The sequence below is a fragment of the Chitinophaga sp. CB10 genome, assembly GCA_001870995.2.
Lineage (GTDB): Bacteria > Bacteroidota > Bacteroidia > Chitinophagales > Chitinophagaceae > Chitinophaga.
The window spans coordinates 230686-288356 of record MLAV02000005.1 but is presented as its reverse complement, the minus strand read 5'-3'; the positions used below and the strand labels follow the sequence as shown (position 1 = coordinate 288356).

At 52.6% G+C, this 57671-nt stretch carries 41 protein-coding genes; 26 read left to right on the top strand and 15 right to left on the bottom strand.

Going from position 1 to position 57671, the window contains the following annotated elements; genetic code table 11:
• Positions 1 to 653 precede the first annotated feature (653 nt).
• From BOC67_RS09985 to BOC67_RS09970, 4 genes are all read left to right on the top strand, one after another.
• A complete protein-coding gene (locus tag BOC67_RS09985) occupies positions 654 to 1553 on the top strand; it encodes an aldo/keto reductase (protein WP_291909924.1) in 900 nt (299 codons plus the stop codon).
• A gap of 50 nt (positions 1554 to 1603) precedes the next feature.
• On the top strand, positions 1604 to 2299 hold the full coding sequence (locus BOC67_RS09980; protein ID WP_291909922.1) for a DJ-1/PfpI family protein: 696 nt from the start codon (positions 1604 to 1606) through the stop codon (positions 2297 to 2299).
• A 304-nt stretch (positions 2300 to 2603) separates the two neighbouring features.
• Positions 2604 to 3428: an N-acetylmuramoyl-L-alanine amidase gene (locus tag BOC67_RS09975; RefSeq protein WP_291909920.1), complete on the top strand. Its 825-nt coding sequence runs from the start codon at positions 2604 to 2606 to the stop codon at positions 3426 to 3428.
• A 223-nt stretch (positions 3429 to 3651) separates the two neighbouring features.
• The gene (locus BOC67_RS09970) at positions 3652 to 4035 is read left to right on the top strand and encodes a hypothetical protein (RefSeq protein WP_291909918.1); all 384 of its coding nucleotides are present in this window, start codon (positions 3652 to 3654) and stop codon (positions 4033 to 4035) included.
• Positions 4036 to 4090: 55 nt separating this feature from the next.
• Here BOC67_RS09970 and BOC67_RS09965 read toward each other — a convergent pair whose 3' ends face one another.
• Positions 4091 to 5329 (bottom strand): glycoside hydrolase family 88 protein, encoded by a 1239-nt coding sequence (locus BOC67_RS09965; RefSeq protein ID WP_291909916.1) that lies wholly within the window; start codon positions 5327 to 5329, stop codon positions 4091 to 4093.
• A gap of 206 nt (positions 5330 to 5535) precedes the next feature.
• Here BOC67_RS09965 and BOC67_RS09960 point away from each other — a divergent pair, with 206 nt between their 5' ends.
• Positions 5536 to 6150: a hypothetical protein gene (locus BOC67_RS09960; protein ID WP_291909914.1), complete on the top strand. Its 615-nt coding sequence runs from the start codon at positions 5536 to 5538 to the stop codon at positions 6148 to 6150.
• Between the two features lie 41 nt (positions 6151 to 6191).
• On the opposite strand, the gene BOC67_RS09955 is transcribed toward BOC67_RS09960, so the two are convergent.
• From BOC67_RS09955 to BOC67_RS09945, 3 genes are all read right to left on the bottom strand, one after another.
• Positions 6192 to 6779 (bottom strand): LUD domain-containing protein, encoded by a 588-nt coding sequence (locus tag BOC67_RS09955; protein WP_291909913.1) that lies wholly within the window; start codon positions 6777 to 6779, stop codon positions 6192 to 6194.
• A gap of 388 nt (positions 6780 to 7167) precedes the next feature.
• Positions 7168 to 7953 carry an SDR family oxidoreductase gene (locus tag BOC67_RS09950; RefSeq protein ID WP_291909911.1) on the bottom strand — a complete coding sequence of 262 codons (786 nt, stop codon included), beginning with the start codon at positions 7951 to 7953 and terminating at the stop codon, positions 7168 to 7170.
• 37 nt (positions 7954 to 7990) lie between these two features.
• Positions 7991 to 9112 carry a DUF5009 domain-containing protein gene (locus BOC67_RS09945; RefSeq protein WP_291909910.1) on the bottom strand — a complete coding sequence of 374 codons (1122 nt, stop codon included), beginning with the start codon at positions 9110 to 9112 and terminating at the stop codon, positions 7991 to 7993.
• 155 nt (positions 9113 to 9267) lie between these two features.
• Here BOC67_RS09945 and BOC67_RS09940 point away from each other — a divergent pair, with 155 nt between their 5' ends.
• Entirely contained in the window at positions 9268 to 10332 is a 1065-nt protein-coding gene (locus tag BOC67_RS09940; RefSeq protein WP_291909909.1) for a cellulase family glycosylhydrolase, read from the top strand.
• 151 nt (positions 10333 to 10483) lie between these two features.
• Here BOC67_RS09940 and BOC67_RS09935 read toward each other — a convergent pair whose 3' ends face one another.
• Positions 10484 to 11323: a YitT family protein gene (locus BOC67_RS09935; RefSeq protein WP_291909908.1), complete on the bottom strand. Its 840-nt coding sequence runs from the start codon at positions 11321 to 11323 to the stop codon at positions 10484 to 10486.
• A gap of 417 nt (positions 11324 to 11740) precedes the next feature.
• Entirely contained in the window at positions 11741 to 11932 is a 192-nt protein-coding gene (locus BOC67_RS09930; RefSeq protein WP_291909907.1) for a hypothetical protein, read from the bottom strand.
• A gap of 396 nt (positions 11933 to 12328) precedes the next feature.
• Between BOC67_RS09930 and BOC67_RS09925 the strand changes: the two genes are divergently transcribed.
• The 6 genes from BOC67_RS09925 to BOC67_RS09900 all read left to right on the top strand — a co-directional run bounded on the left by BOC67_RS09925 (position 12329) and on the right by BOC67_RS09900 (position 21124).
• Positions 12329 to 13165: an energy transducer TonB gene (locus BOC67_RS09925; protein ID WP_291909906.1), complete on the top strand. Its 837-nt coding sequence runs from the start codon at positions 12329 to 12331 to the stop codon at positions 13163 to 13165.
• A gap of 299 nt (positions 13166 to 13464) precedes the next feature.
• Entirely contained in the window at positions 13465 to 16044 is a 2580-nt protein-coding gene (locus tag BOC67_RS09920) for a phosphoenolpyruvate carboxylase (RefSeq protein WP_291909905.1), read from the top strand.
• 401 nt (positions 16045 to 16445) lie between these two features.
• Positions 16446 to 17867, top strand: a complete 1422-nt coding sequence (gene gndA / locus BOC67_RS09915) for an NADP-dependent phosphogluconate dehydrogenase (protein WP_291909904.1) — start codon at positions 16446 to 16448, stop codon at positions 17865 to 17867.
• A 19-nt stretch (positions 17868 to 17886) separates the two neighbouring features.
• Complete coding sequence (zwf, locus tag BOC67_RS09910) at positions 17887 to 19392, top strand: glucose-6-phosphate dehydrogenase (RefSeq protein WP_291909901.1); 1506 nt, start codon at positions 17887 to 17889, stop codon at positions 19390 to 19392.
• 95 nt (positions 19393 to 19487) lie between these two features.
• Positions 19488 to 20210: a 6-phosphogluconolactonase gene (pgl, locus tag BOC67_RS09905; protein ID WP_291909899.1), complete on the top strand. Its 723-nt coding sequence runs from the start codon at positions 19488 to 19490 to the stop codon at positions 20208 to 20210.
• Between the two features lie 140 nt (positions 20211 to 20350).
• Positions 20351 to 21124, top strand: a complete 774-nt coding sequence (locus BOC67_RS09900) for an amidohydrolase family protein (RefSeq protein WP_291909897.1) — start codon at positions 20351 to 20353, stop codon at positions 21122 to 21124.
• A gap of 140 nt (positions 21125 to 21264) precedes the next feature.
• On the opposite strand, the gene BOC67_RS09895 is transcribed toward BOC67_RS09900, so the two are convergent.
• Positions 21265 to 22848, bottom strand: a complete 1584-nt coding sequence (locus BOC67_RS09895) for an FMN-binding glutamate synthase family protein (RefSeq protein ID WP_291909896.1) — start codon at positions 22846 to 22848, stop codon at positions 21265 to 21267.
• A gap of 369 nt (positions 22849 to 23217) precedes the next feature.
• Between BOC67_RS09895 and BOC67_RS09890 the strand changes: the two genes are divergently transcribed.
• The 5 genes from BOC67_RS09890 to BOC67_RS09870 all read left to right on the top strand — a co-directional run bounded on the left by BOC67_RS09890 (position 23218) and on the right by BOC67_RS09870 (position 31406).
• A complete protein-coding gene (locus BOC67_RS09890) occupies positions 23218 to 25818 on the top strand; it encodes a family 20 glycosylhydrolase (RefSeq protein ID WP_291909893.1) in 2601 nt (866 codons plus the stop codon).
• Positions 25819 to 25908: 90 nt separating this feature from the next.
• The gene (locus tag BOC67_RS09885) at positions 25909 to 28086 is read left to right on the top strand and encodes a DUF5916 domain-containing protein (RefSeq protein WP_291909891.1); all 2178 of its coding nucleotides are present in this window, start codon (positions 25909 to 25911) and stop codon (positions 28084 to 28086) included.
• 368 nt (positions 28087 to 28454) lie between these two features.
• On the top strand, positions 28455 to 29756 hold the full coding sequence (locus BOC67_RS09880; protein ID WP_291909890.1) for a TlpA disulfide reductase family protein: 1302 nt from the start codon (positions 28455 to 28457) through the stop codon (positions 29754 to 29756).
• A 241-nt stretch (positions 29757 to 29997) separates the two neighbouring features.
• Positions 29998 to 30276 carry an HTH domain-containing protein gene (locus BOC67_RS09875; protein ID WP_291909889.1) on the top strand — a complete coding sequence of 93 codons (279 nt, stop codon included), beginning with the start codon at positions 29998 to 30000 and terminating at the stop codon, positions 30274 to 30276.
• Between the two features lie 434 nt (positions 30277 to 30710).
• Positions 30711 to 31406, top strand: coding sequence for a LytTR family DNA-binding domain-containing protein (locus BOC67_RS09870; protein WP_291909888.1), 696 nt, complete (start codon positions 30711 to 30713; stop codon positions 31404 to 31406).
• Positions 31407 to 31516: 110 nt separating this feature from the next.
• Here BOC67_RS09870 and BOC67_RS09865 read toward each other — a convergent pair whose 3' ends face one another.
• From BOC67_RS09865 to BOC67_RS09830, 8 genes are all read right to left on the bottom strand, one after another.
• On the bottom strand, positions 31517 to 32215 hold the full coding sequence (locus BOC67_RS09865) for an AcvB/VirJ family lysyl-phosphatidylglycerol hydrolase (protein ID WP_291909886.1): 699 nt from the start codon (positions 32213 to 32215) through the stop codon (positions 31517 to 31519).
• A gap of 57 nt (positions 32216 to 32272) precedes the next feature.
• Positions 32273 to 34858, bottom strand: coding sequence for a phosphatidylglycerol lysyltransferase domain-containing protein (locus BOC67_RS09860; RefSeq protein WP_291909885.1), 2586 nt, complete (start codon positions 34856 to 34858; stop codon positions 32273 to 32275).
• 95 nt (positions 34859 to 34953) lie between these two features.
• Positions 34954 to 36498, bottom strand: coding sequence for a hypothetical protein (locus BOC67_RS09855; RefSeq protein ID WP_291909884.1), 1545 nt, complete (start codon positions 36496 to 36498; stop codon positions 34954 to 34956).
• A gap of 107 nt (positions 36499 to 36605) precedes the next feature.
• Positions 36606 to 37256, bottom strand: a complete 651-nt coding sequence (locus tag BOC67_RS09850; protein WP_291909882.1) for a hypothetical protein — start codon at positions 37254 to 37256, stop codon at positions 36606 to 36608.
• Between the two features lie 33 nt (positions 37257 to 37289).
• Entirely contained in the window at positions 37290 to 38741 is a 1452-nt protein-coding gene (locus tag BOC67_RS09845) for a hypothetical protein (RefSeq protein ID WP_291909880.1), read from the bottom strand.
• Complete coding sequence (locus tag BOC67_RS09840; RefSeq protein WP_291909879.1) at positions 38738 to 38947, bottom strand: hypothetical protein; 210 nt, start codon at positions 38945 to 38947, stop codon at positions 38738 to 38740. Before BOC67_RS09840 ends, BOC67_RS09845 begins: the two co-directional genes overlap by 4 nt.
• A 195-nt stretch (positions 38948 to 39142) precedes the next feature.
• Positions 39143 to 39568: a universal stress protein gene (locus BOC67_RS09835; RefSeq protein WP_291909878.1), complete on the bottom strand. Its 426-nt coding sequence runs from the start codon at positions 39566 to 39568 to the stop codon at positions 39143 to 39145.
• A 56-nt stretch (positions 39569 to 39624) separates the two neighbouring features.
• Complete coding sequence (locus BOC67_RS09830) at positions 39625 to 40197, bottom strand: TetR/AcrR family transcriptional regulator (RefSeq protein WP_291909875.1); 573 nt, start codon at positions 40195 to 40197, stop codon at positions 39625 to 39627.
• A gap of 735 nt (positions 40198 to 40932) precedes the next feature.
• Between BOC67_RS09830 and BOC67_RS09825 the strand changes: the two genes are divergently transcribed.
• The 9 genes from BOC67_RS09825 to BOC67_RS09785 all read left to right on the top strand — a co-directional run bounded on the left by BOC67_RS09825 (position 40933) and on the right by BOC67_RS09785 (position 57620).
• Complete coding sequence (locus BOC67_RS09825; RefSeq protein WP_291909874.1) at positions 40933 to 42717, top strand: alpha-L-fucosidase; 1785 nt, start codon at positions 40933 to 40935, stop codon at positions 42715 to 42717.
• Positions 42718 to 42732: 15 nt separating this feature from the next.
• Positions 42733 to 44880 (top strand): alpha-galactosidase, encoded by a 2148-nt coding sequence (locus BOC67_RS09820; protein ID WP_291909871.1) that lies wholly within the window; start codon positions 42733 to 42735, stop codon positions 44878 to 44880.
• Positions 44881 to 44912: 32 nt separating this feature from the next.
• Positions 44913 to 46256: an alpha-L-fucosidase gene (locus tag BOC67_RS09815; RefSeq protein ID WP_291909870.1), complete on the top strand. Its 1344-nt coding sequence runs from the start codon at positions 44913 to 44915 to the stop codon at positions 46254 to 46256.
• Between the two features lie 584 nt (positions 46257 to 46840).
• Entirely contained in the window at positions 46841 to 47449 is a 609-nt protein-coding gene (locus BOC67_RS09810) for a response regulator transcription factor (protein WP_291909869.1), read from the top strand.
• A gap of 284 nt (positions 47450 to 47733) precedes the next feature.
• Positions 47734 to 50190 carry a glycoside hydrolase family 2 TIM barrel-domain containing protein gene (locus BOC67_RS09805; RefSeq protein ID WP_291909868.1) on the top strand — a complete coding sequence of 819 codons (2457 nt, stop codon included), beginning with the start codon at positions 47734 to 47736 and terminating at the stop codon, positions 50188 to 50190.
• 18 nt (positions 50191 to 50208) lie between these two features.
• Positions 50209 to 52746, top strand: a complete 2538-nt coding sequence (locus BOC67_RS09800; protein WP_291909867.1) for a glycoside hydrolase family 95 protein — start codon at positions 50209 to 50211, stop codon at positions 52744 to 52746.
• 30 nt (positions 52747 to 52776) lie between these two features.
• Positions 52777 to 54633 carry an alpha-L-fucosidase gene (locus BOC67_RS09795; RefSeq protein ID WP_291909866.1) on the top strand — a complete coding sequence of 619 codons (1857 nt, stop codon included), beginning with the start codon at positions 52777 to 52779 and terminating at the stop codon, positions 54631 to 54633.
• A 21-nt stretch (positions 54634 to 54654) separates the two neighbouring features.
• Positions 54655 to 56445: a glycoside hydrolase family 36 protein gene (locus BOC67_RS09790; RefSeq protein ID WP_291909865.1), complete on the top strand. Its 1791-nt coding sequence runs from the start codon at positions 54655 to 54657 to the stop codon at positions 56443 to 56445.
• Positions 56446 to 56486: 41 nt separating this feature from the next.
• Positions 56487 to 57620: an alginate lyase family protein gene (locus tag BOC67_RS09785; protein WP_291909864.1), complete on the top strand. Its 1134-nt coding sequence runs from the start codon at positions 56487 to 56489 to the stop codon at positions 57618 to 57620.
• The last annotated feature ends 51 nt before the right edge of the window (positions 57621 to 57671 follow it).

Sequence of the window (57671 nt, the reverse complement as noted above, 5' to 3'; positions counted from 1 at the left end):
CTGATCACTCAGCACAAAGCAGGCCATGATTTCTAATAATAGCGACTATTGTTGTGAGGTTGATTTTGTTTTCTCATGCAATCCTATAGTGGGGAGGACGAGGTTGTCCTAATGCGGATCGCATCCAGACGCATTAGGAATGCCATAATAACGTAGAAGGAAATGGGTAAAGAACCGGATTGTTTTTTTAAACAGTCCGTTCGCTGAAGATCCCGGCTGGAGCGCAACTCCACCGTCTGCATATACTTTTCTGGCACTGAAGTTTGAAAACGATTGATTCAGTTTCATGTGTTAACGGGGATATCTTTCCAGGTGGTCCCCCTTTTCCTGAAACGCTAGTCATCACCGGTGCAGAGAGCAATCTTTTGAGTTTTAATTTTCGAGGTTCAACTGTATATCTAACAATTACAGGACATAACTAAAGGAGCGGCTTGTCCAGGCCGTTCTACAATGTGGAAATCCCAGCTGTGGCGCAATGCATCACACGGCATTACATTGCATCGCACTGTCAAGATATTTATTAGGGTGGTACAATTGATAACAAAATAATGGGCCGTTTGTCTAAGCGGCCCGCTATTTGGCTGACAATTGTGCCGGCTAATCCCAATGCTTTTACTAATTTGCTGTTGTTGTAAATCTGAAAAAAGAACAAGATGAAATACAATCAACTGGGCAAATCAAACCTGCAGATCAGTGAAGTGGGGTTCGGCTGTATGTCGCTCGGCACGGATGATAAAGCCAATGCCGCGCTGATACAGGAGGCCATCCGCAGCGGCATCAACTTCTTTGACACCGCCGACCTGTACGACCATGGAAACAACGAATCCACGCTGGGCAAAGCCATCGCCGGTGCCAAAAGGGAAGAGGTGATCATCGCAACCAAAGTAGGCAACCAGTGGAAGGCTGATGGCTCAGGGTGGGACTGGAATCCATCGAAGGCATATATACTGGCTTCCGTGGAAGAAAGCTTGCGCCGGCTCAAGACAGATTATATCGACCTGTATCAGCTGCACGGAGGCACCATGCAGGATCCCATTGATGAAACCATTGAGGCGTTTGAAACACTGGTACAGCAGGGGAAGATCCGGTATTACGGCATTTCGTCCATACGGCCGGAAGTGATCCGGGAATATGTGCGCAGGTCCAACATCGTCAGTGTCATGATGCAATATAGTTTGCTGGACAGGCGGCCGGAAGAAACCTGTTTCCCGCTGCTGCTGGGAAATAATATCGGCGTGCTGGCGCGCGGTACCGTTGCCAAAGGGTTGCTGGCGGGTAAGCCACCCGCTCCCTTCCTGAATTATACGGCCGGAGAAGTGGAAAAAGCGGCAGCCGGGATAGCGGCGCTTTCTTCCGAAAACCGCCCTGCCTCCCAAACTGCCCTGCGCTACGTATTGCAGCAGCCTGCGGTCACCGCAGCCATATTGGGCATCAGAACGGCGGCGCACCTGAGCGATGCTGTTGCGGCCTCCGCAGCAACGCCGCTCACCGCGCAGGAAATCGCCCGGCTCAACAGCATACTGCCCGTTAACCGGTACGAACAATTCAGGTAACCAACATGCAGGCATATACGTTATATTGGGATCAGTAAACCCGCTTCGTTATGCAGAAATTAAAAGTTGGAATGCTGTTATTCCCCGGGGTGACCATCCTCGATTTTACAGGCCCGTATGAAGTTTTCACCAAGGCATGGTGCTTTGAAGTAATTACCATCGCTGAAACGGCGGAGCCGGTAACCGCAGAAGGAGGATTGCAGCTCATGGCTAACGCCACCATCGCAACCGCGCCGCAGCTGGATGTGTTATTCGTTCCCGGTGGGAAAGGCATCAATGAATTGTTGACGAACGCCGACATCCTGGGTTTTCTGCGGCAACAGGCCCCAGGCGTGCGCTACTTTACCTCCGTGTGTACCGGCGCGCTGGTACTGGCCGCCGCAGGCTTGCTCGATGGCTATAAAGCCACCACGCACTGGCGCTCGCTGGACCTCCTCCGCATGTTCAATGTGGAAGTCATACAGGAGCGGATTGTAAAGGACCGCAACCGTATTACCGGCGGCGGCGTTACAGTAGGCATTGATTTTGGTCTGTCATTCACAGCCATGATCGGCGGAGAGGAGCTGGCCAAGGTCATCCAGTTGCAGCTGGAATACAATCCGCAGCCGCCATTCCACGCCGGCTCGCCGAAAACCGCTGAACTGCCGGTACTGCAGAAAGCCCGGGAGCTGACGCAGCATATGTTCGAAGTGCGAAAGGGGATTATTAAAACAGTGTTGGAGGCAAAGATGGATGCGAAGGGGTAGGTGCGGAAGATGACTGTATTCCATCCGTTTGCCGGAAAGCCAATGGCGAAGAAAGCCAATGCCGTCAAAGCAATGCGTCAAAGCAATGCCGGAGAAAGCAAATGCCGGAGAAAGCCAATGCCGTCAAAGCCAATGCCTGCAAAGCCAAAACCGAAAAAAGCTATCCCGGAGGATATCACCAAATGACAGCCATTCCTCCTTAAAATAAACACTGCAACCACAGTGCCACAGCCCTTTTCCATAAACTGATGACCGCCATCATCAAACAATTCAATGATTAATCCTAACTTAAAATAGTATTTACATGAAGCGCTATGCCGGAATTCTTATTGCATGTGTAATGGCATTGGTGTTGGCAAATTGTGCCAGGAACCCATATAACGCTGCGAATAAAACCTATAAGCGGCAGGCTAAAATATATGGCAATGCGATACGTCAGCAGCCCCCTCTGTACCGCGGTGCAGATGGATTAACAGCCCCGTATTGGGTAGGTACCACCAATTTCAACCTGCGCAAGCCTAACCTGGTGATCATCCACCATACCGCGCAAAATTCCTGCGAGCAGACGCTTAAAACCTTTACGATGGAAAGCACCCAGGTAAGCGCACACTATGTAATCTGCCGCGATGGTATGATCCACCATATGCTGAACGATTACCTCCGCGCCTGGCACGGCGGCGTAGCTAAATGGGGAAATATCACTGATATCAACTCCTCGTCTATCGGAATAGAACTCGACAATAACGGACAGGAACCTTTTTCAGAAAAGCAAATCAATAGCCTGTTGGTACTCCTGGATACCCTGAAGAACCGCTATAACATCCCGGTCAATAACTTCGTCGGCCACGGTGATATAGCCCCCGGAAGAAAAGTTGATCCCAGCGCCTACTTCCCATGGCAACAGCTGGCCGAAAAAGGTTTCGGCGGCTGGTACGGCGATACCACCAACGCGGTGGCGCCGGATAATTTCAACACCATCCAGGCGCTCCGCATCGTCGGCTACGATGTGAAAGACACCGCAGCAGCGATTGCCGCCTTTAAAAGACACTTCATCCCGCAGGATTCCACACCCGGCATGACGGACGCCAGCCGGAAAATCCTCTGGATGCTGCAAAGCCGGTATCAGTAATACCGCATTGCAAACCTTAACTATTTTTGGGGTTTACAATTGAATATTAGTTAAACGCAGAATCCCGGCTTCCGCCGGGATTATTTTTTGAAATCTCCTTTAAATATGCTATTTTAATAATAGGTTATAAGAAACGAAATATACCAAAATCTGCATCCTGGCACGGCTTGTAAAACTGTACAATATTTAACGCTATATCTCCTTATCATTAATTCCACTTGCCATGAAAATGAGTATCAAATCCCTTATGCTGCCGGCAATACCGGTGTTGCTATGTTTATGCCTTTCGCCCCGGTCCAAAGCAGCCGCCCCCGCCGGAAAACCCCTGTATGATACCTGCCTCACAAAAACAGACGTAGCATACGATTTTCCGGATAGTCTGCGCAAAAAGATCAACGCCCTCCTGGAAGACAAGATCGGAGGCGGTATCGACGAAAAAGGCATCGTCACCTGGGAAAACTCCCCCGATGCGCCGGAATACTACCAGGTCATACTCCGCAAAACGAAACTGACCATCAAATACAAAGGCACCGTCTGCGAGGATAAGCTCATCTGGGAAAACATTAAATCCTGCGAAGAAGAACTTAAAAAAATGCTGAACAAATAAGAAAGGGCGCCCGCAACAGGCGCCCCTCTTCGATTGTTTCATACTATAATCACGATCACTTCTTCTTGGGTGGATTGGCCGCATGATACCTCGCTACTTCAATGCCCGCTTCAATTACAGGCCCGATGCCATGGAAATCATTCAGCTCCGTCGGCCGGTTGTAATAAAACGTAATATCTGCCGAGGTGTTGGTGCCAATACATACATCTTTCAATAATCCTTCTTCCGTAATCTTCTCCTTCACAATCCCTTCCCAGGCCCTTTCGGCAATGGTAATATAGCGCTTGTCCAGCCAGCCCTCGTTCACCGCGCGCGCAATGCAATAGGCAAACATGGCGGTAGCCGAGGTTTCAGTGTAGGAATCCGTTCTGTCCAGCACCTGGTGGAATATACCGGAGGCGGACTGATAAGGCGCCACACCCAGTATCTGCCTGGTCAGGTCCGCCAGCACAGCCTCTCTTCCCGGATGGTCTTTCGGCAGGAAGTTCAGCAGCTGTACTTTCGCCATCATGATCCAGCCGTTGGCACGGCCCCAGTGCGCCACCCCCTGGCGTTTCAAATCCTCGTAATAGTAATGGGCGTACAAGCCTGCCTTTTCATCCCAGAGGTATTTGGAAAACTGCAGCACCTGCTTTACCGCATCGTCATAATATTTCCTTTCGCCGGTAAGCTTGCCCATACGCGCCAGAAACGGCACGCTCATGTACAGATCGTCGCCCCAGATGGTCCACTGGTAAGGATTTGGCCGGCAGAAGGTGCCGTCCGGCAAACGTTCCTGCTTATTGAATATATGATTGGCCGCATTGTCAATATACGTCTTGTACTCCGGGCGCTTTACCTGCTGGTACACATCCAGCACGCTGGCCCCCATCGCGCCGCAGTCATCCAGCACCCTGAAATTGATCAGCTGGTTGAAAGGGAAGGACGGATATTTCTTATTCTGTTGCTGTAGTAACTCAAAAGGCTTGCAGTTGTCAAAGGCAAAGTCCAGGTGCCGCCTGGCATAATCGCTATACTTACTGTCCCTGGTGTAAGCTGCCAGGTCCATCATCGCAATGTTGGTCACCCCGTTGGGATAATGCCAGTTGCTGGTCGGATCCGACACCTTCACCTTCACCCCCGCAGGAATATCCTTGCTGGAAGTATAAGTCTGGTTGTTGTCGCCAATAAATTTAAAGCCGGCATGGGAAATCAGGTGGTCGGCCACCTTGCGCACAATCGCAATGTCGCTGTCCTGCGCCATGGCAAGGCTACCCATACTCATGCCCAGGCAGATGAATGCTAGTTTTTTCATAACGATTCCGTGGATTATTTACCGAAAATAACCCCAGTTTTTCATTTATGCAAACGATTGCATAAAATTCTCATTTTTCAATAGTTTTATGCTTAATTTGGGGAATGTGAAAACCGGTGGAAGCATGGAAGCCTATGAAAACCAGCGGAAGTTTATAATTTCGCGACGCTTGACACCAACCCTTATATCCGTAAAACCGGGAAACTATGAATAGAGTATTTTGCCTGCTGGCATTAACGGCCGCCATGGCCTGCCAGGATAACCAGCTTCATGACGATATCGCGCCGGTAGCAGTGGCCGCACCGGCAGGCGAGTTAAACCTGGATGCAATGCCCGTCGCCACCGAATTGGCGCCTCACCGGGATGTTGCCTGGAATGAAGTGGAAGTATTTGATTTCGCCAATGCGAAGGTGAATAATAAGCTCCCCCTTTACGCGACCCGCACGCAGTTTCAGAAGGCCTGGGGCCAGGCGGACAGCCTGTTTACACCGGATTATGACGCCGTTTGCGGCCAGCTGGATGAAGACTTTCAGTACGCTTATGCCGCCGGATCGTTGTTTGAAATAGGCAGGGATTCCGTAGTGTGCGACCAGTTTCAATTTCAGCCGCAAACCCGCTTGACGAGCGGTAACATCACCCTTCATAGCCGCATGACCTGGGAAGATGCCAGAAAGCTCTTTCCCATGGCCGTACAGCAGGCGGAAAATGAAGGGAAATCCGATGTAATCCTGCTCAGGGATTCGCCCGCAGGCGAAGTCGGAATCCTGCTTCATTTTCGCGATGGGTTGCTGAGCAGTATCTCTTATAACCTGCCTTGCTGAGGTACCTTATTGCACGCGGAAGCGTAAGGCCGTAATTTCCATTACACCAGGTACACGCTCATACTCCTGGCGCCCTGTGCGCCATGTACCAGTACTGCCCCTATATCAGCGGTGGCGGAAGGCCCCATCATGAAGCAGCCGTACGCCGTATCTTCCAGGTGTACCCGCATATAGGCATCATACATATCGGCTACCAGTTCCGTAGGCTTCAATAAAATCACCAGGTGTTGGGCCAAAAAGCCCAGCGCATTCACGACCAGGTCCTCCTGGGAGAGCCATACCATGCCATTTTCAGCCACGCCAAAGCCGGCGCGTATCACGCCTACATCTACATCCGCCAGCTCATGCGGATTCGCCACCTGTTGAATATCCCGGTTACCTTTCAGGTCCGGACTGGCGCTGCAGATAACCTTTGCATCAGGGTGCTGCGCTGCCAGCAGCGCCTGGGCCGCCGCCAGGTCGGCAGGTTTGTACACGCTGGCGCCGGCATCTTTCAGTCGCGCCTCAAACGCCGGCAGCATAACGGTAATAGTCTTTTGAAAAACAGGAACAGCCGGGTACTCCACTTTTTCGGCCGGTAAATGATGGTGGGCAGCATCGAGGATTTGTTCACGTGGATGGAAAGTCATCGTAGTAGGTTTTATGAGTGTACAGTTATTGTTGCGGTGTTGACGCCATGGCTGCTTCCGCCTTTCATGCGGGCTCATTGTATGGTCTGTCTTGATTAACACCTCAATGGGTAATTTGTTGAAACCGCCATAATTAAGGGTTAAAAACAGGAAAGGCCAGTGCCTGCGGCGCTGACCCCCGGTAATTTTTTAGGTTTAGGTAGAAAACAATGGCCGCGCAGGCAATACTTTCGATAACAATTCCCGCGCGCTGACGACTATGCCATGGCCCGCAGGCAGCAATATTCACACATTGCAAGTTAAACCCGCTATCCACAGGCCATCCTCTTCTTCAAAGCCCCGCCTGGCTTTACATTTTCGGCTTCATTTCGCCATGCTCCGCGCTTCATTACATCACCGGCGTCTTCCCACCGTCAACCGCAATGCTCGTCCCCGTAATATACGACGCAGCCGGCGAAGCCAGGAAAGCCGCCAGCGCAGCCACTTCTTTCGGTTCTCCGAATCGTTTCATAGGGATTTCGTTCAGCCATTCCTTCGACACCGTTTCAGCAGATACCTTCCGCTGTTTGGCGGAAGTTTCAAATAAAGCCGTTAATCGCCCTGTAGCGGTAGACCCCGGCAGTACATTGTTGACCGTAATGCCATGCGGCGCTACCTCCGTAGCCAGCGTTTTGGCCCAGGAAGCTACCGCCCAGCGGATAGTATTGGAAACGCCGAGGTTTTTCAGCGGCGCCTTCACAGAAGTACTGATGATGTTGATAATGCGGCCATACCCCGCATCGATCATGCCCGGTATCAGCGCCTGCGCCAGTACCTGGTTGCAAAGCAGGTGTTGCTCAAAGGCATTGGCAAAAGCTTTTGTTTCCGCGTCCAGGATAGGGCCGGCAGCAGGGCCGCCCGTATTGTTGACCAGGATGTGGACAGGAGTGGTGGCCGCCAGGTCGCTGGCCACGCTGATCACTTCATTGATATCGGAAAAGTCGGCAATCTCATACCGGTGCTTCTGGCCGGTACCGCTATGCAGCTGCGACACGGCAGCCTCAAGGCGCTCCTCATTACGGGCAAGCAGTATGCAGCTGGCGCCCAGTAACGACAATTCAATAGCAGTCGCCAGGCCTATACCCTGGGAACTGCCGCATATTAAAGCTGTTTTTCCCTTTAATGAAAGTTCCATAGAATCCTGCATTTGTCACTAATGTAACAATATCCGCTTACACTCGTACATATATACGTTTTTTGTCCAGCCAGTAACCGGCCAGCCAGCATACCAGCATAAACGCCAGGGAGAACAACAGGGAACCAAACTTCCCGGGAGAGAGCTGCTGGAAAATCTGCTCGTTAATCCACGTGTACACGTTGACGTTGCCCACCCTGAAAAAGTAAAACAGGATGGCCAGCACTTCCGACAGCAGGTACAGGAACAATGGATTCTTCCCGAAAACAGTGAAGAAGCCCGTCCCCGCGGTAATGCCCATAATATCGATGAGCATGATCAACACAGAGAGGATCACCAGGTCGATGCCCACCGTTAATAACACATAACTGCTGGTCCAGAGCTTTTTGTTGATAGGAAACAGCGGATTCCACAAACAGGCCACGCCGATGAGGAGCGCGCCCGCTATGATCAGCTTCAACACCCCGGCGGTGGACTTCCCTTCCCGCTGTATAAATAACCCGGCATAATAACCAGCCACCACATTTACAATCGCAGGGAAAGTGCTGAGCAGCCCCTCCGGATCAAAGGCAAAGCCTTCCCCGTGATAAAGGTGATCATCCCCCAGGAGCCAGTGGTCCAGCGCCGATCCGGCATTGCCATGAATACCGTATTGATCGCCGGGCGTACCGCAAAACCAGAGTACCGCCCAATAACCCAGCAGCAGCAAAGCGCTGATGCTCCATACCACCTTCTTATTACAATAGTAAATCAGCAGGGAGGCAAAGCAGTAACAGAGCGCAATACGTTGCAACACCCCAAATACGCGCGTATGCGAAAACGGTTTAAAAGCCAGTCCATGATCCGTATGTTGCACAAACGGGAACCAGTACATGAGGAAGCCCAGCAGAAATATAATGGCAGTACGTTTGAATATTTTACCAAGCACGGCCGGCTGCGGGAGGGTGTTGAACTTCTTCATGCTGAAGCTCATGGCGTTGCCCACGGCAAACAGGAAGGAAGGGAAAACCAGGTCGGTAGGCGTAAATCCATGCCAGGCCGCATGTTCAAGGGGAGCATATACGCCGCCGGTTCCGCCTGTGTTCACAATGATCATAAAACAAACTGTCAATCCACGGAATACATCCAATGGAAGAAATCGTTGGGCTGTTTGAGTCATCTGACGAAATTTGGTTGATAAGATGGTAAGGATAAGAAAGGTTCATAAGAGCCACTTACAAGATAACCTGCAATCTCACAAAAAGCAAATTCTATATACAACGGATTTTCAATTTGATTATTTTTAATAACTACCCGCAGTCAAAAGTTCACCTTATGTATAAATTACTCACATTCCACGTAGTATTAGTTTGTTTTGTATTGTTAAATGCCTGTGGCCAGGGGGAAAGAGCCGTGTGGCCTAAGGAAAAAGCCAACGAATGGTATGCCGCGAAGCCCTGGATGCGCGGTTCGGATTTTATTCCCAGTACGGCCATCAACCAGCTCGAAATGTGGCAGGCAGCCACCTTCGATTCCGCTACCATCGACCGTGAATTAGGCTATGCCGAAGGCATCGGGTTCAATACCATGCGCGTGTACCTGCACCATCTACCCTGGGTGGAAGATGCCGCCGGGTTTAAAAGCCGCATGGCAAAATACCTGGAAATTGCCCAAAAACACGGGATTTCTACCATTTTCGTGTTCTTTGACGACTGCTGGAACGATCATCCGGCCAGTGGTCCGCAACCCGCTCCAAAGCCCGGCATTCATAATTCCGGCTGGGTGCGTGATCCCGGTTCCGCGATCCATACCAACCCCGGCCTGGCAGATACCCTCGAACGTTATGTAAAGGATGTAATGCAGACATTTGCCAACGATAACCGCATTGTGATGTGGGACCTGTACAATGAGCCGGGCAACAGCAGCTATGGCAACAAAAGTATGGCCCTGCTCCAAAAGGTATTCCACTGGGGCAGGCAGGCCAATCCTTCCCAGCCGCTGACGGCGGGCGTATGGTTGCCTGAGCTGGCGGACCTCAATAAGTTCCAGCTGGAAAACTCCGATGTCATCAGCTATCACAACTACAACGATGAACGTGCCCATCAGGCCGCGATCGACACGCTGCGCCACTTTGGCCGGCCGCTGATCTGTACGGAATATATGGCCCGCACACGGAATAGCCGGTTTGATAATATCTTACCGCTGTTGAAAAAAGAAAAAATTGCGGCCATCAACTGGGGCCTGGTGGCTGGTAAAACCAATACCAAATATGCATGGAATGACCCGAAGCCCAATGGGGAAGAGCCGGCCGTATGGTTCCATGATATCTTCCATCCGGATGGCAGCCCTTATGATTCCAGTGAAGTGAAGGTGATTAAGGAGCTAACAGGGGCGAAGTGATTTTTTTCTCGCAAAGCGGGAAAGGTTTCTCGCAAAGCGGCAAAGGATGGTAAGCTCCCAAAGAAATAATTTCATTTACTGGCACAAGCGGCAAAGGACATAAACAACTTATTACCCCCATAAAACACCATCCTTTGCCTCTTTTGCCCCCTTACGCCTCTTTGCGGGAAAACCCGCGCCCCAGCACCTCATGCACCTCATGAATAACCAGGAACGCCTCCGGGTCCGTTTCCTGCACCAGCCCCTTCAACCGCATCAGTTCCTGCTTGCCGATCACCACGTACAGCACTTCCTTCTCTTCTTTCGTATAGGCGCCGTGGCCATGCAATACCGTACAACCCCGTTTCATATCGTTTGTAATCTTCTCCGCCAGAATTGCCGGTTTTCGGGAGATGATAGTGATCGCCCTTTTGGTATTCAGCCCATCCACGATAAAGTCCACCGTGCGCGCGCCGATGTACACAGCAATAAAGGTGTACATCGTATGTTCCAGGCCAATGATAAAATAGGAAAGGCAGATGACGATCACATCAAATATCAGCATGGCATTCCCCAGGGAGAGGCCAAATGCCTTGTTCACCAGCCGCGCTATAATTGCTGATCCGCCGGTGGTGCCGCCGGAAAGGAACACCAGGCCAATGCCTATGCCTACCAGCAATCCCGCAAAGATGGCCGCCAGCAGTGTGTTATTGGTTACCGGGGGCAGGTTATTTTCCGTCACATAAATCCAGAGAGAGCAAAAGATAATGCCCAGCACCGTGTACAGCATCGTGCGGCGGTCCAGCACCTTGTAGCCTACAAACAGCAACAGGGCATTGGCAGCAAAGTTGGTAATACCTGCCGACCACCCGAAGTAATAATGCGTTGCGATCGATAACCCGATCACACCACCCTCTGACAGCCGGTTCGGGATAATCAGGTAATTCACCCCTGCTGCAAAAATGAACGCGCCTACTATGATGAGTAATACGTTCTTTACATGTTCTTTCATGCCGCAAAATTATAGGATTTTAACACAATTAATGCAGTGCTGTTCTTGTAGTGTTAATGCTACGTCCAATAGAAATAATTCCCTCCCTGTCCTTAATTATTTACAACAGGCCTGCAGTTTTTTTCGCAGAGGCGCATACCGCTTACCGCCACTGCCGCCCGCCCCAAAAAATATTTTTAACTTTTTTCGCATATCTGTTTGGAATTATTAATTCCCTATGTATATTTGTCTACCGATTTGGTAGACTAATAGCAAGTCAGCCGTCGCAGTGGGAGTATGGCAATTGCTCCCGGCATCCTTTGATCCACCAGCAAGGTGCAGTGCCAGTATTTTAAAATGTGTAAACAAGCACAATTATGAAACAGCACAACCTGATGAGTGGAGAGCGTAAACCATCGCTAAATTCAATATTACTTTCTACCTGTTCCCGTTATTATAACCCGGCCCGCTATGGTGATAGTTGTTGCTGCCGGTAATGATCTTGCGTTCTGTAAGCTGTAAATAGAATGCCTGGTGAGGTTTGCGGGGACGGTATGCTGCAAATTTATTGGTGGTAAATTTTTCAGTAACATACCCGACCCGCGCCACCCCGGCATTACAATCAGCCATCTAAGATATTATCCTGTTCTTTTAAAGTTATATATATCAGACACGGTTCTGCGGGGTACGCCGTCCGGCAATACTGGTGGGTTTGCCGCCTGCTGCCCCGTGAACTGATCGTCTGCGATTTTTTTTGTTTGTCAGACTATGAAGGTTACATCATAAATTAATGAACTAACGTATGCGCATATACGTTTTTCGGAAAGCCTAACATATCAATAGGAACCACCTGCTTTCAGGTAAGGTACCCCAGTGCCAGCAAGTCCCGACCCCATGTCGGGACTTCATTATTTCCCCCCGGCTTACGCCGCCTCTCCACTTCCACATCTCCCTCCCCCAAAAAAAATTATTAAAACCCGTATGGAAAAATATTTTTCCCGTCATCTAGTAATAAAGCAATTTACCATGGACCCAACTAAAATCTCCAACGTAGCATTCCTCGACATCCTCTTTGAAGGCAGGAATAAAGACTATGGCGCTTATGAATTGCGTAGCCACTACGATCGTCGTGTACGCAATGCCGTTATAGGAACGGCTTCAATGGTAATGGTATTGGTAGGCGGCTACCTCGCCAATATCACGCTCGCCGCTGATAAAGATGCAGCCAAACCCTTTGTGTACAAGCCTTTACCGCAAATGGAAGAACTGCCGCTCACGGAGCGCACACCACCGCCGCCACCGCCGCCGCCCGTAACCCAGGCGCCACCGCCCGCCGCGCCTACCAGCCATTTCGCTACACCTACCGTAGCGCCGGATGACCAGGCGGACGAAATGCCGCCACAGGAAGAATTACGCAACAACGTCATCGGCTTCGAAAACAAAGAAGGCGTGGAAGGCGGCGCTGATGTTATGGCCGACCTGGGAAGTGGCAGCAGCACCGGCGTCGTAACGCCTCCCGTAGCCCACCGGGAGGAAGGCCCCGTGAGCTTTGTAGAAATCATGCCCGAATTCCCCGGTGGGGAAGCAGCCCTTAACAACTACCTGCGTAAAAGCATCAATTACCCGCGCCAGGCACAGGAAAATGACATCATGGGTACCGTATTCGTAAAGTTCGTAGTAGGAAAAGACGGCAGCATCACCGACCTGGAAATTACAAGCCCCCGCAAAGGAGGCGGACTGGAAGAAGAAGCATTGCGCGTTATAAGCAAAATGCCCAGGTGGAAACCCGGCCGCCAGAACGGACAAAATGTAGCCGTGTACTTTACCCTGCCCATCCGCTTTGAATTGAGCCGCGACTATTAATTATTCCAACATTAGTATTTCCTTCCGCCAGAAGCCTGATACTTATTAATAGTTAACACGGATCAATCAGCATTGCTAACCCCGGATGCCTCTGCACAGCAGTGTAGGGGCATTCGCATTTTTAATACTAATATATTTATTAAATCTCCTATTCTTATTAGATAAAATTCAAACAATTAGTTTATCCGTGGGAAAATAATTAAAAAATAATGAGTTTGGTATATAAACAACTAAACGGAATTATTATTAATTTAACGGCCGCTTAGTTAGGCAATACAACCAAACCAAGGATAAAAGTTATGGAAGCTCCGGTAAATAATTCGCTGCAACAGTTTAAGAATCTGGTTGGGACAAAGTTTCAGCTTTATAACAGCCTCTTCACTTCGCTGCCTTTTCACAGGGTGGAAAAGACAGGCATTTTCCTGTCCCTCTTCCTCCTCCATTGCGAAGAGAGCTATGCGAAAGGCATGAGTCCACAGGAAATCATGGACTCCTTTTTCGATCAATACACCACCTATACAGACGAGCAGAAGAAGATCGACCTGCTGTTCAGGTTCGTGCAGTACGCGGAAAGGCAGGTAGTATTGTTCGACGCCCTCGAAGATGCCGCTTTCCGACATATTCGCGACATGCAGGGCACTGGCACCCTCCGGCATCTCCAGTCGGAAGTCATCCAGGAACAGGCCCAGGAAAAATTGAAGGAGAAACTGAAGGACTTTTCCGTGCGGCTCGTGCTCACGGCGCACCCCACCCAGTTCTATCCGAGCGAAGTGCTGGGCATCATCAACGATCTGGCAAAAGCCCTCATCGAAGACAATACCGCCCAGGTAAATATGTACCTCCAGCAACTGGGTAAAACGCCTTTCTTTAAAAAGGAAAAGCCCACCCCGTACGACGAGGCCATCTCCCTCGTTTGGTTCCTGGAAAATATCTTCTACCAGGCCGGCGGGCGCATCATGTCCTTCATGAAAGCCCAGTTCCCCGACGCCATCAGCGACGATGCCGGCGTGCTGCGCATGGGCTTCTGGCCCGGCGGCGACCGGGACGGGAACCCCTTCGTAAACGCGCCCACCACCATAGAAGTAGCGGCCGCACTGCGCAACAGCATCCTTAAATGCTACTTCCGCGAAGTCCGCAACCTCAAACGCCGCCTGACATTCAAACGCGTGGAAAACGTAGTGGCCGCGCTGGAAGCGAAACTCTCCCGTAACCTCTTCCAACCCGGGCACGTGTTCGACATCTCCCAGAAAGAGATCCTCGAAACCCTCGCGGATATACGAAAAACAATTATTGAAGAACATAACGGCCTGTTTGTACACCTGGTAGATAACCTCGCCAGCAAAGTGCAGATATTCGGCCTCTTCTTCGCCTCCCTCGATATCCGGCAGGACAGCTCCGTACACGAAGCCCTGCTCGATACCATCGCTGCCGTATCCCCCGCGCTGCCGGATAATTACGCCAGCCTCGGCGATGAAGGCAAAATCGCCGCCCTGCTCAATGTGAGCCAGCCGGTAGATACCGCCCTGCTGGAAAAACCGCTGCATAAAGACACCATCGACACCATCGCCGCCATTAAACAAATACAGCAGTCCAACGGGGAAGAAGGGTGCAACCGCTATATCATCAGCCACAGCACCAGTGTACTCAACGTCATAGAAGTATATGGCCTGTTCCTGCTCAGCGGCTGGAAAAAAGAAGAAATTACCGTAGATATCGTACCGCTCTTCGAAACCATCGACGACCTTCGCCACGCCGGCCAGGTCATGAAAAGCCTGTACGAAAATGCCGACTACCGCCAGCACCTGCAGCGGAGAGGTTGCAAACAAACCATCATGCTCGGCTTCTCCGACGGCACCAAAGACGGCGGCTACCTCATGGCCAACTGGAGCATCTACAAAGCAAAAGAAGAACTCTCCGCCATCTCCAAGGAATATGGCATCAACGTCGTGTTCTTCGACGGCCGCGGAGGCCCTCCCGCACGCGGCGGCGGAAAAACCCACCAGTTCTACGCCAGCATGGGCCGCAATATTGCCAACAAAGAAATCCAGCAAACCATACAGGGCCAAACCATCAGCTCCAACTTCGGAACCATTGACGCCGCCCAGTTCAATATGGAACAACTGGTACATGCCGGCATTGCCAACGAACTATTCTCCTCCAGGGAGGTAACCCTCTCCAAAGACGAGGAACAACTGCTGCAATCCCTCGCGGATGCAGGCTACGACGCCTACAATAAATTAAAAAACCATCCTTTCTTCCTCGAGTACCTGGACCACGCCAGTCCGCTCCGGTACTACGCGGAAGCCAATATCGGCAGTCGCCCGAGCAAACGCAACGCCTCCGCCAAGCTCAATCTGAACGACCTGCGCGCCGTGCCTTACGTAGGCGCCTGGAGCCAGCTCAAACAAAACGTGCCCGGCTACTACGGCGTGGGCAGCGCTTTGCAGCAGCTCGACCAGCAAGGCAAATGGGAAGCGGTGGAACACTTATACAAACATTCCCTGTTTTTCCGCACCCTGCTCGACAACTGCGAGATGGCCATGAAGAAGAGCTATTTCCCGCTCACCGCCTACCTGGCCAAACATCCGCAGTACGGGGAAGTATGGAATATGATCTATAACGAATACGAACTGACGAAAAAGTACCTGCTCCGCCTCAACGGCGAGTCGGAACTGATGGCCGGCAGCCCGATCGATCACCTGTCTATCCAGATGCGCGAAAGAATCGTACTGCCCCTGCTCACCGCCCAGCAATACGCGCTGCTGCGCATCCGCGAGCTGGACGCACAGCCGGGCAACGGCCATGGCAAGGAAGTATGGGAAAAACTGGTGATGCGTTGCAGCTTCGGTATTATCAATGCCGGCCGCAACAGCGCCTGATGCGGAAAACATACACCGTCCCAATTATGTGGAAGAACTATCACCATAAACATGCAAGTTTAGTGTAGTTGTTTGTTTAGAAGAGGAGTTTGTTGATAATAGCCTTTTTATATCGGTACCACGGCAGCCAGGGTGAACACTGTTTTAAAATTGTAAAAATTTCAATAACAGGCTGATTACCAGGTTCCAGGTTTTAAACGGTGCCCCGGTATTTTTATAATGGCGCTATTATCGGCAAACTCCTTTCTATTGTACACTTCAGCCACCGGCGGCAGGCGGCCGGCACGAATGCCGCCCTCGCAGCCCCGGCGCCAGGCCCCGGGCCGGGGATTAAAAAAATTGCGCCCTGCGCGAAAAACTAACTACTTTTACACCTCCATTTATAGTAACTATTCTTCATTATGGCAAACAGCTTATATGATTTTGGAATGATCGGTCTGGGAGTAATGGGTCGCAACCTGTTGCTCAACATGGCAGATCATGGCTTTTCCGTTATCGGCTTTGATAAAGACGCCACCAAGACAGGCGCACTGGAATCCGCCGCTACCCCGGGTACCACCGTTAAAGGTGTAGCTGACCTGGCAGCTATGGTTCAACTGCTGGAGCGCCCACGCAAGTTAATGATGCTGGTGCCCGCAGGCCAACCTGTTGATGATGTCATCGCTTCCCTGCTGCCTTTACTGGAGCCGGGCGATGTGGTAATAGATGGCGGGAACTCCCACTATACCGATACCCTCCGCAGGGTAAAATACCTCCGCGAAAAAAATATCCACTTCATGGGTATTGGCGTTTCCGGTGGTGAAAAAGGCGCCCGTACCGGCCCTAGTATTATGCCGGGCGGCGACCAGGAAGCCTACGCCAAGGTAAGACCTATGCTGGAAGCTATTGCAGCCAAAGTACAGGATACGCCATGCGTAGCCTACCTCGGTAAAGAAGGCGCCGGCCACTATGTGAAAATGGTACATAACGGTATCGAATATGCCATTATGCAACTGATCAGCGAGGCCTACTTCCTCCTGAAAAAAGGCGCCGGCCTCGATAACGACCAGCTGCACAAAGTGTTCGACAGCTGGAACAAAGGCGCGCTGCAGTCCTTCCTCGTAGAAATCACCGCAGATATCTTCCTGCAAAACGATGATAAAACCAGCGCACGCCTGCTGGATGTAATTTCCGATAAAGCCGGTTCCAAAGGCACCGGTAAATGGACCTCCCAGGATGCAATGGAACTGCCAGTGGCAGTACCGGTGATCGATACCGCGGTAGCCATGCGCACCCTCTCCGGTTACAAGGATCAGCGCCTCGCCGCCGAGCAGCTTTATGCCGCGCCCGATGCCACCATCCACCTGAATACCGAACAGTGGATCCAACAGGTGCACGACGCCCTGTATTTCGCTACCATCCTCAGCTACGCGCAGGGCCTGGCCATGCTCAACGAAGCCTCCCGCGACCTGCAGATGGAAATCCCGCTGCCGGAAGTAGTGAAGGTATGGCGCGGCGGATGCATCATCCGTTCCTCCCTCCTGGAAGTATTCACACAGGCCTACCAGCAAAATACCGAACTGCCAAACATTCTGCTCGATAAAGGTGTTGCCTCTCTGGTATCATCTGTTATCGCCAATACCCGCAGCGTAGTGGCGCATGCCGCCCACGCAGGTATCCCGGCCGCCGGCTTTATGTCCGCACTGTCCTACTTCGATGCTTTCCGCACCGGAAGAATGGCTACCAACCTGATTCAGGCGCAGCGCGACTACTTCGGGGCGCATACCTATCAGCGTACAGATATCGCCGGCACTTTCCACACCGAGTGGGAGCATCATCATTAATATCACTAGATTTAAACATATGCAGATCCATAAACGCCCACCTGCCAGCATCCTCTTTATCTTCGGTGGCAGCGGCGATTTAAACTACCGGAAACTTACCCCTGCGTTATATAACCTGTTCCTGGACGATTATATGCCGGAACAATTCTCCATCGCAGGGCTTGGCCGCAGTCCTTACAGCGACGAAGACTATCGTAAACACCTGCTGGAAGGTATCAGCAAATTTAGCCGCCGTAAAGGCGAGCAAAATGGCCACTGGAAAGAGTTCAGTGAGCATGTGAATTACCTGCAGATGGATGCCGAAGATCCCGTGGCTTATGACAGCATCACCGAATACGTGAAGGCGAAAGAAGCTGAATGGGGCGTGCATCCAAACGTGATCTTCTACCTGGCAGTAGCGCCGCAGCTGGTGCCAAACATCGCTACCCACCTGGGTAACCTGAACCTCTGCTCCGATAAGCATTGCACCCGCATCGTGGTGGAAAAGCCTTTCGGGCACGACCTCCAAAGCGCGCACGAGCTCAATGAACTGCTGGCTTCCAAATTCACGGAAGAGCAGATCTACCGTATAGACCACTACCTCGGTAAAGAAACCGTGCAGAACATCCTCGCATTCCGCTTCGCGAATGCCCTGTTCGAACCGGTGTGGAACCGCAACTTCATCGACTTTATCCAGATCACCGCCGCCGAAAGCGTGGGCCTGGAAGGCCGCGGCGGTTACTACGAACGCTCCGGCGCCCTCCGCGATATGGTGCAGAACCACATCCTGCAGATCCTCTGCATGGTAGGGATGGAAGCCCCGGTTTCCTTCGACGCCAACGAAATCCGTAACAAGAAAGTGGACGTACTCAACGCGATCCGCCGCATCTCCCCGGATAAAGTACACGAATATGCCGTACGCGGCCAATACTCCTCCGGCTGGATGAAAGGCCAGCAGGTAGTAGGCTACCGCGAAGAAAAAGGCGTGGACCCTAAATCCAATACCGATACCTACGCAGCGGTGAAATTCTATATCGACAACTGGCGCTGGCAGGGCGTACCTTTCTACGTACGTACCGGCAAATACATGCACCAGAAAGCGACCAATATCGTGATCCAGTTCAAGGAAGCGCCGCATTACTCCTTCCCGGCGGAAGCTGCGCAAACCTGGCGTCCGAACAGGCTGACCATCAGCATCCAGCCGGAAATGGATATCCGTATCCGCTTCCAGGCCAAACGCCCCGGCCAGACCATGACGCTGGACCCGGTAGATATGACCTTCAATTACGACGCAGCAAACGGCGAACACGCGCCGGAAGCATACGAAACCCTGCTGCTCGACGTAATGGAAGGCGATGCTACCCTGTTTATGCGTGGCGACCAGGTGGATGCCGCCTGGAAAGTGATCATGCCCATCCTGGAAACCTGGGAAAACCGCATTCCGCAGGACTTCCCGAACTATGCCCCGGATTCATGGGGGCCGGATGAAGCAGATGTACTGGTTGCCCGCGATGGCCACGCCTGGATCAACCTCCCATCCAAATAATTCCAGCTTTAAAAATTACCTGACTCGGAAGAATTTTTATCCCCGCATAAATTTTCTTCCGGGTCATCTTGTTTAATAAAGAAAATCCACCTCACATGGAACTCCATATTGCCAAAGATCCTGCACAGCTGAGCGAAAATGTAGCCGCCTGGATCAGCAACTACATCCTCGAAGTATTGCAGCAACAGGAACGCTTTACCCTCGTACTCTCCGGCGGCAGCACGCCGAAGGCGCTGTTTGCACTGCTCGCCAAAGAGCCGTACAGCCAGATGATCCCCTGGGAGCGCATCCACTTCTTCTGGGGCGATGAAAGAGCCGTACCGTTTGAAGATGAGCGCAACAACGCCCGTATGGCCTACGAAGTACTGCTGGATAAAGTGCCGGTAAACCCGGATAATATCCACGTGATGCGTACCGATATCGATCCCGCAAAGTCCGCAGAGGAATACGCGGCCATCCTGCATAAATATTTCGGGAAGGAAAGTACCACCTTCGACCTCGTGCTGCTCGGCATGGGCGACGACGGGCATACCCTGTCCCTCTTCCCCGGCACTAAAGTGGTGCACGAAAAGAAAGCCTGGACGGATGCCTTCTTCCTGCCGGCACAGGATATGTACCGCATTACCCTCACCGCACCGGTGGTAAACAAAGCGGCCGCCGTGCTGTTTATGGCCACCGGCGCAGGAAAGGCAATCACGCTGAAGAATGTGCTGCAGGGCACTTTCGATGCGGAAAAATATCCTTCCCAGCTGATCCGCCCTGAAAACGGCGAACTGCATTGGTTTGTAGACGAAGCGGCAGCCAGCGCGATGGAATAGCAACTTACTTCCGGAACCGGGCATCATCACCGGTTCCGGAACTAAAATCCTAACAAATCCTTCACATTTCCTTCACCAAATACTGCTTCCCCGTTTCACCAAATTTCAGTAGCTTACATAGACACTAAGCGATGAGATTTATGTTTGAAAAACCCGTCTTCGATGCACATTTGCATATAATTGACCGTCAGCATCCCCTACAGCCGAATCAAGGATTTCTGCCGTCCGCATTTACCGTTGCCGATTACCAGCAGCGCACTGCCGACCTGGATATTGTTGGCGGGGCCGTTGTGTCAGGCTCTTTCCAGGGCTTTGATCAAACCTACCTACTGGAAGCGCTGGAACAGCTGGGCCCTTCGTTCGTGGGCGTAACGCAGATCCCTGCCACTGCCACTGATGAGGAAATTGTAAAACTGAACGACGCCGGCGTCAGGGCCGTGCGGTTCAACGTACAACGGGGCGGTTCCGAAAGTATCCGCTACCTGGAAAACCTGGCGTTGCGGGTGTACGACCTCGTGAAATGGCATGTGGAACTCTATATCGATTCCCGCCAGCTGCCGAGTATTTCCACCACGCTGAAGAAATTGCCGAAAGTAGTGATCGACCACCTCGGGCTCTCCAAAGCCGGGTTCAAATACCTGCTGCAACTCGTTGATAAAGGCGCGATTGTGAAAGCGACGGGGTTCAGCCGCTGCGATTTTGATGTGGTTCCCGCCATGAAACAGATTGCGGCGATCAATCCTGCGGGGCTGATTTTCGGAACGGACCTGCCGTCTACCCGGGCGCCGCGGCCATTTTCCATGAGCGACCTGCAGTTGATCCTCCGCAGCTTTTCTGCGGATATGCTCACCCGCGTCTGCCGGGATAACGCGTTGCGTTTGTACAAGCCCGCCGGTACGCCCGTTGCCGGTTAACCAACGTTTCTTTTTTTGTGGGGAGAGATAAAATGCCGCAGCGCTTTATCTCTCCGTCCGGGCCAACACTGCTCCCGGCCATATGCCAGGGCCCCCATGCCTCCAAAGGCCGGGCCGTTCCATCAAACGCTGTAGCTATATCATCCCCATCTGTCAATACTGATTTCCTCTATTTGCCGGCGCAACGCCTCGCTGGCGCTGCCGTTTACAAATGCGCCCGGCGCAGTGCTGGGGTAAATATCTTCAAACGTTCTTACCTGGTTCATAAACACCCTGCGGTAAATATGCCGGCGCGTTACCTGGTGCGGGTCCGGCAGGCCTGCGGCCGCCGCCAGCTCCATGGCGCTCTCGATGGTATCCCGGTGGTAGTTGGCCACCCGTTGCTTTTTATCGCTTACTACCAATCCTTCCATGAGCCATTTATCCTGCGTGGCCACGCCGGTAGGGCAGGTGTTGGTATTGCAGAGCAGGGCCTGTATGCAGCCGAGCGCCATCATCATGGCACGGGCGCTGTTGCAGGCATCCGCGCCCAGGGCCAGCGCCCGGAGGATGTGGTAGCCCGTCATCACCTTCCCCGAAACAATCACCCTGATGTCTTTTCGTATATCGAAGCCCGTTAGCGTGTCATGTACAAACGCGAGGCCATCCATCATCGGCATGCCCACCGAGTTGGAGAACTCCGGCGGCGCAGCGCCGGTGCCGCCTTCCCCGCCATCTACGGTAATAAAATCAGGATAAATATTGGTGGCGATCATCGCCTTGCAGATCGCATAGAATTCATTTGGCTGGCCTATACAGAGTTTAAAACCTACGGGCTTGCCCTTGCTCAGCTCCCGCATTTTCCCGATGAAAAGCATCATTTCCCGCGGACTGTTAAACGCCGTATGATAAGGCGGGGAGAACACCGTGGTGCCGGGTTTCACGTGCCGGATAGCGGCAATTTCAGGCGTATTCTTGGACGCCGGTAATATACCGCCATGGCCTGGTTTGGCTCCCTGGGATATTTTCAGCTCTATCATTTTTATCTGGGGCAGGGCGGATTTTTCCGCGAACAATTCCGGTGAAAAGTTGCCCTGCTCATCCCGGCAGCCAAAGTAGCCGGTGCCTATCTGCCAGATGATATCCCCGCCCTGCTTCAGGTGATGCTCGCTGATGCCGCCTTCCCCCGTGTTGTGGGCGAAGTTGCCGATCTTTGCGCCGCCGTTCAGCGCTTCCACGGCATTGGCGCTGAGGGAGCCGTAGCTCATGGCGCTCACGTTCAGGATGCTGGCGGAATAAGGCTGCAGGCAGTCCTTCCCGCCGATCAGCACCCGCGGGTCCTTGTCCATTTTCTCAAAGTCCTGCGGCTGTATGGAATGGGCCATCCATTCATACCCTTCCGCATATACGTTGAACTGCGTTCCGAATGGCTGCGAGTCCAGCTCCCGCTTCGCGCGCTGGTAGACCGTCGACCGGTCGATGCGGTTAATAGGCCGTCCGTCAATATCGCTCTCTACAAAATACTGGTGCACCTTCGGGCGCATGGCCTCCATCCAGTACCGCATCCGGCCCAGTACCGGGAAGTTGCGGATAATGGCATGCTTCGTTTGCATCATGTCTAAAATTCCCATGATGACGATCGGTAACAGGAGGAGCAACAACCACCACACCCGGGAAAAAAAGTATCCCAGCACGACTACCGCTATCAGGCTCACCGCAGAAAAAATGATAAATCTCTTAGCCATAGGACAGATTATTTCATTGAATTTAAGTTTTTTTTCCGCGTGTTCCTGAAAACTTACCGCAGTATCGCAGCCCTTTCAATATCCGGCAGCCGGCGTCGCAGGCAGGTGATGGTAAACGGAACCAGCTGCATCGCGCACGTAAATCTTTTCTCCCCCCATAAAAAAATAAAACCGATTGCAAAAATTGCAAATTCATTTTTTGCAACGTTTGCATATTTGCATTTTAGTGACTATATTACAACGCGCCACGGCAATTCCGCCAGCGGCGCCATCAACCAGGATCGATATGCCATTATACATAATCCCCGAAAGGGCCCGTCTGTGTAGTAGAACATACCATTTTCAGATCTTACATAATTCATCCAATTAATGATGTTTAAGCATTTAAATACACTGGTTGCAGTACCCATGGTGATGGCCGCCACAATGCATGTACAGGCCCAGCAAACACCTTACGATCTATCGCGTTTAAAATCCTCCTGGGAAGTAGTGGAAAATAACTACCAGGGTAAAATGCAGTTCCTTTCTTCATTTACTTTTATCAACAACGGCAGTAATCCGTTTCCCTCAAAAGACTGGCAGCTGTATTTCAATTTTGTTCGCATGATCAAACCGGGGCAGCAGTTGCCCGGCGTGAAACTCGAACATGTGAACGGCGATTTGTACCGGCTTTCCCCGACGCCTGACTTCAAAGGCATTGCCCCCGGCGATTCCATCAAGGTCAATTTTGCCAGCGACGCCTGGGCGGTCAACTTTACCGACGGCCCTACCGGCATCTACGTCGTTTGGGCAGGGCAGCCCAACAAAGGCTATCCCGTAAAGGATTACACGATCCGCCCATCCACCACGGCGCGGCAACTGATGCGCTACCCGGGGGATAAAAGCGCCGTGGTAACGCCTGGGCAGATATTCAAACAGAACGCTGTAATAAAAGATATTCCTTTATCCCAGCTGCCGCTGGTTTTCCCTACGCCGGTATCTTACCAGGCCACCGGCGGGAACCTCGTGCTGGACGCATTCCCGGTCATCAAAGCGGATGACCCGCTGGCCGCAAGCGCCCGATTCCTCCATAATGAACTGATGGCATTGCTCGGCAAACGTGCTGTGGGAAAGGTGGCGATCAACTTTAAAGTGGACGAATCCCTGGCTGCTGACGCCTATAAACTGGATGTAACGCCCCAGGGCGTTACCATCACCGCCTCCGGTAACGAAGGGGCGTTTTACGGTATTCAGTCCCTGAAAGCCCTGATATCACCTGCCGCATGGGCCGGTATGCCGAAATCCATCAGCATTCCGGCCGTGCAGGTGAGCGATTACCCACGGTTTAAGTACCGCGCCTTCATGATCGACGTTGCCCGCAACTTCCACAACAAAAAGGACCTGCAACGCCTCATCGATGTGATGGCCCTCTACAAGCTCAATGTGCTGCACTTCCACTTCAGCGACGATGAAGGCTGGCGGCTGGAAATCCCGGGCCTGCCTGAACTGACGGAAGTAGGGGCGCGCCGCGGGCATACGGCCGACTTTAAGTCCATGCTGCCGCCTTCCTACGGCTCCGGCCCTGATTCTACCAATCCTGCCGGCAGCGGCTACTTTAGCCGGGCTGAATTCATCGACCTCCTGAAGTATGCAACGGAAAGGCATATACGAATTTTGCCGGAAATTGAAAGTCCGGGTCACGCCCGCGCCGCCGTTAAATCCATGGAAGTGCGCTACGAGCGCCTCGCCGCGCAGGGCCGCCAGCAGGAAGCGGAAGCGTACCTGCTGACCGATCTGAAGGACAAATCCAACTACCATTCCGTACAGTACTGGAACGACAACGTGATGAACGTGGCCCTGCCGTCTACCTATAAATTCCTGGATAAAGTAGTGACTGAAATCCAGGCGATGTACAAGGAAGCCGGCGCGCCGCTCACGGCCATCCACATGGGTGGGGACGAGGTGCCGCACGGCGTATTCGAGCAGTCGCCCGCATGCCAGGCGCTCATGCAGCAGGATAAAACTATCACAAGCGTGGATGACCTCTGGTATTATTACTACCGCAAGGTGCATCAGCTGCTGCAGGCGAAAAACCTGGAAGTGGCCGGCTGGGAGGAAGCAGGTATGCGCAAAACCACCATCGACGGTAAATCCGCCAGCATTCCCAACCCGGACTTCGCCAACGATAACTTCCAGCTGAATGTATGGAACAACGTGATCGGCGGCGGCCAGGAGGACCTCTCGTACCGCCTTGCCAACGCGGGTTACAAGGTCATCCTCTCCGGTGTGAGCAACTTCTACTTCGACATGGCATATATGAAATCCTTCGATGAACCGGGATTCTACTGGGGCGGATTTGTGGATATCGACAAGCCGTTCTACTTCATACCGTTCGACTATTACAAGAATTCCAAAGTGGATGGAAAAGGCGACCCGGTAACCGCGGCCACCTTTGTGGGTAAGGATCGCCTGACGGGCTTCGGCCAGTCGAACATCCGCGGTATCCAGGGCCTGCTCTGGAGCGAAACGGTGAGCAACTCCGACCGGATGGAGTACATGATCTATCCTAAAATGCTGGGCCTGGCGGAAAGGGCCTGGGCGCAGGACCCTGCATGGGCTACGGAAAAGGATTCCGCGAAAGCTGAACAGCTCTACAACCAGGCATGGAGCGTGTTTACCAACGTGGTAGGCAAGCGGGAGCTGCCCCGCCTGGATAAACTGAACGGCGGTTATAACTACCGCATTCCTACCGCCGGCGTACAGCTCAATGAGGACGAGGTAAGCGTGAACAGCCAGTTCCCGGGAATGGTGATCCGCTATACGACTAACGGTGAAGAGCCTACGCAGAAAAGTCCGGTGTACACCGCGCCTTTCAGGGCAGGCGGCAAAACCGTGAAGGTGCGGGTGTTTGATACGCGTGGGCGGAGTAGTCGCACCACAACGGTAAAAGTGCCGCAACCGCAGGAACAATTGAGAAACAACCGCAACTAACAGCATAGGTATCCCCGCCCCGCCGGCGGGGATACTGCTTTACGCGCCAACAGTGACGATGTAAGTTTTACGACCCTTAACAGATTAACTGTGTTACGAATTCCACGATTATTGGGCTTATGCCTTTGCTGGCCTGTATTACTATTTGCCCAGAAGAAAAACGAAGCCTGGAAACTACCGGTTTCCCGCGCGGTATCTCCCATAAAAATTGACGGCGTTATTGACGAGGAAGCATGGAGCCATGCAGCCATCGCCAGGGATTTCCGGATGGTGTTGCCGATGGATACCAGCGCTGCCAGGCTGCGCACGGAGGTGCGCATGGCGTATGACCAGCAACGCCTGTACGTACTGGTGGAAAACTATACGAGCGGCAGCGGGCCTTACATGGTGGAATCCCTCCGGAGGGATTTTGCCTTCCTGAAAAACGATAACTTCATCCTCTTCATGGACCCTTTTGACGACCAGACCAACGGCTTCGCCTTTGGCGCAAACGCGGCAGGCGCCCAGTGGGATGGCCTCATGTACGACGGCGGTAAGGTGGACCTCAGCTGGGATAACAAGTGGGTGAGCGCCGTTAGGAACTACCCGGATAAATGGGTGTTTGAAGCCGCTATACCGTTTAAGACTATACGTTATAAAAAAGGGGTAACGCAGTGGGGCATTAACTTCAGCCGCAACGACCTGAAGACGACGGAGAAATCCGCCTGGGCGCCGGTGCCGCGGCAATTCCCCACAGCCTCCCTCGCTTATACCGGCACTTTGCAATGGGATACCACGCCGCCGCCGGCCGGCCCGAACATCTCGCTTATCCCGTATTTGCTGGGCGGATTATCGAAAGATTATGCCGCGCACGGCAACACTACCTGGCGCCGGGATGCCGGGCTGGACGCGAAGATCGGGATTACCTCCTCCCTGAACCTGGACCTGACGGTGAACCCGGATTTTTCCCAGGTGGATGTGGATAAGCAGGTGACCAACCTGGACCGCTTTGAATTGTTTTTCCCGGAGAGGCGGCAGTTTTTCCTGGAAAACGGGGACCAGTTTTCCAACTTCGGGTACAGTACCCTGCGGCCTTTCTTTTCCCGGCGTATAGGCCTTGGCGTGCCCATTCAGTTTGGCGCGAGGCTGAGCGGCAAGCTCAATAAGGACTGGCGTTTGGGGCTGATGAACATGCAAACGGCCGCTAAGGATGAAATCTTTTTGCCGGCGCAAAACTATACGGTGGCTGCGTTGCAGCGCCGGATGTTTAGCCGCTCCAACCTGGGCTTCCTCTTTATCAACAAGGAATCGCTGAACTATACGCCGCCGCAGGAAACCGGCAAACCGGTGTATAGTCGCTATAACCGCAACTTTGGCCTGGAATACAACCTGGCTTCCAGCAATAACTTCTGGACGGGCAAGGCGCTGGTATTAAAATCGTATAGTCCTGACCGTAAGGGGAGCGACTGGGCCACTGCCGCCAACCTGCAGTACACCAGCAAGGTCTGGAACTTAGGCTGGCAGCACGAGTATGTAGGCAATCATTATAATGCGGAGGTGGGCTATGTGCCCCGCCGGGGTTATATCAGGCTAGCGCCGACGGCCACCAGGCTGTTTTTCCCTGTATCCGGGCAGGTGCTGAGCCATGGGCCGCAGGTAACTACCACCTGGTTTATGGACGAGCAGTTTCACCGGACGGATAATGAAACCATGCTGAATTACGGGATGGTGTTCCGGAAGCGGAATACGCTGAACGTCTGGGCTTCCAATACCTATATCCGGTTGTTGCAGGAGTTTGACCCTACGAATACCGGGAAGGACAGTTTGCCTGTTAACAGTACGCACAGCTGGAATACGGTGGGGGCTGACTATGTATCGCAGCCGCAGCAGCTGTTTACCTATGCGTTTTCCGCGCGGTACGGCGGTTATTATGCCGGCGGGCGGCGGCTGATGCTGAATACGGAGCTGGGCTACCGTTTCCAGCCGTATGTGAGCATTGCGATGACGGCCAATTACAATGACATCCGGCTGGGGGCGCCCTGGGGCTACAATTCCTTTTGGCTGGTGGGGCCGCGGCTGGATGTAACGATGACGAATACACTCTTTTTCACCGGTTTCATGCAGTATAATGAGCAGCTGAAGAACATCAATCTGAATACGCGTTTGCAGTGGCGTTACCGGCCGGCGTCGGATTTGTTCATTGTCTATACGGATAACTACCTTCCGGAACCTGTTTACGTCAAAAACAGGGCTTTAGTGCTGAAATTAGTGTACTGGTTTAACCTCTGATTTTGCAATGGGTTGCGTACTGGCAAGGCTTTGCTGGTAAAGGACTCTGATAATTTGATTATCATTCCTAACCAAATTTTTATTTGTTAATCATGCTCTTGTTAAGAAATAATTTACATTCTCACCATTTCGCTCATTTATTATTGCATCACAATACGCGGTTAATTAACTCCACTGCACGCAAGCAAGCATTGGGCTACGTAAAGTTTTCATTTACTATCGTTGTGAATACAAGCCCCCTATGGTGTCTACCATGGGGATTTGTATTTGTACGTTAACCGTTGCTTAACAATTGCATAACAATTTCAGGCTCGCTTAGATATTATATTGTAGCAATGGTAGCGCCACGTATTCCCATATTCCTCAGTATGATGTTATTGGTCGCATATGTGCGGCTGGCTGCGCAAGCGCCCTGTATTACGGGCAGGGTAGCGGGCGGGCGTACGGGCGGGGTGGTGGCGGTGTCCTACTGGTTGCAGCCGGGCATTTCCCCTGTCATAACGCAGGAGGTACAGCTGGAGCGGGATTCCTTTTATTGCCGCATCCCGGAGGCGCAGGCGGGTTTATTGTTCTTTTACGCGGATGCCGGCGGGGGCAGGAGTTTACAGGGCATTATCGGCAGGAATGACAGTATTCATATATTTTTTGGGGGAGATAGTATAGCGCTGTCCGGCAATGGCGCTGCGGGGAGTCGGGTCATGTACCTTTGCAGGCGTGCCATGGGCGGCATGGGCGCGATACGGGGTGAGCCTGACCGGGAAATGCAGGGGGCAAAGCAATCCTTACAATTTATACATGCAACGTTGAGTCATTACCGTGATAGCATGCCGGCGGATATGTATGCCCTGGCGCGTGCGGAGTTGCTGGGGCAGGTAGCATCCGGCATGATTGGCACGTACTGGCAGCAGGATCCTGACCTGCAGGAGGCGGCGTACCGGCAGTTCATTCTCCCGGCGTTGCCGGAGCTGCCGGTGAATGAGCAAAGCGGCGCGTCCGCCAGGTTCCTTTCTTACCTGGTGGATAAAGCGCAGGTGGACTACTACCGCAGCACGCACCAGCAATGCACGCATAAAGCGGTGTATGAATGGATTAAAAGTAGATATACAGGGCCGCTGCAGGAAAAGTTGCTGGCCCACCAGCTGCTGATGGCCTTTGCCATGGGCGGCGTGGAAGAGGAGTTGGAGAGCTGCGCAAAAGATTACCTGGCCTTCGTGCGGGACCCTGCCTGTAAGGAAGCAGTGGCCACTCCATATAATAAAGTAAAGCGGGGTATCCGCAAAGGCATGCCAGCGCCGCCTTTCAGCCTGCCGGATATGCAGGGCAATACGGTGTCCCTCAGCCAGTTTGCCGGCAAGGTGGTACTCCTGCACTTCTGTTCTGACGATGATAATTTATTACCCACCCTCGACGAAATTTCAAAATGCTTCCGCAAAGAGGAGGTGGCCTTCCTCCATATAGGCATGAAACCCTTTGCTGTAAAGGGCGTTGGGCTGCAGTTATACCCCGGTGCGCAGTTTGCGGCCATGCAACAGCAGTATAACGTGAACGCATGCCCCACGTTAATTGTAATCACCCGCGACGGCAATATTTTTGCAGTCAAACCTCCAAACCCCGCAGAGGACTACGGTACAGCGCTTGCCAACATCATTTACGAGGCATTACAACAGTAAAAAAAATCTGGATTCCTGCCAATAAAATGCAGGTCACTGCGTTTAATATGCGGACTCAGATAACCGGAAGGACGCGACAGTAGCGCATGCGCGCTATTTATTTGCAGCAGGATTTTCAGAACTACAATTAAATCAAGTTGATAATATTTACATTAAAATATATATATCTATAGCTTGGTTTAATCAGTACAATTCCGTAAATTAAATATTATATACTCATCGTTAAGCCCCTCTATGCCACATGCCAAAGCGTTATTTTGACCGTTTACAGACCATTGATTACCTAATCAGGATCAAAGGCACCGGGAAGCCCGCTCAGTTAGCCAAGCGGCTTCGTATTTCCGAAAGAACACTCTATGAATTCCTCAAAATGATGAAGGAGTTAGGTGCTCCCATTGAATACGACCGGTACAAGGAAAGTTACTATTACTCGGAAAAAGGTGGATTCAACATCAGGTTCACGAAGAACCTGGTCACCGCGAGTGCCGTACTTTTCGCCCTCATGATCACATTGTGGTAACCACTGCCTGACACTCACTCTGCCTGAGTGAAGCCCCGCATTGCACCCAAAGGTGCCCAAGATCCTGTTGCCCGACCTTAACCCGCCGGCCTGCAGCATCTTTTGTTACATCCATCAAACATTGGTGGACAGGGATACTGTTGTGTTCCTGTTCACCTTTTTTTTGTTAATACCCGTTCCGTTAACATTGAGTAAACATTTGACACTTTTATTATCACCAATTTTACACCCGGAAAAGTCCTGAAGCAATATTGAAACCGACTAACAGGCAACAGTGACCGATGTACCAAGCTATTTTTTTCATAACGCGGTTTAGATTAGATTTTTAATACTACGCAGGTTTCTATCGAGTTACCTGCTACTTTTTTTAGCCTGTTACAAGCAACCCGCACAGGTATATGCATCGTATTTAAAATTATTAACGCATCAATTGTATGATGTTAAATTGCCTCATCCTTGGTGACATACCCAACGGATTTCAGAACCTGAAAAGGTTTATCAATAATACCTCCTTTACTTTCCTGGCCCAGCACTGCCAGAGCTTTGACGCGGCCACCCCTTTCCTGGATACCGAAACCATTCACCTCATATTCACCGGTACGCCGCCGCCACAGCCGGAAACGCTGTTCACCGAAGAGGAGCATAGTATGACCGTACTAGTGTTATCCTACCCGGACAATAATCCCTATCCGTTCTATGTTTGCCACGAAGAAGTTATTTTCCCCGATCTCACCTACGAAGCTTTTTATAATCTCGTTTACCGACTCTATAATATCATCAACATGGAAGGACAACAAACCGTACCCCCAAGAACAACCGACCATTTCATGCTCCGTTGTGAAAACCACTATGAGAAAATAAAGTATGAAGACCTCCGCTACCTGGAAGTAATGGACGACCACATCCTCCTCCATACAAAGGACCAGAAGATAGCGACCAAAGAAAAGCTGGACTGGATCATGGCGCAGCTGCCACTGAGCGAGTTTATGCACGTGCACCGGTGGTATGTGGTAGGGTTCCATCATATCGACCAGCTGGAAGAGGATCACCTGTTTATTGGCTCCGTACGGATTCCCGTGTCCAGGAATATTCACCCGGAAGTGGAAAAGCGGTATAAAAAACGGTGGTAGGGGGATGTGGGGAGGTTAATGGGAGATCGGTCCTTATAGCAGGAAGGCGCTGGTAGGACGATGTTAGCTTATGGGAGACAGGGACTTATTGTAATAAGGCGCCGGCAGGCCTAATGGGAGAACCCCGCGATCAACCTGCCCGCTACGCCCGCCGCATCTTCATCGTAGGAATGCCCGCCCGGCAGGATCAGTTTCTTATAGTGCGGTATCGTGAGTTCTGAAAAATTGAAATCCTTCTCCTCCTCGCCAAATACCAGCAGCAACGGCCTGGATATCTTATTGATCTCCGCCGGCACGCTCATGCCCTTATTGCCGCCCTTACCCAGCATGTCCGATAAATGTACCTCCAGGTCCGTAAACCTGCTGGGGGATAACAGCACCACCTGCTTTACCTCTTCGGCCATGGTAGCCGGCAAATGCGTGTAAATAAACGGCATCACATCCGCTCCCAGGGAGTACCCGATCAAAATGATCCCCTGGTGGTTATTCCACTGCGCCTGGTAAAACCGTATCAGGTTGGCCACATCCGTAGCCGCCTGCACGGGCGTTTTCTTGCTCCAGAAATATTTCAGGGCATTCAACGCCACCACAGGGTAGGTCTTCCGCTGGAACTCATCTATCACGTTGGCGGAAAACTTTTTCATGCCCCCGTCGCCGGTGATATAAAAAATAAGGGGAGATGTGGAGCCCGCCGGGGGCGCTTTTACCTGTACCGGTAAGTTGCCGGGCGCCGACTGCGCCCCCGCTGTATATATGCCTGTAAGCAGCAATAACGCTGTAAAAACCGATGTAATAAACCTGCTTGTCATATTAATTGCCATTCATCAAAGGAACAAAGTCTCCCTCGCATTGTTCATGCCAAAATACTAAGGTTGCATCACTTTGTTCAACGCTACCGGCAACTGCAGCAGGTCAAAATCATGTTCGTACACCAGGTATTTATTGGTCCACTCGGTGGCATATTTATCCTTGAACTCCCGTAAACCCTGGTAGTGGCGGAAGAAACGCAGCTTTTCGTAGGCGTATTTCACCATTTTTTCCGCGGTGTTCTGCGGGTGACTGATGCCGGACATCGGCACCATGCCCAGGTTCAGCGTTTGCAGTCCTTTGGCCTGCGCATCCTGGATGAGGGCAATGATCAGCGCGTCCATCACGCCGCCCGGAGCGTCCGCACGCTTGCGGATAAGGTCGTAGGTACACTCCCCGGGCGTATAATCCGGTATGATGTTTAAAAAGGCAACCACCTCGCCTTCCGCGTTGGAAACGGTAATTACATCCTGCTGGCGGATTTCCTCCGCATCAAACAATCCCTGGGAAAAGGTCATCTCCTTTACTTCGTACTGCGCCAGCCATTCGTCACTGACGGATTTCAGGGCCGCCAGCAGCTGGTCCGGCTGTGGCGCCGGATGCAGCGTAGTGGTGTAGCCTTTATTGGCCAAACTGTTTAACCCGTTACGCAGGGATTTCTTGTCCTTTCCGCTCAGGGTGAACGTCCGCAGGTCCATAATGGCCTCCTGGCCTATCAGCATTTTCTTTTTCTTCAGGTGATTGAAATAATAGGTGCTATCCTCATCCACCCGGTAGAAGGCGGGCCGCAGCCCCATTTTTTTGCACTGCTCCTCAAACTCGCTCAATAATCCCGACTTGTTTTCCTCTGCGCAAACCGGTTCTTCCAGCACGATGGCAAAGCTGCTGGCCACGCGGTAGGCTACAAACCCTTCGTAGGCCTCAGATACGAACAACAACTTATCGCTGCCCACCTTGAAGTAATCCATCGGCGAGTTGCCGTACTGGCTCAGGTAGAAACGCGCTTTTTCCAGCGCGCTGTTGCTATGCTTCGTCACCTTCAGGTAAGGCCGGATGATCGTATAGAAAAGGAAGGCCCATGCGCTCACGCCCAGTACGCGGATGGCGGACATAAACTCCCTCCCGAACCGGGTGACCGGCACCAGGCCGTCATCGTCCAGCAACATAAAGCCATGGAAGGCATGCCGCAGGGATTGCAGCCAGGTAAAATCAATCCCGAAATGCTTTACGTTCAAAAAATAAAAACCGATGGAGCCGAATAACAGCACCACCGCAAACGTAGCGATGGCCGTGACGACCCCTATGTTTACCAGCTGCGGATTGCTTTTAACGCGGTACTGCTTTGCCGTAATGATTAAGATCACGCTGGTCACCAGGGCCAGGGTAGCCTCTTCGTAATCCAGCGCCTTGCTGATATGCCCGATCACGGACAGCAGGGAAACGGACAAAGCCACGATCCATGCGCTGCGCAGGCCGCGGAAGAGGAAGGTGGCCGTTACCAGCAGCACCAGCCCCAGGAATACCACCAGCAGGTTGGACGCATGGATGGATGTACCGGGGATATAGGCGCGCAGCAAATGCATACGGGAAGCCAAAGGCGGCGTTAATACGGAGAAGATGTTGACCATCCCCAGTAAAAAAATCAGGATGGGCGGTAATAACCGCAACACCAGGTCCTTGCCTTTGAGGGCAAAGGCAATCATGCCGGCAATCAACGGCAGCCAGAACTCAAATAAGCGGAAAAGTAAAGTGATTTCCAGCGCCTGCAACGACGTATAGCCGTAATTGGTAAGCAGGTAGGCCAGGGAGAGCTCGATGGCGCCCAGGCCCCGCAGGAACGGGGAAATGATCAGGAATATGGTAGCCACAATATACCCCACGCAGGCCGCCTCCATGGAAGGCGTAACCCCAACGGCGAGCATACTGAGGTAGAGGTGCGCAATACCAGCCACCTCTATCAGCACGGAGGCCAGTACGGTATTGGCAAAAGCCGGCAGCTGCAATTGAAAGGTAAAAATCTCGTCGATCTGCTGGGCCGCACCGGGAAAATATTTAGTGAGCAGGCGATACATGCGCCCTTTGTGTTGCATGGAGCGTACGAACGCCACCACGCCGGCCAGCAGCAGGCATATTGTTACCAGGCCCCAGGCGGCGTCCCGCATGGAGGCCGCATGCAGCATGGCGTACATCACTACGGGAATGCCTACCAGGAAAACCGAAAGGATGCCCACAAAACCATAAATACCGGATGCCTGGTGAATTTGCTGTTTATGCAGGTGCTCCCGCTTCAGGCTCTGTGGCAGGTAAGCCAGTGAGCTGATGCCGCCCGCCGGCAGAAATACGGATAACAGGTTGCGCTTCAGGAAAAGTTCTGTGCTTTTAAGGAGGTTCAGCTTTGCGCCAATGGATTTGAAGCTGTACACATACATGGCCGCCTGGAAAAGGATATAGGCCACGGTAATGGCTACACCGATCACGACCCAGCCGCTGTCCGCCCGCTCAATGGCCGGCACCAACGCGCTGAGTTCGTGCCGCTCCGCGCGGAAGAAGTAAATGGCCAGGAGAATGAACAGTACTGCCAGTAATTCTTTCCAGTGTAATTTTCGTAGAAATGCAGGTGTAATAAATTTGTTTCCGCCAGACATAGCTGTAATGCTTCAGTATATTTTGATTAAGCAAAGTTAGCGCATGTTATGCTCTGCCAGTCGCCGGCAGCGGACTTTAAGGTGATTTTAATCTGCTATAACCTGTTGATAATGACCACCTTTTCCACATGAATAATTTGGTTGTCCTCGCCTATGAACTGCAGGTAGTAGGAGCCGGCAGATAAGCCAGCCGGTATGTTGACCTCATAGTAATTACGATCCTGCAACGGCGGCGGGAAGCTGGTGTATCCCATTCGCCTGCCGGCAATATCCAGCAATGCCATGGCCCTGATATGCAATGCGCCCCCGTAATAGATATGCAGCACTGTGCCCGCCCTGGCAGGATTCGGCCATAGCCTGATCTGCCCGTCTGTAAACTTGCCTTTGACGAGGCGTATGGGGCTGTAAAAAAAGTACCCGTCCGTCATAATTACCTTCAGGCGGTACAACAAGGTTTCCTCCGTATCCTGGATGTCCAGGGAGTCGTAGCCGGTAGACAGGTAGCTGATCCCGTTGGGATTTTTCGTCAGCACAAAGCCAATGGAATCGAAATTAAGCGCGTCTGGTTTTTTTCTTTCTATCGCGAAGCCACGGAGGTAATACTCCCTGGAAGTGGCCCAGCGCAAGGTGATAGAGTCGGAAGCAATGGCATGGCGGAAGGCGTCAAAGGACTGCAGGGTGGTTTTAGCAGGACTGTTAATGATTTCCGCTACCATGCTGGTAAAGAATGCGCTGTTGCCCGGCAGTGCAAAGCTGCGGGTATTAAAGGCCGCATCCGGATTGGGCCGGCCGCTGGTATAGATGTTCGGCGAGCCGGGGGCGGAGCGGGCGAGCGCCGTATCCCAGTTCATGCCGTTGAAATAGGCAACGTAACTGCTGTTGCGGTTGGCTTCATAGTCCGGCCCTTCGTCCGACAGCTTATGCACCAGCGTAATATTCGCCTCTGTACCAGCCGTCAGCGGGTCTATCTGCCAGGTTTTGTTAACGGTGGTGCCATACAGGTTGCGGCCTTGTGTGAGCTGCGCCAGCACGCTATCGCTCACGCCTGTACGAACGGTGCTGGCGCCCCGCTGGATGGTGACTACCGCCGGCGTGTAGGCGGCAGGGGTAGTGCCCACAGGGAAGATTACATCCCCATCGGAAGGCTGCAGGCGGGAACGATAGAGGAAGCCGCTGCCGAAGCGCCCGCCGGTAATGATAAAATTACTGTCGGAATAATTGGTAATGCTGCCGGGGGTATTGTGCCCCACCACGAGGTTCCAGCCGTTGAGGAAAATATGGCCTTTGCGCAGGTCAAGGGTGTGGTTGACTTTCAGGTCGTTCAGGTCGTCCAGCACAAGGCCCGGCGAATTGAGTACCCGCAGGTTGGGAAACGCCGTGCCTGTATTTTGGGATACACTGAAACCGCCGCTCACATACTGGTACACTACATTGGGGTTGGCCCTGCCGGGTTGTATGAACTGGAACCAGCCACCGGCGCCGCTGAGCCCATCACTGCTTTCATCCAGGATGGACGCGCCGCTGTTATTCCGCCACCTCAGCCCGTAGAAGTTCAGCACGGAGCCTGGCAGGGAAAGTATGCTGCCTTCGTGCGTCATATCTCCGAATATGGCAACGGTATCCTGCCCGTACAGGGCCATATGCCCGCCGGGATGCAGCCATGTGCCGGATTGGGCTGCCAGCAGCTTGCAGCAGCAGGTGAGGAGGAGCGTTAATATGTATTTACGTGTATGCGTAAACGTATATTTTAGTAACCGGTGATGGTGAAATATATTTTATGGGATGTCTGGCTATCCATGCCCACACTGTTGCCCAGCCCCAATATCCCCGGATCGCCCAGCACCACGGCAAAAGTGATGCGGGTGGTGGAGATGTTCAGTATGCCTACAAAGGGAACGGTATTAGGCGTACTGCCACCCCGCGCGGTGGCCTGTACGTTCAGTATCTGGGTAAAGAATCCTGCCGGCAGGTTGATAAAGGGAAAGCCGCCGTTGATATTACTGATGGAATCAGTAATCACCTTTATCTGCTGGGTGATTGGCGAGGCCGTTGGATTGGCGGTGGTGGCATTGGCCAGGCTGTAATACGCAGGCGAAGTAGCATTGGGGGCCGTCAGCTTTTGCCAGCTGCTTCCCACGCGAACGTATAAACTACTGTCCGTCGTATTGAATACGATCATGCCGGCGGGCGCCGTGTTCAATGGCGGGGCGGATAAAGAGGTTCCCGGCACGCGGGTGAGCAGTAGCCCCTGTTTGGTGGAGTTGAGCTCCAACACGGCTGCCTTGCTGGTCACGGAAGTGCCCAGGTCGCCCAGTCGCAGCTGTTGTGCATGTACACTGTTAAATAAAAGTACCAGCATGCATACCGACAGCCATGTGGTTATATAAGCTATACGCATATACGAACATTTTGGTGATCGGATGGATGCCGCTTATTTACGGATAACATACCAGTTGGCGCCATCTGTTTGCAGCGTAACGTAGGTGTAATCGTTATAGATCACGTAGGTACTGGCGCCGTCGATAGTGCCGCCGGTGGGGGTGATGGTCAGGCTGTTGTCAATACCGCCGCTGCCTATTTTTTTAATCGTATATATTCTGCCTTTTATATTGGTGGGAGATGGGAGGGTGACGGTGATACTGCTGCTCGTTGTATTCACCAATACCGTATTGTCGGCTGCCGTGAGTGTACCATTTCCCGTAAGCGTGGTAATGTTCATAGACACGGAGCCGCTTACCTGCAGGGTGGAGTTGGGGCCTGCCGTGCTGCCCACATTGGCTGCCTGCCCTACCTGCAGGGAATCGCGCACCGTTTTATTGCCCGCGAAGGTTTGCACGGAGTCTGTAACGATACCGCGGGAAGTGGCGCTGGCGTCCGGGATATTGATGACAATTTTATTGGGAGTGGTGGTGCTGTCGATATTCACATTGGCGCCTGCCTTGCCGTTTACGATGCTGATCGCCGGCCCGGTTTGGCTGTTAACGGATTTAATCCCTGCGCTGAATGCGGCGGAGTCGATCACTCTTTTTTCAATAGCGCCGGTGGTGGGGTTGCGGACGAGCAGTTGGGTAGCGCCGGTGCTGATATCATTGGGAACGGTTCCCAGTACGACTCCTCCGCTGATATTAGCCCCGCCGCCGGTGACGTTCACGCCGTTGGTGATGGTGGCGCCCCCGTTGATCCGCAGGCCGGCATTGGCGGTTAAGCTGTCCTGGAAGGTTTTTTGCCCGCCGAAGGTTTGTGCTGCAATACTCACCGCGCCAGGGTTGGCGGCATCGGCAGGGGCCAGCTGCAGTACGCCGTTGCTGATAGCTATACCGTTGGGGTTGGGCGCTGCCAGCAGCGCCCCGATGGTGATGGCTTGTTGCTTGCTGCTGAAGGAGAGCCAGTCGGCATAAGTGAGCAAACCGGTTTTCAGCGTAGTGCCGTTCACGATAGGTACGTTGAGGGTAAGGGAGCTGTCTGCCGCATTGGCGGTGACGCCAAAGTTGGCGTTGGCGGTATCCGCCTTAAGGGTAATGCCTTTGTTGGTAAGCCCGTTAATACTTTGGATAGCCCCGGCGAAAGCATTGGCGGATAAGGCGCGCTGGCTGATAGCGCCGGTAGCGGGGTCAATGACCAGCGTGGAGATCAGGCTGCTGTTTTGCGGCACATTTTTGAGCTGCACCGTTTGGTCCGCATTCACGTGAATGGCTTCGGTAGCGTTGGTGCGGATGGAGAGCGGCTGTCCGTCTGTTGTACCGATGTAATTGGCGGCGGTGGTGCCGGCGTTGCCGGTCAGCTTCCAGCCGGCGGCGCTGATGGAGAGGCTGTCCGCCAACCTGGACCAATGTCCGCTGCGGCGTACCAGCAAGCTCTGGTTGCCCGTAAAGTAGATGATCATCCCGTCAGGCGCGGTATTGAGGGGGAGAGGGTCGTATCCGCAATACGTGGCAGGAGTAAACCCTGGTGGCCACTTTCCAGCTCCAGCACGGAAGCCTTGTTGATGGTGCCTGGGTTATCGCCCACTTTGAGCTGCGCGAAAGCAGCGGGGGCCAGTAAGAGCAATAAGAAACCTAATAGCAGGGAAGGGGCGTAGTTGTGCTTCATAAAAGTCGGTTTGAGGATAAACAATACGGGATATGTCCAGCTGGGGAGTGCGGGGCAGGGGGGTAAAATTGCTGGTGATTCCATTTTAAAGGTACGCTATTTAGCAGTGGGATAAATATATGATGGGCAAAAAAAAGCCGTGGTATTTTCTCCACGGCCTTTGTTGTTTTAGTGATTGTTGAGTGTTAGTCAGGATTAGTGATCTGCCTTGTTATACGGTACAACGAGTACGGGTACACGGGCATGGCGGATAATGGATTCTGCGGTGCTGCCTACGAGCATGTGATCGAGGCCGGTGCGGCCATGGGTGCCTACCACCAGGATGGCGGTATTGCCTTCGTGGGCTTTTTCCAGCGTTACCACTTTCGGGTTGCCGGTGGCCACTACGATGTTGATGTCGGCGCCTGGATGTTGTGCCTTGTACGCTGCTAATGCTGATTCTGTTTCGCGGATTCGTTCTGGAAGGTCTGATACCGTTTCAGGTAATGCCATGCCGAGGCCTACTTCCACTACGGAGAAGAGGGTGACGCTGGCTTGCATTCTTTCCGCCAGCGCTACGCCCTGGCTGATCACTTCTGCTGAAAACGGGCTAAGGTCTACCGCGATCATTATTTCGGACATACGACTTTGTTTTTAAGTGGTTAATGTTTCCGTTATGCTGAATATTTATTCATTCGCTATGCTTTGAGCGCGTCCCAGCAAAGTTCAAACGTCAGGTCTATCTTACGTTTGCTCAGTGTTTCGTTGCTGTAATGCGTTTGTTTCACCAGTTCATTGAGCGCGCCCATGATAAAGGTGAGCAGCAGGCTGGTATCGGCCTGTTTGATCAGTTGTTCCTGCTGGCCTCTTTCTATGAGATCGTAGAAGGGGGTGGCCAGTTCCCTTGCTTTTTCCCTGGTTTCGGCGGTGATGTAGGGGGAGTGGAAGCACTGCTCCAGGAACACCACTTCTTCAAAATGCTGGAGTTTATACCGTAATATATTCATCCATACGGTTCTGAAGCCTGGTTTAAAAGGCTGGGAGGCGTCGTATCCCCTGAAGGCTACCTGTACGGAGTTTGCCCGGCTACAGGCAAACAGCGCGTTGATGAGTTCGTCTTTGCCGGTAAAGTACACGTAGAGGGTGCCGGTGGCGATGCCGGCTTCCCGGGAGATGTCGCCCATGGTGATGCCGGCCAGCCCCTTTCGGGCTACCAGCTTGAGGGCCGCCTGGTAAATCAGCTCCACTTTCCTGTCGTCCTTCAATTTCATAATACAAAGGTAAGCGAATAATTATTCATTTATACGAAAGGAAATCTTAAAAAAAACGCCTCTCATGACTGAGAGGCGGATGGACCCGTGTTATCTTTTAGTAGTAATTTAAATTGCCCGGAGGGGAACCATGGCAATTTTCGGGTGTTGATGAGTGTTAAACCATGTTTGTAAACCTGTTTTCTCAGAAAAATGAGTTAAAGAATTCTGAAAACCTGATAATAAGCTACCCTCACACCAGGTAATACAAATGTACCCAGCCGCAGATGGTCAAATGTTAACTGGAAGTATGTTAATACGTGATTAACAAAAAAAAGTAAAAAAATGCCCTTGCGTTTGATGCAAGGGCAGGAGTGAACATTCACAGATAATGTTCCCCGATAATGGAACTATAATGAATCAGTTGATAAAAAGCAGGCACAGACACCGTGCCACTGAATAAGGTGATTGCTAATTCTGCTTCAGCGCTACTCATGTTATCAAGTAGTACTGTGGAACTAGTATGAAGTTAAAAAGATTGTTCGGTGTTTTTAGTTAATCATTGGTTAACTGTTCAAAATTGTAGCGCACACCCGCAAAAACATTGGTTACGGCTCAAAACTGTAACACCCACCCGCAAAATCCCGCCCGGTCCTATAGAATTTTCCCTTTCCCTGATACGTTTTTTTAATTCGCTTGCTCAACCGGCCATTCATCAGTATTTTTTCATTACGCATTTACCAGCCTGTATTCCACATGATGAAAAAACTGTTTTTCTTATTACTAACGCTTACGTATATACGTTCTCTTGCCCAGGATATGCCCGATATGTGGACCAAAGGCGCCGCCAACTCCGCCAATCCTAACCTGGAATGGTTCAGGTCGGCAAAATTCGGTCTGTTTATCCACTGGGGACTGTATTCCAAACTGGGCGGCCGCTGGAACGACAGCAGCTACTACGGCAGCGGCGAGTGGATCATGAACCGCGCCAAAGCCCCCGCCGCCGAATACGCGAAAGTGGCGCAATCCTTCAACCCCACAGGGTTCAACGCAGCGGAATGGGCCGGCATCGCCAGAGAAGCCGGTATCAAATACCTCGTCATCACCGCCAAACACCACGAAGGCTTTAGCATGTACGACTCCAAAGTCACCGACTTCGATATCGTGGATGCTACCCCCTATAAAAAAGATCCCATGAAGCCGCTGGCTGCCGCCTGCCGGCAGCAGGGCATCCGCTTCGGCTTTTATTATTCCCAGTTCCTCGACTGGCACGAGCCTAACGGCGGCGGCAACCGGTGGGACTTTAAAGAACAAAACAAAGATTACCAGCAATACTACCGCACCAAATCCATCCCCCAGCTGAAGGAACTGCTGACCAACTACGGCCCGCTGGATATTGTGTGGTTCGATATGCCAGGTGGACTCACCCCTGAACAAACAAAAGCGATGATCGACAGCCTGCGCCAGCTCCAGCCCAACTGCCTTTTCAGCAGCAGGGTAGGGCATAACCTGGGGGATTACCGGGATTTCGGCGACTCTGAAGTACCGCCCACCCCCATCGCCGGCGCATGGGAATCCATCTATACGCATAACGACTCCTGGGGGTACATCCAGCATGACCTGAATTTCAAATCCCCCAAGGAGATCATCCGCCTCCTCTCCAACGTAGCCTCCAAAGGCGGTAACCTCATGCTGAACGTAGGCCCGGATGGTAACGGCCAATGGCCGGCCTACAGCATTAAATACCTCCGCGAAACAGGCAAGTGGCTGCATCAATACGGGGAGAGCATCTACGGTACTACCTACGGCCTTATCCCGGCGCAACCCTGGGGCGTAACCACCAGCAAGCCCGGTAAATTATACCTGCACATTTGGCATAAACCGGGCAACGGGCAGCTGATCATCCCCGGCATCAACGCCACCGTGAAAAGCATTAAAATCCTCGGCAATAATAAACCGCTGGCCTGGAAAGCAACCGGGACCGACGTTACAGTCACCCTGCCCGCCGCCCTGCCGGACGACCGCAATACCGTACTGGTGATGGATTACAGCGGCAGCCAGCAAGACCTCTCCCAGCTGCATACCCAGACGGTGAGCAGCCAATACCCGGCCACCAGGATTTCCCCGGTATGGGCAGTGTTCAACGGCGCCGCCGAAACCAAATCCTTTACCTATTCGCATTATTTCGGCGACTGGAAACATGATAACTGCGCCGTGAACATGCTGCGGCCGGAAGATGCACTGGTATTCCCCCTGCATGTGCAGGAGGCGGGCGATTATAAAGTAGTGCTGGATTATAATTGCGAAACCGCCGGCGCTACCCAGCCCGGACTGGTAACGCTGGGAGCGCAGCAACTGCCCTTCCTCACGCTGGCCACCGGCACGTACGACAGCCATAAACCCATGCTGTTTATCGATCATGCCGTGGGCGTGATCCATATCGATAAGCCCGGTGATTATAACCTGACCGTAAAGCCTGCAAAGGCCAATAATAAGGAGCTGTTCCGGCTGCGCAGCGTCGTGCTGGAACCGCTCCGTTAAAAAGAACAGCGAACAATGAGAACTATAAAAACTATCGTCTTACTGGCTGTATTAATGGGGCAGATGCCACTGCTGCCGGCGCAAAATGCCGCCAGGCCGGATTGGCTTATCAATAACAGCCCCTACAAAGCCACTGTAGTCACCTCCGGGGAAGAGGTAATCATATCCAATGGCCTCCTCAGCAGGAGCTTCCGGGTAATGCCTAATGTGATCTGTACGGATTTCCGCAACCTCGTCAGCGGGGAGCAGCTGCTGCGCGCCATCAAGCCGGAAGCCCAGCTGATACTGGGCGCAGATACCGTCAACATTGGCGGGGCGTACGGGCAGCGGCAGATGGCTTACCTCATGCCCGCCTGGCTGGATAACCTGCAAGCCGGCGCAAAAGACCTCCGCTACCTGAAACATGAAACAGCGGACCTGCAACCCGCCTTGCCGGATAATGGCCATACGAAGGCATCTTCCGGGAAATCGCTCATCTTTCATTATACGGCGCCGGATAATTCCCCGTATAAGGGACTGCTGGTAAAAGTGCATTACGACCTGTTTGACGGCGTTCCCGTCCTCTCCAAATGGCTGGAAATTGTGAATAACACAGGCCACACGCTTCCGCTGCGCCAGGTGAAAAATGAAATACTCGCCACCCCGGAAGAAGAATCGGCCGTGGTAGGCAGCGTAACGCAAATGGCCACGCCGCATGGCTTGTATGTAGAAAGTAATTATGCTTTCAACAACGCTATGAAAGCCAACCTGAGCGATCAAACCACACACTGGAAAGTGGATACCGCCTATACCTCCCAGGTGAACTATAACCTGCAAACGCCCTGCGTACTGGAAGTGTACCCGGAAGTGCCGGTCGGCATCACCCTGGACAACGGCGCTGCATTCCAATCCATCCGCACCTATGAGCTGCTGCTGGATAGCTACGACCGGGAGCGCAACGGCCTGGCGCAAAAAGCCATGTACCGCACCATTGCGCCGTGGACTACCCGCAACCCGGTTTTCATGCACCTGGTCACTACTGATCCGGTGAAGGTGAAAGCGGCCATCGATCAATGCGCCGTCACCGGTTATGAAGCCGTAATATTGAGCTTTGGCAGCGGACTGAATATGGAAGATACCAGCGCCGCCAACATCGCCAAATACAAGGCACTGGCAGATTATGCGAAGTCGAAGGGCATTATGTTAGGCGGCTACAGCCTGTTTTCCAGCAGGCGCATCAGCGACGAGGACGATGTGATCAACCCCGCTACCGGCAAGCCCGGTGGCGCATTCTTTGAAAACGCGCCCTGTTTGGGAAGTAAGTGGGGATTGAGTTATATAGCAAAGCTCAAATACTTTTTTACGGCGACGGGCTTTAGCATCTTTGAAAATGATGGCCCTTACCCGGGAGATGTTTGCGCCTCTGCCACGCACCCCGGCCATACCGGCAAGGACGATTCGCAGTGGAAGCAAATGAAGTTGCAGCAGGAACTTTATCACTGGATGTATGCCCGTAATATTTACGTCAATGCGCCGGACTGGTACTTCCTGGACGGGACGAACAAAATAGCGCTGGGCTACCGGGAAGTCAACTTCTCCCTGCCGAGAGCGGAGCAGCAAATACTCAACCGCCAGAATATCTACGACGGCCTCTGGGAAAAAACAGCCTCCATGAGCTGGGGCTTTGTGCCGCTGACGCAATACCATGGCGGCGGTGCGGAAGCCACACTGGAACCGCTGCATGACCACCTGGATGATTATGAAAAGCTGATGATGCAATACTACGGCGCAGGCGTACAGGCGTGTTACCGCGGGCCGCGTTTATACGATACCGATAGTACCCGGGAACTGGTGACTAAGGTAATCAGCTGGTATAAAAAGTACAGGAAGATACTGAACGCGGATATGATACACCTCCGCCGCCCGGATGGGCGCGACTGGGATGGGATGATGCATGTAAGCGCAACCCTGCCGCAGAAAGGGCTGGCCATGTTGTACAACCCTACTTTGCAGGCCATCACCCGAACGGTAAAATTGCCGCTTTACTACACCGGCCTTACCAAAACGGCCAGCATCCGCGAAAAAGAGGGCATGGCAAAAACGTATAGCCTGGACCGTGAATACAACGCCACCGTAACGGTCACCATACCGGCATCGGGCTACACCTGGCTGGTGATTGAATAACCTTAGATCAAACCAAAAACTATAATCCACTCATGAAAAAGATCACACTCGGATTCCTGACGTTGCTGCTGTTGTTAGTGGCACAGCTGCAGGCCCAGCAAAAGCTCTCCAACGAAACGGATGCGCAGAAAGAACAGCGCATGGCCTGGTGGCTCAACGACCGCTTTGGTATGTTTATCCACTGGGGCCTCTATTCACTTCCGGCCCGTCACGAATGGGTGAAGAGCCGTGAGCGCATTTCGGATAGCGACTACCAGAAGTATTTCGATAACTTCAACCCGGACCTCTACAACCCGCGCGAATGGGCGCGTATGGCCAAGGCCGCCGGTATGAAATATGCCGTGCTTACTACCAAGCACCACGAAGGATTCTGCCTGTTTGATTCCAAATACACGGATTATAAATCTACCAACACCGCTATCAAAAAGGACCTGGTGAAAGAATGGGTAGATGCCTTCCGTGCTGAAGGGCTGAAAGTAGGGTTCTACTATTCCCTGATCGACTGGCATCATCCTGACTTTACGATCGACAAACATCATCCGCAACGCCCGAATGATCCGGCTGATTACGAAAAGCTGAACAAGGGCAGGGACATGGCTAAGTACAGGACTTACCTGCACAACCAGGTGAAGGAGCTGATGACCAATTACGGTAAGATCGATATCCTCTGGCTGGACTTCAGCTATCCCGGCGAACATGGTAAAGGCCACGACGACTGGGATTCCAAAAACCTCCTCGCGATGGTGCGCAAACTGCAACCGGGAATACTCGTAGATGACCGCCTGGACCTGAATAACTATGATGACGGATTTGATTTCGTGACGCCGGAGCAATACAAAGTAGCGGAATGGCCGGTGCGTAACGGCAAACGGGTGCATTGGGAAACCTGCCAGACCTTTTCCGGTTCATGGGGCTATTACCGCGATGAAACCAGCTGGAAAGACAACAAGCAACTGCTGGTGCTGCTGATTGAATCCGTAAGTAAAGGCGGTAACCTGCTGCTGAACGTAGGACCTACTTCCAGGGGCTTGTTTGACTACCGTGCCAACAAAGCGCTGAGCGGTATGGGCGAATGGATGGCGGTAAATAGTCGCGCTATCTACGGTTGCACCCAGGCGCCTGCCGAATTCAAAACGCCGGATAATTCCCTGCTGACCTACAATCCCACCACCAAACGCCTGTACGTACACCTGCTGGATTATCCATTGCAGCGCTTTGATCTCCCTGGTATGAAAGGAAAGATCAAGTACGCGCAATTCCTGCATGATGGCTCTGAAATTAAAATGAGAGCGAACGATAAAGGCGATGTTTCTATGGAATTACCCGTGTTGAAACCCAATGTGGAAATTCCGGTGATAGAGCTGGTGCTGCAATAAAGCGCGCATTAAAATTTTGTTATATGCTGGTATGATCCGCCTCCGGGAGTAATATTCCGGGGCGGATTTTTTACTTTTATTATTCGTAAAAAGATTTATATTTTTACGAAGAAGGAACGCCTAAAATGCCGGGATAGATCTACAACGAAAGCCTGTTTTAAATTTATCTTGATCAGGTGTAGATTTGACTATACCTTAGTGGTGGATTTCTTTGGAGAAGAAAAGCTTACCAGGAAAATACCCACACATATAATAAAAATTAATTTGATTAAATAGTAATAATTAGCGACGATATCTTTATTGATTAGTAACAAGTTGTGTTATTGTTGATCCAGCGTTATATGAATGTCAACCAGGTTATGATTATATCTTTATTGTAATATAAAATAGAATGATTATTAGTATTTATTGAAAAACCATATACCTATCCGATTGACTGCTGCTGGGATTTGTTTCAAATTTGTTTCGGTATGGAAACCGTGTATTCAATTCCAATTTTTAACTATAGGCCATACCAGCTTCCAAAACCAGCAGATTACCTGGAGGAAATTTTCATATGAATTACATAACCCAAAAGGAATATTATGAAAAAAGTGGGGCCGTTAATTGCTGGTAACTGGAGCGGAACTAATGTGCTGGAGATCGGAGAATTGCAAAATGAAACAACTATTGCGTTACAACAATTAGCAAAAGATATCTGTAACCTCGTTTTTATGGATATAGAAATACCAGGTTTAACATCGATAGAAGCTGCCAGCATAGTGAAGGCAGCTTATCCCGATATAAATGTCATTCTGCTTACTTTAAGAGAAGATGTAAAATCAGTCACGCAGGTCCCGGCGATGGAAGCCGGAATCGCAACGGAAAAAATTCCACCTGTTACCTTAACTGAATTTCTTTCCCAGGTGTACGAAACAGCCCTGCATAGCAATATGGTAGCGGTAAACAAAGTACTGGCCTTCTTTAATAAAGATAAACAGCAGCTGATCGCGCATGATTCTTACGGACTCTCTCCCAGAGAAAAAGAAATTCTACGATGCCTCGTGAACGGCGATACCTATAAACAGATTTCAGAACACTGCCACATCAGTGTTGGTACTGTACGCTCGCATATCATGAACATCTACAGAAAGCTGGACGTGAACTCCCGATCCAATGCCATCGTAAAAGCAATGAAAGAAAACCTGATCTGAGTATCCCCGGGTAACCCCTGATGTGCCTTGCCAACCCTTGCTGCATCCGGTTCTTATTCGTTCTTGCCTCCTGCATTTAACAGCTGCCGCGTAAACGCGAAGTTTACCGTTTGAAAATGCTACGCATAAAAGAGAAAATATTACCGTATTTTGTGCAATCGATTGCGTAATTTGGAAGCCTGAATCAGCATTGACCAGGCTATTCCATTATATGCCGTAAATTGAAACAGGTGCATACGTTTGCACCTGCTTATTGGTTCGACATTTAAAGCTGCTGTCCCGTTATGATGAGAAAAGCATTGTCCTTTTGGCTCTTAGCCTTTACTTTTTCCAGCCTGGCCACTAAAGCCCAGCAATCCATACGTATTACCAACCAATGGGAATTCCTGAAAAGTGACCTGGGAGGCCCCTGGGAAGCCGTGCGCCCCGCCGCGGAAGGAAGTCCTGAATCAGTACCGCTCTGGCAAAAGGTGACCCTCCCGCATTGCTTCAATGACCGCGACGCCGTTGACCCGGACGTCAACTACTACCAGGGCCCCGGATGGTACCGCACCCAGCTTGACATCAAAAATCCCTATAGCAACGGCCGTACCTTCCTCCATTTCCTCGGCGCCGGGCAGAAGACTAACGTGTACGTGTACACGCAAAAGGTAGGATCCCATACCGGCGGTTACGACGAATGGTCTGTAGATATCACAGACGCCGTGGAAAACTTCCTGAAATCTCCGGAAGCAAAACGCTTTAAAGGGAAAGTACCCGTAGCCATCCGCTGCGATAACTCCCGCGACCTGGAAATGATTCCTTCCTCCATGTCCGATTTCAACGTTTACGGCGGCGTGTACCGCCCGCTGGAAATCGTATATACGCCGGCGTTATCCTTTAAGGAAGTACACCTGCAGGCCACTACGGACGCTGCCGGCAACGAAGGCCAGCTGGTCGTTTCCGCCTCCTTCATCAATTCCCTGAACGCCAGGGACGCCACTATTGAAATCAACCTGCTGGATCCGCGCAACCAGGTGGTTAAAACGCTGAAACAAGCCATCCATCCTGCCGCCGCTGAACAACAGGTGGCTGCCATCTCCCTGAAGAAACCGATACGCTGGTCCCCGGATCAGCCACAGCTTTATAAAGTACAGGCTAAAATAACCTCCGCTGCCGGCGCCGCTGAATGGACCGGCAACACCGGTTTTCGCCACTTCAAATTCGAAGACCACGGGCCCTTCCTGCTCAACGGTAAACGCCTCCTGCTGCGTGGTACCCACCGCCATGAGGACCATGCCGGCGTAGCCGCCGCAATGGACGATGCCACCATCCGGCAGGAAATGATCCTCATGAAAAAAATGGGCGCCAACTTTATCCGCCTCGGCCACTACCAGCAACACCCGCTCGTGCTGCAGCTGTGCGACAGCCTCGGCATCCTCGTGTGGGAAGAAATCCCCTGGTGCCGCGGAGGCCTCGGCGGCGATATCTATAAGGAACAAGCCCGCCGCATGCTGACCAATATGATCAGTCAGCACCGCAACCACCCCGCCGTTATCCTCTGGGGGCTTGGTAACGAAAACGACTGGCCCGGCGACTTCCCGGAATTCGATAAGGAAAAGATCCGCGCGTTCATGTCGGAATTGCACCAGCTGGCCCACCACCTGGACAGTACCCGCCTGACCACCATCCGCCGCTGCGATTTCTGTAAGGACATTGTAGACGTGTACTCGCCCTCCATCTGGGCCGGATGGTACCGCGGCCGCTATACGGAATACAAACAGGAAAGCCTCAACGAAATCGCGAAAGTAAAACACTTCTTCCACGCGGAATGGGGGGCAGACAGCCACCAGGGCCGCTATGCGGAAAACCCTGAATTCTTCATCCAGAAGATTGCCACCGGCAAAGGGACGGACGAACGTACCGGCGACTTCGCCCTCACCGGCGGTAACGCCCGCGCGTCCAAGGATGGCGACTGGTCAGAGTCCTACGCCGTCAACCTGGTAGACTGGCACCTGAAGGAACAGGAAACCATGCCTACGCTCACCGGTAGCGCCTATTGGGTGTTTAAGGACTTCTCCACGCCGCTGCGCCCGGAGAATCCCGTGCCTTACGTGAACCAGAAAGGTATCGTAGCAAGGGACCTCACGCCAAAAGAAATCTACTACGTCTTCCAATCCTACTGGCTTACGCAGCCGATGGCCCACATCTACGGCCACTCCTGGCCGGTGCGCTGGGGCAACGAAGGCGAGGAAAAAGAAATACGCGTGTACTCCAACTGCCCGGAAGCAGAACTGTTTGTGAACGGGAAAAGCGCCGGCGTGAAAAAACGCGACAGTCAAAACTTCCCGGCTGCCGGCCTGCGTTGGAACGTAGCGTTGCAGCCTGGTGAGAATAATATCCGCGTGGTAGCCCGCAACGGCAAAACCACGGTAACGGACGAAACCACCTGGACCTACCAGACGGCCAAATGGGGCAAGCCCGTGAAGCTCGTGGTGGAAAAGGAGCGCCAGGGCGATACCACCCTCGTGAAGGTGAAAGCGCTGGATGCCAACAATGTACTCTGCCTCGACGCAGCCAACCAGATCACCTGGTCGGTAGCGGGCAACGCTACCCTGATCGACGACCTGGGCACCGCCGGCGGCTCCCGTAAAGTACAGCTGGCCAATGGCCAGGCATCCATCCGCGTGGTAAACAACAGCGGTAAAAGCGTAGTAGCAGCGGCTGCCAGCGGCCTCGCTACCGGTCTTACCGAAATTTAATACCTAATCTACTCCGTTATGAAATACTTTTTAACCATTGGCCTGTGTATCGCTGCAAGCGCTGCGCAGGCCGCCACTCCTGATTCCCTGCTGAAGCTCTGGTACCGGCAGCCAGCCACCCAGTGGGTCGAAGCGCTGCCACTGGGCAACGGCCGCATCGGCGCTATGGTATTTGGCGGCGTCAAAACTGAAGAGCTGCAACTCAACGAAGGCACCATCTGGTCCGGCACGCCACGGGATGGCAACAATCCAAAAGCCAAAGAACTGCTGCCGCAACTCCGCCAGCTGCTGAAAGAAGAAAAATACATGGAGGCCGATAAGCTCTCCCGGGAAATGATGGGCAAATACAGCGCCCGCTACCTCACGCTGGGCAGCCTTTTCCTGGAAAGCGACCTCCCCGTCGATGCACAGGACTACCACCGGGAGCTGGACCTGAATACCGGTATCAGCACGGTCCGGTTTACGCATAACGGCGTCGTATATACGAGAAAAGCATTCATCAGTTATCCTTCCCAGTTGATGGTGGTACGCTATACCGCCAGCAAGCCGGGAGCGATCACGTTCCATACCCGCTTCGCCAACCCGATGCCGCACCGTAACAGTGTGGTCGACCGGGCAACCCATTACATTTCCATGGAAGGTACCTGCCCTTCCTACGTAGCGGCGCGCCCGTACGAAAAGGAGCAGGTTGTATATGGTAAAGGAGAGGACGGCAGCGAGCCGGTACGCTATGCCGTACACCTGCAGGCCCGCTCCAAAGACGGCGTAATCAAGGAAGACACCAGCGGCATACAGGTGAATAACGCTACGGATGTTACCTTGCTGCTTTCCATCGGCACGAGCTACACCCGGGAAGGCAACCACGGCAATGCTTTCCTGCGCGCTAAGGAAGCCCTCACGAAAGCTGCCGCGCAAAACTACGACCAACTATCAGGCATACACGAAAAAGATTATACCGCGCTGTTTAATCGCGTGAAGCTGGACCTGGGGGATGACGGTAACGGCAGCCTGCCTACGGACCAGCGTCTGATAAACTACACGGCCGCCGGCGGCCATCGCGATCCGCAGCTGACGGCGCTGCTGTACCAGTACGGCCGCTACCTCATGATATCCGGCTCCCGCAAAGGCGGTACGGCCATGAACCTGCAAGGCCTGTGGAACAAGGAAATGCAGCCGCCATGGGGTTCAAACTACACGATCAATATTAATACAGAGATGAACTACTGGCCGGCAGAATCGGCTAACTTGTCCGAATGTACGGAGCCACTGTTCAACTTCATCGCTTTGCTGGCTAAAAACGGTCGTACTACCGCCCGCGTCAACTACGGCGCCAATGGCTGGGTGGCTCATCATAACTCCGATCTGTGGGGGATGACCAACCCTGCGGGCGGTATCGACTTTAAAGATCCCAACGGCAACCCCAAATGGGCGCATTGGCCAATGGGCGGCGCCTGGCTGACCCGCCACCTCTGGGAGCATTACCAGTACACCGGCGATAAAAAATTCCTCGCGGAGGCTTATCCGCTGTTGCAGGGCGCGTGCGAATTCATGCTGTCCTTCCTGATCCGGGATGAAAATGGCTATTGGGTCACCAGCCCCAGTACCACCCCGGAAAATAATTTCTGGGTGAACGGGAAGCAAACCGGCTCGGTCAGCATTGCTACCACGATGGACCTCTCCATCATCCGGGACCTGTTTAACAATACCATCAACGCGTCCCGCGCACTGGGCAAATACCCGGAATTTGCGCAGCGCCTGGAAAAAGTGCTGGGCGAAATGTATCCGTTCCATGTAGGCCAGTATGGCCAATTGCAGGAATGGTATAAGGACTGGGATGATCCGAAAGACAGTCACCGGCACGTATCCCACGCCTATGGCCTGTTCCCGGGCAACTTTATTTCCCCGCGGAGGGATACCATACTATCGGAAGCGGCTAAACGTAGCTTACTCCTCCGCGGCGATGGCGGTACCGGCTGGTCCAAATCCTGGAAGATCAACTGGTGGGCCCGCCTGGAAGACGGCGACCACGCCTATACGATGCTGAACCAGCAACTATTCCTCTCCAATGCACAAGGGGTAAGCGTAGCCAACACCAGCGGCGGCTCCTATGCAAACCTCTTCGATGCGCATCCGCCGTTCCAGATCGATGGCAACTTTGGCGTCACCTCCGGCATTACGGAAATGCTGCTCCAAAGTCATGACGGTACGTTGTACCTGCTGCCGGCATTGCCGTCAGCCTGGCCGGCCGGCTCCGTAAAAGGATTGAAAGCCAGAGGCGGATTTGAAGTGGATATGGAATGGAAAGACGGGCAGCTGACGAAAGCGGTAGTGAAATCCGCCCTGGGCGGCAACTGCCGTATCCGCGTAAAGCAACCGGTACGGATACCGGGCGCCAAACCGGCTGCCGGTCAAAACAACAACCAGTTCTACGTGCTGGCAATGAAAGGCAATACCCTGGTAAAAGATCCGTCCAAATTGCCGGAGCTGAACCTGAAACAGGCATTTGAATACGACCTGCCTACCGTTGCAGGTAAAACCTACACCATAAATCCCTAAGCAATATTCCATATGCGTGTTCTGAAAAATTTGGCATTTAGTATAGGCGTTAGCGTGATAACCATCCCCGCATTTTCCCAGGTGAAGGGAGATGATGATGGCGTATTGAGCCAGCAGGCCGCGGACCGTGACAAAGCGGCCATCAGCAATGCGGTCAATGGCTGGTGGACGGCGAGTATGAAAAATCACGACCAGCGCATCGCCTGGTGGAGAGAGGCCCGCCTCGGCTGTTTTATCCACTGGGGAGTGTACTCCGTGCCCGGCGGCCTCTGGAAAGGGAAGAAGGTGGGCGGCTATGCCGAACACCTGATGCGTAAGGAAAAAATTTCAAGAGGCGAATATGATTCCCTGCTGATAAGAACTTTTAACCCGGTGGATTTTGATGCCGGGGAATGGGTAAAGCATATCAAGGCGGCCGGTATGCGCTACGTCATCATTACCGCCAAACACCATGACGGCGTAGCCATGTACCCTACTGCCATCGGGGATTACAGCATTAAAAACTCCGCTTTCAAACGGGACCCTATGGCCGAGCTGGCAGCCGCCTGCCGTAAGAACGGCCTCCGCTTCGGATTCTACTATTCCCACGCTTTTGACTGGGAGCATCCGGATGCGCCGGGGAATGACTGGGATTATAATAACCCGGGGGGAGATAAGGACCTGTTCGGGGGGCGCAACTGGTATGATGCACACCCTGAACTGCTGCAAAAAGCCGTGAGGTACGTGAACCAAAAATCAATACCGCAGATAAAAGAACTCATCGCCAAATACCATCCGGATATTCTCTGGTTCGATACGCCGCATAAACTGCCGCTGAGCGAAAATATCCGCATCCTGGAAGCTATCCGTTCCGTGGATAACAACGTGGTGGTAAACGGGCGGCTGGCCCGCAGCAGCGAACGTTCCTTCGGGGATTATATCAACACATCCGACCGGCCGGCGGAGTTTTACCCGGTGCAGGGCGATTGGGAAGCGATCCCTACTACCAACGAATCGTACGGCTATTCCCGTTATGATGAGAGCCATAAACCGGTATCCTTCTTCATACGCCTGCTGGCTAAAGCGGCGGACCGCGGAGGTAACCTGCTGATGAATATCGGGCCGGAAGGCAACGGGATCATAGACCCCAGAGATACCGTCATATTGCATGGCATTGGCGAATGGATGCAACGCTACGGAACCAGCATCTACGGCACCACCGCCTCCCCGCTGCCGATTCAGCCCTGGGGCGAGGTGACTGCAAAGGATCAGCTGCTGTACCTGCACGTATTTTCCTGGCCTGCCAACGGAACGCTGACGGTAGGCGGCTTGCAGGGCAAGGTGAAAAAAGCCCGCCTGCTAAACAGCAGGACGCCGCTGAAAACCGCGGTGGTAAACAATGGCATGGACCTGCAGGTCATGCTGCCAGCCACTGCGCCGGACAGTATTAACAGTGTCGTGGTATTGGAAATGGAGCGCATACAACCTACGGCGGCCACCGTTGCCCGCCTGCTGGATGGCGCCGGCCTTACCAACCGCCTGCTGGCATACGATGCGCAATACCGGAAAGGGTTAAGTAAGGGCGATGGGAAAATTGCCGGTTATTACGTGGGCGACATTGCCAACCCTGCCGATAAGCTGGTGTGGAAAGTGCGCACCTCCCGGCCGGGCACTTATCGCGTCACGATCAAATACAGCAGCAGCACGCCGGAAGCGCAATATGAAGTGACTGCCGGGGAGCAGGCGCTGCGCGGCGTCACGGGCAACAAGAAGGGCATCCTAACGGAAACCCTGGGCAACTTGCAGCTGAAAGCCGGCGAAAACGAAATTATACTGACGCCAACAACTAATAATAAAGCAGAAATGATGAAGGTATTTGAGCTACAGCTCACTGCCTCTGAAAAATAGCGCTGCAAAATAAATTTCACGATGAAAAAGCAATTCCTTTCCATACTCGGAGCCATGCTGCTCGGCGGCATTACTGCCATGGCAGGCGTTTCCGACGATTTTGTAAAACAGCTGAAAGCCAGCAACGGGACTGTACTGCTGGCCAGTGGCGCGCCTGCGCCGGCTTCTGTGAAGCTGATCCGCAACTGGAACAACGATGTTTGCCTGGTTCGTATAGTCAATACCGGTAGTACGCCGGTGCGGCTCAAGGAAGTGGTCCTGGGGGCGGTGGGCAAAGTACTGCCTCCCGCTACGCCTTTTTACGCGGAAGGTTTCCAGATGCTGACGCAAACAGCAGGCACCCTGGCAAAACCTGAAACCCTGGGCAACTATACCGATGCGGGGCATTACCGCATTCCGCAGCCGGAAGGGTATCTGGCTGTTTATAACCTGCTGCGCCTTTACCCCGGCACAGACCAGCAGCTACTCCTGGGGTTTGCCAGCAGCCATCGTTTTGTCGGGAAATTTTATCTTTCCCCCGATACAATAAAAGTCGTGGAGGACCTGGAGAACCTGGAACTGCAACCCGGTAAGGAATTCAGGCTGGAAGAGCTGATGCTGCTCAAAGGAGCGGACGGTAACCAGCTGCTGGACAAACTGGCGGCACGCATTCAGCAAAACCATCCCCGGCTGGAGTTTAAGGCGCCGCCGGATGGCTGGTGTTCCTGGTATTGCTTCGGGCCGCGGGTAACTGCAAAAAATGTTTACGACAACCTCGACTATATCAAAGCCAATGCACCCGTGCTGAAATACATTCAGCTGGATGATGGCTATCAGCCTCATATGGGCGACTGGCTGGAAGTGGGTAGCTCCTTTGGCGGCAATGTGCAGCAGGTGCTGAAAACAATCCGGGAAAAAGGTTTTGAACCGGCAATCTGGGTGGCGCCGTTTATCTGCGACAGCAACTCTGCTATTTTCAAACAACATCCGGACTGGCTCGTGAAAGACAGCAGCGGCAAGCCTTTGAGCAGCGATAAAGTAACTTTTGGGGGATGGCGGCTGAAGCCCTGGTATGTACTGGATGGCACCCTGCCCGCAGTACAACAGCACCTCACGGAAACTTTCCGGGTAATGAAAGAGCAGTGGGGCGTAACCTACTTTAAACTCGATGCCAACTTCTGGGGCGCTATACATGGCGGGGTATATGCAGATAAAAATGCTACCCGGGTGGAAGCATACCGCAGGGGAATGGAGGCTATCATTAAAGGAGCGGGGGATGCGTTCCTCCTGGGTTGCAACCACCCGCTGTGGGCTTCCCTGGGCCTTATTCACGGCAGCCGCAGCTCCATGGACATCAAACGTACCTGGTCCGTATTTGAACGCAGCGGCCGGGAAAACCTTTACCGGGCATGGCAGAACGGGAAGCTCTGGTGGAATGATCCGGACTGCCTGGTGCTGACCGGTAATATGCCGGACAATGAATATAACTTCCACGCAGCGCTGCTGTACGCTACGGGCGGTATGTTACTGAGCGGGGACGACCTGACCAAAATTTCGCCCGAGCGCCTTAACATGCTGAAAAAGGCTGCGCCGCCTACCGGTAAGGCTGCCGCTTTTGAGAATACAAAATTCGAAATCGGAAAAGTGAAAGCAGGCAACGATCAGCGGGTGATCCTGCTCAACTGGGAAGCGACGCCTAAAAAGCTCTCTGTGAAACTGAACAAGCCAACGGAAGTGATAGATTACTGGACGGGTAAGAGCCTCGGTAAGTTCGCCGGTAATTATTCCGTAGAACTCAAAGGGCATGACGGCATGGTGCTGACGTTTAAATAAGTACAACAATGATGAAGCGCGTATTACTTTTTTCTGTCTTGATGATAATGATGACCCTGACCGCCGGCGCCCAACAGCGCTGGCGTAATCAGGTGATTAAAGACATGCGGCCCGCCATCCTGGAAAGAGCCGCCTGGGCCAAACAGCAACAGCCGGAAACGATTACGGCGTATAGCTGTGACCGTAGCGCCGGCGGGTTACATGACTTTTACTCGGAAGGGGACTACTGGTGGCCTAACCCGGCGAGTGCGGACAGTCCGTATATCCAGCGGGACGGCCAAAGTAACCCGGAGAATTTTGTGGCGCACCGCCAGGCCATGATCCGGTTTAGCCGCGTTATGGGCGCGCTGGCAGCGGGCTACATCGCCAGCCAGGATAAGACCTACCTGCAACATGCGCTGGCTCATGCCAAAGCCTGGTTTGTAAACCCTGCTACCCGCATGAATCCTAACCTGCAGTTTGCGCAGGCCATCAAAGGCAGGGCTACCGGCCGCGGTATTGGTATCATCGATACCATTCAGCTGCTGGAAGTGGTGCAGGCCCTGCGCATTATGGAAAAAGCAGGGATGGTGCCGCCGGCTGACCTGGCAGCCATCAAATCGTGGTTCAACGAGTACCTGGAATGGCTTACCACCCATCCTTACGGCAAGGATGAAATGAAGGCAGCCAATAACCATGGCACCTGCTGGGTAATGCAGGTGGCTGAATTTGCCGTGTTTACCGGTAACGATACGCTGACCCGCTTCTGCACGGACCGGTATAAGAATGTATTGCTGCCTTCCCAGATGGCGAACGACGGCAGTTTTCCGCTGGAGCTGAAACGCACTAAACCTTACGGCTACTCGCTGTTTAACCTCGACGCCATGGCCACTCTTTGCCAGATATTAAGCACGCCAAAGGATAACCTCTGGCAATACACCGCGGATAAGGTGAAGTCCATCGGCAAAGGCATTGCCTGGATGTATCCGTATGTGAAAGATAAAAGCGCCTGGCCTTTTGCACATGATGTGATGTATTGGGAGAACTGGCCGGTTGCCCAGCCATTCCTGATTTTTGGCGCGGCTGCCTATAACAATAACGACTATTACAAAACCTGGCTGCGGCTCGATCATGATCCCCGGGTGGAGGAGGTGCTGCGGAATTTACCTGTGCGAAATCCACTGATTTGGCTGTAGAAAAGTCAAAAAACCGGACTTTTATTCATAAAAATCGAAAAAATGGGCCTC

Bases quoted from the DNA above. Each gene is read 5' to 3' on its own strand.
- BOC67_RS09940 (WP_291909909.1), top strand. From the start codon at position 9,268: ATGTATAAATTACTCACATTCCACGTAGTATTAGTTTGTTTTGTATTG.
- BOC67_RS09930 (WP_291909907.1), bottom strand. From the start codon at position 11,932: ATGGCTGATTGTAATGCCGGGGTGGCGCGGGTCGGGTATGTTACTGAA.
- BOC67_RS09895 (WP_291909896.1), bottom strand. From the start codon at position 22,848: ATGGCTAAGAGATTTATCATTTTTTCTGCGGTGAGCCTGATAGCGGTA.
- BOC67_RS09875 (WP_291909889.1), top strand. From the start codon at position 29,998: ATGCCAAAGCGTTATTTTGACCGTTTACAGACCATTGATTACCTAATC.
- BOC67_RS09970 (WP_291909918.1), top strand. From the start codon at position 3,652: ATGAAAATGAGTATCAAATCCCTTATGCTGCCGGCAATACCGGTGTTG.
- BOC67_RS09980 (WP_291909922.1), top strand. From the start codon at position 1,604: ATGCAGAAATTAAAAGTTGGAATGCTGTTATTCCCCGGGGTGACCATC.
- BOC67_RS09845 (WP_291909880.1), bottom strand. From the start codon at position 38,741: ATGATCATCTACTTTACGGGCAACCAGAGCTTGCTGGTACGCCGCAGC.
- BOC67_RS09945 (WP_291909910.1), bottom strand. From the start codon at position 9,112: ATGACTCAAACAGCCCAACGATTTCTTCCATTGGATGTATTCCGTGGA.
- BOC67_RS09785 (WP_291909864.1), top strand. From the start codon at position 56,487: ATGATAATGATGACCCTGACCGCCGGCGCCCAACAGCGCTGGCGTAAT.
- pgl (WP_291909899.1), top strand. From the start codon at position 19,488: ATGGAACTCCATATTGCCAAAGATCCTGCACAGCTGAGCGAAAATGTA.
- BOC67_RS09830 (WP_291909875.1), bottom strand. From the start codon at position 40,197: ATGAAATTGAAGGACGACAGGAAAGTGGAGCTGATTTACCAGGCGGCC.
- BOC67_RS09865 (WP_291909886.1), bottom strand. From the start codon at position 32,215: ATGACAAGCAGGTTTATTACATCGGTTTTTACAGCGTTATTGCTGCTT.
- BOC67_RS09840 (WP_291909879.1), bottom strand. From the start codon at position 38,947: ATGAAGCACAACTACGCCCCTTCCCTGCTATTAGGTTTCTTATTGCTC.
- BOC67_RS09890 (WP_291909893.1), top strand. From the start codon at position 23,218: ATGATGTTTAAGCATTTAAATACACTGGTTGCAGTACCCATGGTGATG.
- BOC67_RS09960 (WP_291909914.1), top strand. From the start codon at position 5,536: ATGAATAGAGTATTTTGCCTGCTGGCATTAACGGCCGCCATGGCCTGC.
- BOC67_RS09835 (WP_291909878.1), bottom strand. From the start codon at position 39,568: ATGTCCGAAATAATGATCGCGGTAGACCTTAGCCCGTTTTCAGCAGAA.
- BOC67_RS09950 (WP_291909911.1), bottom strand. From the start codon at position 7,953: ATGGAACTTTCATTAAAGGGAAAAACAGCTTTAATATGCGGCAGTTCC.
- BOC67_RS09975 (WP_291909920.1), top strand. From the start codon at position 2,604: ATGAAGCGCTATGCCGGAATTCTTATTGCATGTGTAATGGCATTGGTG.
- BOC67_RS09810 (WP_291909869.1), top strand. From the start codon at position 46,841: ATGAAAAAAGTGGGGCCGTTAATTGCTGGTAACTGGAGCGGAACTAAT.
- zwf (WP_291909901.1), top strand. From the start codon at position 17,887: ATGCAGATCCATAAACGCCCACCTGCCAGCATCCTCTTTATCTTCGGT.
- BOC67_RS09985 (WP_291909924.1), top strand. From the start codon at position 654: ATGAAATACAATCAACTGGGCAAATCAAACCTGCAGATCAGTGAAGTG.
- BOC67_RS09815 (WP_291909870.1), top strand. From the start codon at position 44,913: ATGAAAAAGATCACACTCGGATTCCTGACGTTGCTGCTGTTGTTAGTG.
- BOC67_RS09870 (WP_291909888.1), top strand. From the start codon at position 30,711: ATGATGTTAAATTGCCTCATCCTTGGTGACATACCCAACGGATTTCAG.
- BOC67_RS09825 (WP_291909874.1), top strand. From the start codon at position 40,933: ATGATGAAAAAACTGTTTTTCTTATTACTAACGCTTACGTATATACGT.
- BOC67_RS09925 (WP_291909906.1), top strand. From the start codon at position 12,329: ATGGACCCAACTAAAATCTCCAACGTAGCATTCCTCGACATCCTCTTT.
- BOC67_RS09855 (WP_291909884.1), bottom strand. From the start codon at position 36,498: ATGGCCCTGTACGGGCAGGATACCGTTGCCATATTCGGAGATATGACG.
- gndA (WP_291909904.1), top strand. From the start codon at position 16,446: ATGGCAAACAGCTTATATGATTTTGGAATGATCGGTCTGGGAGTAATG.
- BOC67_RS09955 (WP_291909913.1), bottom strand. From the start codon at position 6,779: ATGACTTTCCATCCACGTGAACAAATCCTCGATGCTGCCCACCATCAT.
- BOC67_RS09880 (WP_291909890.1), top strand. From the start codon at position 28,455: ATGATGTTATTGGTCGCATATGTGCGGCTGGCTGCGCAAGCGCCCTGT.
- BOC67_RS09860 (WP_291909885.1), bottom strand. From the start codon at position 34,858: ATGTCTGGCGGAAACAAATTTATTACACCTGCATTTCTACGAAAATTA.
- BOC67_RS09920 (WP_291909905.1), top strand. From the start codon at position 13,465: ATGGAAGCTCCGGTAAATAATTCGCTGCAACAGTTTAAGAATCTGGTT.
- BOC67_RS09850 (WP_291909882.1), bottom strand. From the start codon at position 37,256: ATGCGTATAGCTTATATAACCACATGGCTGTCGGTATGCATGCTGGTA.
- BOC67_RS09900 (WP_291909897.1), top strand. From the start codon at position 20,351: ATGTTTGAAAAACCCGTCTTCGATGCACATTTGCATATAATTGACCGT.
- BOC67_RS09965 (WP_291909916.1), bottom strand. From the start codon at position 5,329: ATGAAAAAACTAGCATTCATCTGCCTGGGCATGAGTATGGGTAGCCTT.
- BOC67_RS09800 (WP_291909867.1), top strand. From the start codon at position 50,209: ATGAAATACTTTTTAACCATTGGCCTGTGTATCGCTGCAAGCGCTGCG.
- BOC67_RS09790 (WP_291909865.1), top strand. From the start codon at position 54,655: ATGAAAAAGCAATTCCTTTCCATACTCGGAGCCATGCTGCTCGGCGGC.
- BOC67_RS09820 (WP_291909871.1), top strand. From the start codon at position 42,733: ATGAGAACTATAAAAACTATCGTCTTACTGGCTGTATTAATGGGGCAG.
- BOC67_RS09805 (WP_291909868.1), top strand. From the start codon at position 47,734: ATGATGAGAAAAGCATTGTCCTTTTGGCTCTTAGCCTTTACTTTTTCC.
- BOC67_RS09935 (WP_291909908.1), bottom strand. From the start codon at position 11,323: ATGAAAGAACATGTAAAGAACGTATTACTCATCATAGTAGGCGCGTTC.